The following is a 50036-nucleotide window of genomic DNA, read 5'->3' as shown; positions in this document are numbered from 1 at the left end:
GGTCGCCCCGTAGAACCCGCCGGCGACGAACAAACCTGCCGGGTCGATCTGCATGTAGTACCCCAAGCTCGGCCCTCTCGCGACGAACGCGCCCTGATGCGCCTTGTACGGCGTCTTGTCCTTGGAGAATCGGACGTCGCGGTACGGCCGAAACAGCTTGGCCGGGCCGAATTCCGGCTCCAACGCAGCCGCGAGTGCCGTCATCGGAGCTTTCACAGATCGGTCGTAGACATCCTTGTGAGCGTTCCACCAGACCTTGCTGTTGTCAGCTTCGAGGTCCTCGTAGAAATCGAGCGCAGCGAACGGGATTCCGGTGAAAGCCATACGGGCGATTCTAGGTGGCGGGCGTACCCACCGACTCGAGCGCCAAGAACACATCGAGCCGGTCGGTCGTCGACCCGAGATCGCGCCCCAGCAACTCCTCGACTCGCTTGATCCGGTACCGGACCGTATTCAGGTGGACGTGCAACACTTCGGCTGTCCGGTTCCACGACCCACCTTGCGCGAGAAACTCACGCAGGGTCTCCAGCAGCCCGGAATCTCCGTCGTACTCCAGCACCGGCCCCAGTACTCGCACCGCATATTCACGTCGGACCCGGTCGGGAAGTATCGACACCAGAGACAACGCCGAGTCCAAGTCACCTGCAGCAACGACCGCCACTTGCCGCTCACTGGCTCGGGCGACGTCCGCAGCGTGCCGCGCAGCATGGATCGCTCCTTCGAGGGCGGCTCCCGTCACCTCGGAGCTGACTCCGACGACCAGTCTGGCGCGGCCGATACCAGGAGCCAGTCTTCGCAAACGCGTCCGTAGAACAGGCACTATGTCGAGGCCCTTCGTCGCGACGATTCCGACGATGTCTCCTTTGGTTCCGCCTCCGACACATCGCCCACCGAAGGACGTGAGAGTGTCCGACAGAACGGTCCTGAGCAATTCGTTCATGTCGCCTCGACCGACGAACGCCGCGCTGATCACCACCAGCGGCCGATCCGGATCCACTCCGGCTTGCCGAATACGGACGAGAGTTTCGGCCTTGGACCAATCCTCTTCGAGCAACCGCACCGCCTGATCGGCGATTTCGCGACGCACCAGGCGACCTTCTTCCCGACGGGCCCGATCGAGTGCCGCGATCGACGCGAGCTGACCGAACGCATCGGAGATGGGCGGACTGAATTCCTCGAAGTTGCCCGCAGCTGCGATGAACCAGCGCATCGCGCGCGACGACAGCGATGCCCCGACAGCGAAGATGCTGTATTCACGACCCCTGTCGAGGCTCACGGTGGCAGGCAGGCGAATTGCTGACAATGCGCGATGGGTGAGCGCATCGACATCGGCGTCGGAGAACGGTGTGGCCTCGATGACCAAACGACGGCCCGTCGCGGTGAAGATCAAGCACTGCATACCTGTTTCGCGGGTGGTGTGCAGCGCCAGCTCGTCGAGAGCTCGGCCCTCTGCCACCGCCGTCAACAGTTGCCGCTGACGCATCAACGAGGAATTGAGTGCGGCGATTCGGTCGCCCGCAACACGTCCGACCAAGAACTCCGTGAGATCACCGAAGGACACCGATTCGGGTACCGCCAGGAGCGGGAGACCGTGACGCTCGCACGCGTCGACGAGATCGTCGGGTATGTGGCCGAGCAATCCCTCGCCGGCAGCCAATGCCGTAGCGCCCGAGCCGAACACCGCGGCGACGAAGTTCTCGGAATCGCCGGGCTCGCGCCGCCAGACGAGTCCCGTGATGACGAGTTCGCCGCCGGCAATGTAGCGAGACGGATCGGGAAGGTCCGTGGTGAACGTCCACCGCACTGTCCGGTCGAGCGCGTCCAGGTCGGAGGTGAGCAGTCTGATGCCGAACTCCGGCACGTCGAGCAAGTCCTTGACCTGCACGTATCCCCCTCGCCTACCCCTTGTTTGTACGAACGGACAATAGCGAGGACGTGTTTCACCCGCGTTTCCGTCGTATCGCATCAGTACGCCTCCCGCGTAACAGTTGTTTACTAGGGTTGACGATGACTTGCATGTGAAGGTGGTGACGCGTGGACCTGGGGACTATCGAGGACGTCGTGATTCCCGACGGCAGGTCCGGGCTTCCCCCTGGCCACGTCGACACAGCCGTCATGGCGGGCGGGACCTGGTTGATGTCGGAAAAACAGGACCATCTACGACGCCTGGTCGACATCACCGCGCTCGGGTGGGATCCGATCACGGTGGGAGACGGACTCGACATCGCGGCGACGTGCACCATCGAACAACTGGCCCGAGCACGCTTCGACCGTGATTGGCCTGCAACCGTTCTCTTCGAGCAGTGTGCAACGGCTCTGCTCGCATCGTTCAAGATCTGGAAGGTTGCGACGGTCGGCGGAAACATCTGCTTGTCACTGCCTGCGGGCGCGATGATCTCGATGGCTACCGCGCTCGACGGCGTCGCGTTCGTCTGGTCTTCCGACGGCGCCGACTACCGCATCCCCGTCGTGGACCTGGTGACCGGTCCGCACGAGAACGCTCTGCGAATCGGTGACGTCGTGCGCAGTATCGAGTTGCCCGACCGAGCACTGTCCGCGCGCACCGCGTTTCGAAAAACGGCACTGTCACCGCTCGGTCGGTCTGCAGCGGTCGTCATCGGGCGCATGGATCTCGACGGTCGATTCGTACTCTCGGTGACGGCGGCGACGACCCGCCCCTACGTCTTCCGATTCCCGACGCCTCCGCGGCCGGCCGAGCTGGTTTCTACTCTGGCAGAGGGTATTCCGGGCGCAGCCTGGTACGACGATCCACACGGCGCACCGGATTGGCGCAGGCACATCAGCCTGCAGTCGGCCCAGGAGATACTCGAGGAGTTGACGTGAAGGTCGGCATCAACGGAACACCCACCGAATGTTTCCCTCGACCGGGACAGTGCCTACGCACGATGCTGCGTGACCATGCGCACTTCGAGGTCAAGAAGGGATGCGACGCCGGCGACTGTGGTGCGTGCTCGGTACTCGTCGATGGACAACCGATGCACTCGTGCATCTTTCCGGCGTTCCGCGCCGCAGGTCGAGAGGTTGTCACGGTAGCGGGACTCGGCACGCCCGAGGATCTGCACCCCCTTCAGCGACGGTTCGTCGAGGCCGGTGGATTCCAATGTGGCTTCTGCACGGCAGGCATGGTGGTGACTGCGTCGACGCTGGACGCAGGCGACATGAACGAGCTGCCGGAACGTTTGAAGGGGAACCTGTGTCGCTGCACGGGATACCGGTCGATCGAGGACGCTCTGCGCGGGGTGGTGAACACCGAGAAGCCCACCGAAGGTCCGTCGTCGGGTCGGTCGCTGTCGGCACCGGCGGCTACGAGAATAGTCACCGGCACCGAACCTTACACGTTGGACTACACCCCCACCGGGCTACTCCATGCGAGCGTGCTGCAGAGTCCGCACGCGCACGCACGCGTCGTGCGAGTCGACACTTCTGCCGCCGAGGCAATGCCCGGCGTCAGACTCGTCCTCACCTCGGCCGACAGTCCCGATCGCGTGTATTCGACGGCTCGGCACGATCAACGCACGGACGATCCTGACGACACTCGCCTCATCGACACCGTGATGCGCTTCAAGGGCCAGCGGGTGGCCGTCGTTGTCGGCGAGACACTGGCTGCGGCCGAAGCGGGGTGCCGAGCGATAGTCGTGGAGTACGAACCCTTGCCCGCGGTGTTCGATCCCGCCGAGGCGTCGTTGCCGGGGGCGCCGCTGCTGCACGGCGACAAGGGACCCGAGTCGAGGATCTGTGACCCCTCACGCAATCTCGTCGCCGAACTGCACGGAGGTACCGGGGATGTCGACTCCGCTGTCGCGGCCGCCGACGCAGTGGTGACCGGTCGTTACCGAACACAGCGGATACAGCACGTGCACCTCGAAACGCACGGCACCATCGGGTGGATCGACGACGAGGGTCGACTGACGTTGCGTACCAGCACCCAGGTTCCGTTCCTCGTACGCGACGAAATCTGCGAAATATTCGGGCTCGGCCAGGACAAGGTACGTGTGTTCACAGCTCGGGTCGGCGGTGGATTCGGCGGCAAGCAGGAACTGCTGACCGAGGACGTCGTTGCGCTTGCGGTATTGAAGACTGGATCCCCGGTCCAGTTCGAGTTCACCCGCACGGACGAATTCACCGTCTCACCGTGCAGGCACCCGTTCCAGATCGACGTGACTGCCGCCGCGGCCGCCGACGGTACGTTGACCGCCCTCGCCATCGACGTCGTCACCGACGCCGGTGCGTACGGTAATCACAGTCCCGGGGTGATGTTTCACGGGTGCAGCGAGTCGGTGGCGCTCTACCGCTGCGCGAACAAGCGAGTCGATGCCAAGTCCGTGTACACCAACAACATTCCCTCCGGCGCCTTTCGCGGGTACGGACTGGGCCAGGTGATTTTTGCCGTCGAGTCCGCCCTGGACGATCTCGCCCGCGACCTGGACATCGACCCGTTCGAGTTCCGCAGACGCAACGTCGTGGTGCCAGGCGACCCGATTGTCGCCGCGCACGTCGAGGGGGATGATCTGATTTTCGGTAGCTACGGCCTCGACCAGTGCCTGGATCTCACGGAACGTGCTCTGCGATCGGGTGACGGTGCCGGCGCACCCGACGGGTGGAAGGTCGGCGAAGGAATGGCCGTGGCCATGATCGCGACGATCCCCCCGCGTGGCCACGTCGCGGAGGCGTCGATCGCGTTGCTGAGCGATGGCTGCTACGAGATTCGTGTCGGCACAGCAGAGTTCGGGAACGGGACGACGACGGTGCACACTCAGATCGCGGCGACGGAACTGCGCACATCGCCGGAGCGCATCGTTGTCCGTCAATCGGACACGGACGCAACCACATACGACACCGGCGCGTTCGGATCGGCAGGCACCGTGGTCGCAGGGAAGGCGTTGTACGCAGCAGCGCAATCGATGTCCGGCCGCATTCGAGACATCGCTGCCTCCGCCTCCGGGTGTGCGGCGCAGGCCTGCGAACTCGGCCCCGAGGGCGTCCAGTGCGGCAAACGGTTCGTTTCCTTGCCGGAGATCCTGGCCTCCTCAGGCGGAACTCTCGTCACCGTGGGCGACAGTGGCGGCGTTCCGCGATCACTGGCATTCAACGTGCAGGCGTTCCGCGTCGCCGTCGAAGAGTCGACCGGCACAGTGCGTATCCTGCAGTCCGTTCAGAGTGCCGACGCCGGAACCATCATGAATCCGCAGCAGTGCCGCGGGCAGATCGAGGGTGGGGTCGCCCAAGGCATCGGATCTGCACTGTACGAGGAGATCAAGACGGACGGAGCCGGCACGGTCGTCACCGATTCCATTCGTAGCTATCACGTTCCGCAGTTCGCGGACATACCGCGCACCGAAGTCTTCTTCGCCGACACCTACGATCAGCTCGGTCCGTTCGGCGCAAAATCGATGAGCGAATCACCGTACAACCCGGTCGCCCCGGCGCTGGCGAATGCGATCAAGGACGCCGTCGGCTCACGTCTCTACGAGTTGCCCTTGTCCTCGGAACGGGTATGGAGATCATTGGACGGCTGAATCCTCGGAGCCAGTTCGGTGGGGACCCGCCAGTTCTTCGTCAACCTCCAGTAGAGATACGCGATCAACCCGAGCGGAATCGGTAGGAACCACGTTGCGAACCTGAACAGCAGAACGGCGGCAACGAGTTCCGCCTGCGCGCTCGCGGCCAGTCCGGCACCGAGCACCGCGATGAGCGCAGCCTCCGCCACGCCGAGCCCACCAGGAGTCGGTGCGACGAACGCAGCGAGCCACATCGCACCGAATGCGATGACGATACGATCCCAGCCGATCTCGTCGTGGCCCAGTCCCGACATCCGAACTGCGACGCCGAGCACCAGCGCTCCGAGCAGCTGAGACAGCAACATGGGCGCCGTCAGCGCACGCCAGCACGTGCGTACTCGGCCGAGAAGGTCGACGCGAAAATCGGCGATGACCTGTTCCATATCTCGAGGTCCGATCATGGTGAACCGCCTGGCCAGTGCGTTACGGAATCGCGTGAGCACCCGGCCGATCCGGCGCGCGAATCCGTCGTTGGTGATGATCAACGCGATCATCAGACAGACGGCCGACACGACGACACATGCCCCCACCGCGATCAGGACCGTGGAGCCGGTCACGGAACCGAACGTCACGAGCACGACCAGTGCGATGGACATCAGCACGTACCGCGACAGGTTGGTCCAGATACCGATCGCGATGATCGACGTCGTACTGTCGGACAGTCCGAATCCCCAGGACCGGTACATCGCGAAGGTCAAACCCGTTGCGACGGTCCCGCCTTCGGGGACGGTGTTGGCGAGTGCAAGCGATGCTGTGCGGGCCACGCCGGCTTGGCGCATGGACAATCCGGGAAGTGTGTAGACCATCGGCCGAAACATCGACGCGAGATACACGAGCCCGAGTCCCGACACGATCAGTACCTGAGCGAGCGAGATGGAGTCGATGGCATTCGACACCTCGTCAGAGCTGCCCACAGTGCGGTAGAGGAGCCACATGACGAGCCCGACCACGCCGTAGGAAAGAACGGCGGACAGTGTCTTCCGGATTCCGGAACGGGTCATCGGTCGTAGAAGGTCTGCAGAATGATGGTGCTCCGAGTCCGCACGTTCGCGGTAGCGCGAATCTCCTGCAGCAGATGTTCGAGGCCGCGTGGGGATTCCACCCGCACGAGCAGAACGTAGCTCTCTTCGCCGGCTACGGAGTGGCACGATTCGATGGCGCTGATGTGCCGAAGCCGGGCCGGTGCGTCGTCGGGTTGCGCCGGATCGATCGGAGTGATGGCGACGAACGCCGACAACGGTCGCCCCAATGCTTCTGAATCGACCTGCGCGGTGTACCCGCGGATTACGCGTCTGGACTCGAGTCGGCGCACTCGCGACTGCACGGCCGACACGGACAGACTTGCCTTCTCGGCGAGGGTTGCCAGGGTGGCACGCCCGTCCGCGACGAGTTCGTCGATGATCAACCGGTCGATCCGGTCGAGGTTTTCGCTCACCTGCGCAATGTAGCTCAGACAGGTAACTTTCGGCCTATCGGACCGCAGACAAATCATTTTTCAAGAGAGATAGTTTGTTTTCGATCATGATACGAACAGAGGGGGCAGAACGAAGACCATCACCGTCGACCAGGCAACATGCGTCAAGATCGGCGCAAGTATGCCGCCCGACGCGCGCCTCTGCAGTGCCAGGACGAACCCGAGGGTGATGGCTGCGAACGCCAGCATCGGATTGCCACTCGCCAACGTGACGACGGTGTAGACGATCGTCGAGATGAGCACCGGCTTCTTACGACCGATAGCCGCGAACAACGCTCCTCGGAAGAAGATCTCTTCGGCAACACCGTTGAGGAGAGTGATGAACACGATCAGGGCGAGCGGCCCGAACCGGGCGTGTGCCAGAACGTTTTCGGTGAAGTCGGCGAGTGGGGGAATCTGGCGCACGACCAGCGCGCCTGCGACGAAGACCGCGCCCGCGGCGAGACCGATCAGAATCGGCGTGACGATCGGACGTCGCATCGATCCATTGAAGGTGATTCGCCCCAGGTGCAGCGGGCCGGAGGCGAAGCCGCCGATGATCCATGCCGCCGCCAGACCGATGGTCAAGGGGTAGAACGCGCTGTCGCCGGGGCTGACGGACAGCGACACCCCCAGCAGCGTCGCCCCGACGACAAGTGTGACGACTACTACGATCCGTCGACGGAGAAACGCCCTATCGGTTTCTTCGTGGTTTCGATCCACCTTCTCCACGAGAGCGGATCGGACGACGTCTCTGACGCTCGTCTGCCAGGACGCCATCACACCTCCGTTGCCTTGTCATCCAGCTGTGACTGTTCTTGGGGTTTGTCATCGTGCAGCACGCGTCGTATCACCGATCGTGCGCGGTCCGAAACCCCGTCGACGACGTCCAGGTTGGTGCGGACCACAGCGGCCACCGGCCAGGAATACAGAAGCTTGGTCGCGCCGAGCGATTCCAACAGGCTCCATGTCTGTCCCGACGAGGCTGCCACCCCGTACCTGCGGATGCCGAGTTCGTCACCGCCGCTCCATGCAGCATCGGTCACCGCCAGTCGCAGCGGGTCCTTGAGCGCACGCACCCCGGGCGGTGTGCCGACCGTGCCCTGCACACTTCGGTGCATGGCGCTCTCCACCGTGGTCCGGCCGCCTGCAGGTTCACCCGCCAGCTCGACGATACGGTCCTCGCCGGTGGTCATCGTGTTGTGCAGCGAATCGACCAGGTCCTCCGCCAGCGCGTCCGGTAGCGGGATGATCTTGCCGATCACCCGACCGGCGAGCGAGGTGGGGACACCCGGCATCGATACCCCGACCCGCGTCAGACCGGCAGCGTCGACGTAGGCGAACAACAGGTCCCGGTAAGGAACGACGTCGGGGCCGCCGATGTCGTACGCACCTGCAGGCACGGTCGATCGCGAAGCCAGCAGGTAGAACAGCACATCGTCGACCGCAATGGGCTGAACGGGGTGGCTCAACCACGCAGGCAACGGCAGGACGAGAAGCCTGTCCGCGAGGTAGCGGAGCATTTCGTACGACGTGGAGCCCGCGCCCAGCACTATCGCCGCCTTCAGCCAGACGAGCTCGAGGCCGTCCACGCTCAGCGCCGTTCCGACGTCCGCTCGGCTCGCAAGATGCTCGGAGAGCTGCTCGTCGTCGGGAACGAAGCCTCCCAGGTAGACGATTCTCTTCACACCTGCGGCAGCCGCAGCGGCGGCGAACTGCTGCGCCGAACTTTTGTCCTGAGCCCGATAGTCCGACTGCCCGATCGCGTGCACCAAGTAGTACGCAACATCGATCTGCCCAGCGGACGCGAACCCGTCTTTCAGCGAACCTTCGTCACTCGCATCGAGTTGGCACGGCTGCACGTCGTCCCACCAGTCGAACACGCTCAGGCCAGCGGGATTCCTCGATGCTGCGACAACCGTGTCACCGTCGTCGAGCAATGCTGCGACCAACCGCGATCCGATGTACCCACTGGCGCCGGTGACGAGAACTCTCATGCCTCGAGGCTAACCGCATCCGCGCGGTGCCGCCGACGACGAGGGGGCCCTGTGGCATTGTTCGTGTCATGGCACTCGAGCGTGCGGGCGTGCGGCTTCCCGATCTCAACAGCGGTTTCACCGTCGCGAAAATGGGACTCGACGTTGTCCGATCGAGTGCCCGGTGGTCCATCGACACTGCTGTTTTCGCGTTCGAACTGCCAGGTCGGGTCGAAGCGCTGCTCGACGATGTGTCCGCGCTTCTGGTGCGCGTCAACACTGTCGTCGACGCCGCCAACATGGTCGTCGCCGAGGTCGCCACGACGACGCGGTCCGCGGAGGACGTAGTGGATTCGGCATCCAAAGCCTCGGTCACCGCGCTCGGCTTGGTCGAACTGTTCGATCCCATCGCACAACGATCCGCGCCGATGGCGAAGAAGTTCGTCGAGAGCCTCGACGAGGACGAAATAGATGCGGCGATCGCGATGGTCGATCAGTTGCCTGGGCTCGTCGCACACATGGAGGCGGTCATTCCTATCCTGGCCACGTTGGATACCGTCGCCCCCGAGATCCACGAATTGCTCGGCGTCACAAAGGATGTACGACGAGCGGTCATCGGGATACCGGGGTTCAAATTCTTCCGCAACCGCGGCCAGGACAAGTTGGACGACGAAGACATCCCGGACTGACTCACTTACTTCACGAACCGCGAAGGCGTGCAAGGCGGCTGCGAGATACCCCACTTCAGGTGACTTGATGAAGGCGATACCACCCAGCGAGTCCATCGCCGCAGAGCTGGTCCGTATCAGTGCATCGCGAATGGCGATGCGGCAGAACAACAGCCGAGCCGAGATGTCCTGACCACGTTCACCGTCGTCGACAGCCCGCGCAACGCTCTCGATCCGGAATGGGGAGCTAGCACCGTTTTTACCGACCTGGCACCCCTTATCACCACGTGAACACGTGGGCTCACTCGGCAAAAAAGGGTGCCAGGTTGCCCAGGTAACCGTTCGGATCAGCTTTCGGCTTGGCCGTATTCGGCCACGAGACGATCGAACTCGGCGCGATCGACCAGCTGGGGCTCGCCGATAGCCAACGCTTGCGCGTACTTGCTCGCCAGGTGGTAGTCCCGACCGAGCGGTCCGCGTTCACCATCGTCGTTCTGAATGCTGGCTCCGGGTGGGACCTCGTTCTGGAGACCGTTGGTCTGCCTGCCGAGCCGAGCATCGAGCTGTGCGGAAATCTTCTGCATGATGTCTTGGTCTTCGGTCATCTCTGTGCCGTACCCGATCGCCACAGGTTTCACACGTCAACGGTGCTCGTGGTTGTTTGTCGGTACCTCGGGGCATAGTGGTCGGGTGGCCAGAAAACGCGCGTCCGAGCAGCAGAACGGCACTGGCCTGTCCAAGTTCTCTCCGGCTACTCAGGAGTGGTTCAGCGGCGCGTTCCACAGTCCAACGTCCGCCCAGGTCGGCGCGTGGGATGCGATCTCCAGCGGCCGCCACACGCTGGTCGTCGCGCCGACCGGATCGGGCAAGACGCTGTCCGCGTTCCTGTGGTCGATCGATCAGTTGGCCAGCCGGAAACCGGCTGAAGAACGCAAGACGAAGGTTCTGTACATCTCGCCGCTCAAGGCGCTGGCCGTAGACGTCGAGCGGAATCTACGCGCCCCGTTGGTCGGCATCACGCAGACCGCCAAACGGCTCGGCTTCGAGCCACCCGACATCTCGGTCGGCGTCCGGTCAGGAGACACGAGTCCCGCCGACCGCCGTTCGATGATCAAGACGCCGCCGGACATCCTGATCACCACGCCCGAGTCGCTCTTCCTGATGCTCACCTCCGCGGCGCGTGAGTCCCTCACCCTCGTCGACACCGTCATCGTCGACGAAGTACACGCTGTCGCCGGAACCAAGCGTGGCTCGCACCTGGCGTTGTCGTTGGAACGTCTCGATCTGATGCTGGCGAAGCCCGCGCAACGGATAGGGCTGTCAGCGACGGTTCGCCCCCACGAAGAGGTGGGGCGATTCCTGACCGGAGTGGCCCCCATCGAGATCGTGGCGCCCCCGGCGCCCAAGACGTTCGACCTCTCCGTGCAGGTGCCCGTCGAAGACATGACCGAACTCGGTGTCAAGGAATCGCCCGACGGCGATGCCACGGCCGCGCCGCAGCAGGGTTCCATCTGGCCTCACGTCGAGGAGAAGATCGTCGACCTGATTCTCGAGCACAAGTCGTGCATCGTGTTCGCCAACTCGAGGCGTCTCGCCGAGCGGTTGACTGCACGCCTCAACGAGGTGTACTCCGAGCGACTCGGCGAGGGAGTCGACACTGTCCACGGCCCGCCGTCCCAACTCGGCGGTTCGAGCGAGGTGGGGCACGGCGCCGATCCATTGCTCGCCCGCGCCCACCACGGCAGCGTCAGCAAGGACCAACGCGCCCTCATCGAAGACGACCTCAAGACCGGTCGACTTCGGTGCGTGGTCGCGACGAGTAGCTTGGAACTCGGAATCGACATGGGAGCAGTCGATCTCGTGGTCCAGGTCGAAGCGCCGCCATCGGTGGCGAGCGGGTTGCAGCGCGTCGGACGCGCCGGACACCAAGTCGGTGAGATCTCCAAGGGCGTGCTGTTTCCGAAGCACCGCACCGACCTGATCCACTGCGCTGTCACGGTCGAACGCATGACGTCGGGCAAGATCGAATCACTGTTCGTGCCGGCAAACCCACTCGATATCCTGGCCCAGCAGACCGTGGCTGCCTGCGCGCTGGAACCGATCGATGCGCACGACTGGTTCGACGCGGTTCGCCGCACCGGCAGCTTCGCTACTCTGCCCCGTTCGGCCTACGAGTCCACCCTCGACCTCTTGGCCGGCAGATATCCGTCCGACGAGTTCGCCGAGCTGAGGCCGAGGCTGGTCTGGGACCGCGACGCGAACACCCTGACCGGCCGGCCGGGGGCGCAACGCCTTGCCGTGACGTCCGGTGGCTCCATCCCGGACCGCGGCCTGTTCACCGTGTACATGGTCGGCGAAAAAGCCTCTCGCGTAGGCGAACTGGATGAGGAGATGGTCTACGAGTCCCGAGTCGGCGACGTCTTCGCGCTCGGTGCCACCAGCTGGCGAATCGAGGAGATCACCCACGATCGGGTTCTCGTCAGTCCCGCCTACGGACAACCTGGTCGACTACCGTTCTGGCACGGCGACGGCCTCGGCAGGCCCGCTGAGCTCGGGCGCGCACTCGGCGAATTCCTGCGCAGCACCACCGAGCGCGGACCGCTGGCGCAACGACTGTCCGACGACGGACTCGACCCGAATGCCGTCAACAATCTGATCGCGCTGCTCGACGAACAGAACACGGCCACCGGGCAGCTTCCGACTGATCGGACCATGATCGTCGAACGGTTCCGTGACGAGCTCGGCGACTGGCGTCTGGTGCTGCACTCGACATACGGCCAGCAGGTGCATGCCCCGTGGGCGCTCGCCATCGGCGCGCGGTTGATCGAGAGGTACGGAATCGATGCCGCTCCCACTGCATCCGACGACGGAATAGTCGTGCGTCTGCCCGATACCGAGGACCGCCCGCCCGGCGCCGATCTGTTCGTCTTCGAGAAAGACGAGATAGCCGACATCGTCACCGAGCAGGTCGGCGGATCTGCTTTGTTTGCATCGCGTTTCCGCGAGTGCGCTGCCCGCGCACTGCTTCTCCCCCGCCGCAATCCGGGTAAGCGGGCCCCACTGTGGCAGCAGCGGCAACGGGCGGCTCAATTGCTCGACGTTGCACGCAAGTACCCGACGTTCCCCATACTCCTCGAAACCGTCCGCGAGTGCCTGCAGGACGTCTACGACCTGCCTGCCCTGGAAGAGATTTTGGCGCAGATCGGACGACGGCAGATTCGGATCGTCGAGGTCGAGACCGCGTCGCCGTCACCGTTCGCCAACTCGTTGCTGTTCAGCTATGTCGGAGCGTTCATGTACGAGGGTGACAGCCCTCTCGCCGAACGCCGCGCACAAGCGCTCTCGCTCGATTCGACCTTGCTGGCCGAGCTTCTCGGACGCGTCGAGCTGCGCGAACTCCTGGACCAGTCCGTCATCGAGATCACCGAGTCGGAGCTGCAGCGGCTTGCACCCGACCGGCACGCGAAAGACATCGAAGGTGTCGCCGACCTGCTCCGCATGCTCGGGCCGTTGACTATCGACGAAGTGGCAGCACGCACCAACGGCGACGAGTCCCAGCTGTGGTTGACCGAACTGGCTTCTGCTCGTAGAGCATTGGAGGTCAGCTTCGCCGGTCACACCTGGTGGGCTGCAATCGAGGACGCCAGCCGACTACGCGACGCACTCGGCGTCCCGCTGCCGATCGGCACCCCGGCGGCGTTCATCGAACCGGTCGACGATCCCGTGACCGACCTGGTCAGCCGCTTCGCCCGCACGCATGGACCGTTCTCGGTGACCGACCTTGCCACCCGATTCGGCCTGGGGACGGCAGTCGCCAAGAGTGCGTTGGCGGCGCTCGGGGCCGACAAACGCGTCGTCGAGGGGGAGTTCCGACCTGAGAAGACCGGTAGCGAGTGGTGCGACGCCGAAGTCCTGCGTCGAATTCGTCGTAGATCACTTGCTGCGGCGAGGCACGAGATCGAACCCGTCGCCACCGCTACCTTCGGACGTTTCCTACCCGCATGGCAGCACGTCGACAGTCGTCAACTCAGTGGAATCGACGGAGTGGCGACGATCGTCGAACAGCTGTCCGGAGTGCCGATTCCAGCCTCCGCGTGGGAACCGCTCGTGCTCGCGTCGAGGGTTCGCGACTACTCCCCCGCAATGCTCGACGAGCTCACATCCACCGGCGAGGTCATGTGGTCCGGCCATGGATCGATCACCTCGAAGGACGGGTGGGTCTGCCTGCACATGGCGGACACAGCACCGCTGACCCTCGCGCCGCCCGCCGAGTCCGATCTGTCGGAGCTGCAGCTGCGGGTACTCGATGCAGTCTCCGCAGGCGGTGCATACTTCTTCCGCCAGCTGTCCGATACCGTCGGCAGCACGGACGACGACAGCTTGCACGCAGCATTGTGGGAGCTCGTCTGGGCAGGCCAACTCAGCAACGACACCTTCGCGCCGTTGCGCGCTCTGCTCAACGCGACGACGAGATCGGCGCCCAGCCATCGTGCACCCCGCAGAACGCCTCGGCTGAGGTCGTACCGCAGGCTCGAGCGTCCGACCCTGCCCACCCGAACCGGGCCGCCGACGGCAGGCGGACGGTGGTCCCGTCTGCCCGAGCTCGAACCCGACGCCACGGTCCGCGCCCACGCTACCGCCGATGTACTTCTCGAACGCTACGGCGTGGTGACTCGTGGGTCGGTCATGAACGAGGGTGTGCCGGGTGGATTCGCAACGATGTACAAGGTGCTCACCACGTTCGAGGATTCCGGTCGCAGCAGGCGCGGGTACTTCGTCGACTCGCTCGGTGGCGCGCAATTCTCCACATCCGAGGTGGTAGACCGACTGCGAACCTACGAGGAGCGGGAGAAGACGGGTGCCGTCGTACTCGCGGCCTGCGATCCGGCGAACCCCTACGGCGCGGCGTTGACGTGGCCCAAGCGAGCGTCGGACGAGGAGATCAAACACCGTCCCGGGCGAAAGGCGGGTGCACTGGTCGTACTGCACGAGGGCGAACTCGCAATGTACGTAGAACGAGGAGGCAAGACCGTTCTGACGTTTTCCGACGACGACACTGTAACGGCAACGGCCGCACACGCTCTTGCCGCGACGGTCAAACGGGGAGGTGTCGACAGGCTGCTCGTGGAACGGGTGGACGGCAACGACATTCACGGCACCCGGTTCGCGAAGGTGCTGACCGAGGCCGGGTTCTCCGTGACGCCGCGCGGACTCAGGCTGAGAAGCTGACATGCCCGAAGGCGACACCGTGTACCGCGCGGCCAATTCGCTGCGCGCGGCGCTCGAAGGCAATGTCCTCACCGGCTGCGACATCCGTGTGCCGAGGTATGCCACCGTCGACTTCACCGGGCATACGGTCGACGCGGTGCGCTCCCGCGGCAAACACCTGCTGATTCGGGTCGGCGGCTATTCGATCCACAGCCATCTGAAGATGGAAGGTACCTGGCAGGTCTACCCGCACGGCGGAAAATGGAGAAGGCCGGCCTTCCAAGCTCGAGCGATTCTCTCGACCGACCGATCGACCGCTGTCGGATTCGAATTGGGCGTTCTGGACATCGTCGAGAACGAGGAGGACGTGGTCGGCTACCTCGGACCCGACTTGCTCGGTCCGGACTGGGACGCATCTGCCGCGGTCGCCAACCTTCGCTCCGATCCCGACCGGGCGATCGGCCTTGCCTTGCTCGATCAACGCAACCTCGCGGGGCTCGGCAACGTCTATCGCAACGAGATCTGCTTCCTTCGCGGCATCGATCCCAGGACCCCGGTGAAAGACGCCGGCAACATCGACAAGATCGTCGACTTGTCGTCGCGGACGATCGTCGCCAACAAGGACCGAAATCAACGGGTCACCACTGGCGACCGGCGAGCGGGCAGACACTTCTGGGTGTACGGGCGGGAGAACAAGCCGTGCAGACGCTGCGGCACCACGATCGAATTCGGGACGTTGGGCGACAATCCGCTCGAGGAACGGCAGATCTATTACTGCCCGTATTGCCAGCCGCAACCCAGCTGATTCACAGGGTCGGCGCCGATCATCGAATCCATGATCTTCTTGGCGATACTCACTCTGGCCGTGATGGCAGTGTCGGGGTCGGTGGCAGCCACAGCGCCTCGGACTCTGGTGCGAACCCGAGAACAACAGGACGAGCTGCATCGCAGGACCACACCGGCCCGACGCGAAGCGGGATCTCTGTCGGCTGTTCGGTAAATCTCGAGGCCGCGCAATCTATGCTTTTGTCGCATGCCACTGAATCTTCGGCAGCTACTGCATCGTCCGCTGCTGTCTCGTAGCCATCCACTCGAACCGGACAACGCCGCGAGCCGTATCAGCGCGTATGTCTACGGAAACATCCTGGTCCTGGCCGCGCTCATCCCGTTGACGTTCCATGAAGAGCGCACGTTCCAGGGCGTCGCAATCGTGCTCGGGACCGCGATCTCGACTTTCATTGCACATGCCTTCGCCGAAGGAGTCGGGCAGACCGTACGGACGGGCGTCAACCTGTCGCGTTCCGAACGGTTGAGAGAGCTTCGCAACTCGGTACCCGTTCTCAGCGCGGCAGTGCTGCCCGCTGGTTTGTTGGCTATCGGCTGGTGGGGTCTTTTCGATCCCGAGCTCGGTCAGATCCTGGCCGAGATCACCGTGATCGCCAGAATCGCGTCGACGAACTTTGTGATCGGTCGTCTCCGCGGTGAGAAACCGACCCGCGAAACATTCTTCGGATCACTAGCGCTCGCTGCGGCGGCCACCATCATCGTCGCCGTCAAGATCGTTTTGACGCACTGACGGCCCTCTGTCAATGCTCGCGCACGGGCGGCGTCGCAACGCTCACCGGCTCCAGGATTTCCTGCCGTGCCTCCGGCGCGACCACCCGCAGAGCATCCGCCGATTCGTCGTCGGGCTGCATCTGCGATTTGATCTCGGCCTCGACGCGGGCGTTGTAGGTGTCGACTTCGCGGTCGACCATTTCCGAATCCCACCCGAGGACCGGCGCGACGAGCGCAGCGACCTGGCCTGCGCAGTTCACACCGCGATGGGAGTACTCGATGGAGATGCGCGTACGACGCGACAGGATGTCCTCCAGATGCAACGCGCCTTCGGCCGCAGCCGCATACACGACCTCGACCTGCAGGTAGCTCGGTGCGTCGGTGAGAGGCTGCAGCAACTCGGGCTTGTCCTTCGCCAACTCGAGGACCTCGTCGATCAGCGAACCGTAACGGTCGAGCAGATGTGTCACTCGGTACGGATGCAGCCCGTACATCTCGGCGAGGTGGTGCGTCTGGTTGACGAGGGCGAAGTAGCCGTCGGCGCCGACCAGCGGCACCTTTTCGGTGATCGAAGACGCAACTCTGGCTGGGATGTCCTCCGCCGCCAGATCGACCGCGTCCTCGGCCATCACGCGGTACGTGGTGTATTTGCCACCTGCGATCGCCACCAACCCAGGCGCGACACGTGCGACTGCATGCTCACGAGAGAGCTTCGAGGTCTCGTCGCTCTCCCCCGCCAGTAGCGGTCGCAAGCCCGCGTACACACCGTCGATGTCCTGATGGGTGAGCGGTGTGACGAGGACGGTGTTGACCTCGCCCAGGATGTAGTCGATGTCGGCCTTGGTCGCCGCTGGATGCGCGAGATCGAGTTTCCAGTCGGTGTCGGTGGTGCCGATGATCCAGTGCGCCCCCCACGGGATGATGAACAACACCGATTTCTCGGTGCGCAGAATGATCGCTGCCTCGCTCACGATGCGATCACGCGGCACGACGATGTGCACGCCCTTCGACGCGCGAACCCGGAAACGGCCACGCTGACTGGACAACGCCTGAATCTCGTCGGTCCACACGCCCGTTGCGTTGATGACGACGTGACCGCGCACCTCCGTCGTCGCGCCGTTCTCCGAATCACGTACCCGCACACCGGACACTCGATCCGCTTCCCTCAGGAAGCCGACCACCTGCGACGACGTTCGTACGACGGCGCCGTAGTGTGCAGCCGTCCGAGCAACGCTCATCGTGTGTCGTGCGTCGTCGACGACGGTGTCGTAGTAGCGGATCCCGCCGATCAGTGACTTTCGCTTGATCCCGGGCGACATTCGCAGGGCGCCGGAGCGAGTCAAGTGTTTCTGCGCGGGCACGGACTTCGCGCCGCCCATCGTGTCGTACAGAAAGATCCCCGCAGCGATGTACGGCCGCTCCCACACGCGATGGGTCAGCGGGAATAGGAACTTCAGCGGCTTCACCAGGTGCGGAGCCAGCGTCGACAGGGACAGTTCACGCTCGTGCAGCGCCTCCCGAACCAAGCCGAATTCGAGCTGCTCCAGGTACCGAAGACCACCGTGGAACATCTTCGACGAGCGGCTCGATGTCCCCGACGCGAAATCACGCGCTTCGACGAGTGCCACCTTGAGCCCGCGGGTCGCCGCGTCGAGTGCTGCTCCCGCGCCGACGACGCCTCCGCCGACCACGATCACGTCGAACTGTTCGGATCCGAGCCGCTCCCAGGCCTCCTCGCGCGCCGCGGGACCAAGGAATGTGGTGTTCGATCGGTTGCTCAAGAGCTCGCTCCCCACGTGGATGGTTCGAACAGAAAGTTGTTGGCGCCTGGACAACGTTACCGTTCGAGGCGACTACCTGCCCCGCTCGGTAGTTCTGCAGGCGCACTACCTGCACGAACCCAGCTGCTTACAGCGCGTGAGCCCGTGCCAGCCGTCGCACCGCCTCGTCCAGGACCGGCGCAGGTGAGCTTGCGAAGCACAACCGAGCCGATCTCTCGTAGGTCGCGTTGTCCGCGAATGCCTTTCCCGGAACGAACGCGACACCGTGGTCGAGAGCCGTCGGCAGCAGCGCTGTCGTGTCGGTACCGTCGTGGAACGTCAGCCAGAGGAACATTCCACCGTCGGCCGGCTTTGCAGATGCAGCGTCACCGAACGCAGCACCGAGAGCTCGGTGCAGCGCGTCGGCGCGTCGGCCGTACTCACCACGCAGAGTGCCCAGATGAAGGTCGAGCCACGGTGTGTCGGCCAACATGTGCGCCGCCATCTGCTGGGTCATCGAGGAACCGCACAGGTCGGCGCCCTGCTTGAGCAATTCGACTGCATCGCACACCGGCCTCGGTGCGACCATCCACCCCACGCGCAGAGCGGGGGCGAGAATCTTCGACGCGCTGGACAGGCGCACGACGCGATCGGATGCGATCGGGGCGGGCGGCGGAGCGCCGAACCAGATTTCGCCGTACGGGTCGTCCTCGAGTATCCAGAAGCCGTATCGGTCTGCCAGCTCCGCGAGGTGGCGTCGACGATCATGGGACATCGTCACCCCACGCGGATTGTGAAAATTACTCACCGTGTGAACGAGTGCGGGCCGCAGACCGCCTTGCAGGCGACGGTCGAGTTCGTCGGTATCCATCCCGTCCTCGCCGATCGGAATCGCACGAATGTCCGCACCGGCGATCGAAAACACCTGCAGTGCACCGGTATAGGCAGGTTCGTCGACCACGACGACGGCGCCCGGGTCGAGCAATGCCTGAGCGATCAACGTCAAAGCCTGTTGAGATCCGTGAGTGATGACCACTTCCGCATACTGGACCGAACGTCCGGTGATCACGGATTCCCGATGCGCGACGATCTCGCGAAGCCCGCGCCAGCCCGAGGTTTCACCGTATTGAACGGCGGACGACTCGGCGAGAACCGACTGTGCGGCGTCCCTGATCCTTCGTGACGGAATGAGCTCCAGCGCAGGTAGACCGCCGGCGAGGCTGATGACGTCCTCGCGCGCTGTGAGAGCGAGCAGGTCGCGGATGGCCGAACTCTGCGCGGAGCCGAGACGGCTGGACATCGGAGGCAAGGCGATGGACATGGGATTCTCCCGAAGTCGAAGCACGGATGATCTGGCGTACCCGAGGATCGACTGGGGTGTGAATTTGCCGGTTGGTGGTCGGCTCCCGTCCACTATGACACTGTGGATCACGATATGAAACTGAAATCTCACATGATGAGAGGAGTGGCGCTCCGCCCCAGTGGCGCGAATAAGTGCACCCCAATGCACTCAACCGTGCCACTGGGAGCCGGAGGCTCCAGAGCAGGACGAGTCAGTCCAGGTCGTCGTGCCGCATCAGCTGACGCGCGGCCTCGGTGATCGAGCCCGTCAGTGACGGGTACACCGAGAACGTTGCCGCAAGGTCGTTGACCGACAGATTGTTCTGCACCGCCATCGCAATCGGCAGGATCAACTCCGACGCAGTCGGTGCGACGACGACGCCACCGATGACCACGCCGGTAGCCGGTCGGCAGAAGATCTTGACGAAACCGCGCTTGAGGCCGGACATCTTGGCTCGCGGGTTGGTGGAGAGCGGCAACATCACGGTGCGAGCTGGGACGTCTCCGTTGTCGATGGAGGACTGACTGACACCCACCGACGCGATCTCCGGACGCGTGAACACTGCGGACGCCACCGTCTTGAGCTTGATCGGCGTGACGCCTTCACCGAGTGCGTGGTACATCGCGATACGTCCCTGCATCGCCGCTACCGAAGCCAGCGGCAGCAGTCCGGTGCAGTCACCGGCCGCATAGATACCGGCAACCGAGGTACGCGACACGCGGTCCACCCGCAGGTATCCACCCCGGTCGAGCTCGATCCCCACATTTTCCAAGCCGAGGCCCGACGTGTTCGGTATCGAACCGACGGTCATCAGAGCGTGGCTTCCCTCGACGGTTCGGCCGTCGGCGAGCCTGACGATCACCCCGGTGTCGGTTCGCTCGACAGCATCGGCGCGCGCGTGCTTGACGAGAGTGACCCCGCGTTCGTTGAATGCGTCCTCGAGCACGAGCGCCGCATCCTCGTCCTCGTGCGGCAGCACACGATCGCGGCTCGACACTGCAGTCACCTTGACGCCCATCTCGGTGTACGCCGAGACGAACTCCGCACCCGTGACACCGGAACCGACGACGACGAGGTGCTCGGGCAGTGCGTCGAGGTCGTAGAGCTGACGCCAGTTGAGGATCCGTTCGCCGTCGGGCTCGGCGCCCTTCAGCACGCGCGGACTCGCACCGGTAGCGATGAGGACGACATCGGCGTCGAGAATTCGTTCGGATCCGTCGGCGAGCGTCGCGCGAATCTGATGCGCAGCCATACCTACCTGCGTGTCGATCATCTCCGCACGCCCCGAAATCAGCTCGACACCCACCGAACGCACCCGCGCCGCAATGTCGGCGGACTGTGCACGAGCGAGCGACTTGACCCGCTCATGGATCTGCGGGAGCGCTACCGCTGCCTGCGACGGGTCGAGTGCAATCCCGAGATCGCTGGCGCGACGCATCTCGGTCCTGATGCCCGTCGACGCGATGAAGGTCTTCGACGGAACGCAGTCCCACAGAACGCATGCTCCACCGATGCCCTCGGAGTCGACGAGAGTCACCTTTCCCCCGTGCTGTGCCGCCACCAGTGCTGCCTCGTACCCTGCTGGGCCGCCACCGATGATTACGATCCGGCTCATTGATCCTCTTTCGAATTGGGGGAAATTGACTTGTGGTCCGCCGTCGAGGCTATTGCAGTGACGGGCGTCATGCACCGGTAAGGCTCACTTCACTGATCTCGACCAGCGCTGATGCCGAAATCGGGGGTCGCCCCGCGACCCCCGACGTGCAGACGGATTAGGCTGGCCGACGTGCCAATTTATGCCGCCTACGGATCGAACATGCATCCGGAGCAGATGTTGCAGCGTTGTCCGCACTCTCCCCTGTCCGGAACCGGCTGGCTGCACGGGTGGCGTCTGACGTTCGGCGGCGGCGACATCGGCTGGGAGGGCGCACTGGCAACGGTCGCACCCGACCAGGACGAGAAGGTGTTCGTGGTCCTCTACGACGTCTCCGAAGAGGACGAACTCAGCCTGGACCGGTGGGAAGGCTCGGAATTGGGCATCCACCGCAAGGTCAGGCTGCGAGTGGAGACCGCAGACGGACCGGTCCTTGCCTGGCTGTACGTGCTCGACGCCTACGAGGGCGGCCTTCCCTCGGCCCGCTACCTCGGTGTCATGGCCGAAGCGGCAGAGATCGCCGGCGCTCCGGCCGACTATGTGCGGGACCTTCGTACCCGCAACAGCCGCAATGTCGGTCCTGGCACCAGCTAGTTCGGTTCGAGCGCGATACCCGTCATGACCTTGACGCCCACTGCGAGGGCGCGTTCGTCCAGGTCGAAGGTCGGCTGATGGATGTCGAGCTGAGGTCCGGTGCCGGACCAGACACCGAGCCTCGCCATTGCGCCGGGAATGTCTTCGAGGTACCAGGAGAAGTCTTCCCCGCCGCCCGATTGCGCAGTGTCCGCCAGCGCGGCCGGTCCGACCCGCCGAATGGCATTCTCGAAGGTTCTCGTCACAGCAGCGTCGTTGACCACCGGCGGAACCCCACGCTTGTAGTGCAGTTCGAAGCGGACCCCGGTGGGCGCGAGCAGACCGGTCACGATCTCGGAGACCATCGGCTCGAGCAGCGCCCAAGTTTCGTGGTCGCCCGTTCGAACTGTTCCCGTCAGCATCCCGGTCTGCGGAATCGCGTTGGGCGCTTGGCCGGCGACGACTGCACCCCACACCATGACGGTGCTGGTCCTGGGATCGATCCGTCGACTGAGCATTCCGGGGAGTCCGGTGATCACGGTCCCCAACGCGTAGACCAGATCAGTCGTCAGATGGGGGCGCGAGGTGTGACCGCCCGGTGAGTCCAGGCGCAGTTCGACGGTGTCCGCTGCCGAGGTGATCGCGCCGACGCGGACTCCGACCTTGCCGACTTCGAGGCGCGGATCGCAGTGCAGGGCGAAGATCTTGGTCACACCCTCAAGCCCTCCCGCCGCGACGACGTCGAGGGCACCGCCGGGCATCACCTCTTCGGCCGGCTGGAAGATGAGCCGAATCCCGAAGGGCAGGTCGGGCAGCGATGCCAGCGCCAGCGCGGTGCCGAGCAGAACGGTGGTGTGCGCGTCGTGTCCGCACGCGTGCGACACACCGGGAACGGTGGAGCTGTACGTCGCGCCGGTGAACTCCTGCAGCGGTAACGCATCCATGTCGGCGCGGAGAGCAACACGGGGGCCGCTCGGGCCGATGTCGCAGATCAAGCCGGTTCCACCGGGCAACAGCTTCGGCGACAGCCCCGCAGCTTCGAGTTCCTCGGCCACGAACGCCGTGGTCGCGAATTCCTGTCGCGCCAGTTCCGGGTTGGCATGAATATGGCGACGCCACGTCGACAGGTCGTCTGCGTGCTTCAGGATCCACGAGTCGACGAGTGCGTGTCTGTCGATCATTTCGCTGCCCGCGCTTCCACGCCGCTGAGCAGTCGTGCTCGCACGTCAGCGTCCTGGGCGGCACGCACTGCGGTCCTGGCCAGCAACCGAGCGCCGTCGAGGACTGCGGTGTCCGCGGACGCGGTGACGCAGGCCGCCGCGAACTCCGGTTGGTGGGTCACTGCGCCCGCCGAATCCAGCCCGATGACCGGATGGATTCCCGGTAGAACATTCGTCACATTTCCCATATCGGTACTGCCCAGAGGGCGGAATCCTTCCAGTTCTGGTGCAAGCGGCCTGCGCCCGATCGCCTCGGCCTCGCGGCGGAACTGCGTCACGAGCCAGGGATCAGGGGTCAGTTCCGTGTACGTCGGTGAGATCGTTCGAATTTCGTGAGTACATCCGGTCGCCAGCGCACCGGCCTCGAAACACCGATACGTCTTCGCGGTCAACGCCGCCAACGACTCCGAGGTGTGCGCGCGGAGGTAATACAGCAACTCGGCGTGCCCGGGAACGATGTTGGGCGCGAGCCCGCCGTCGCTGACGATGCCGTGCAGTTGCTGGCCGGGGGCCAGGTGTTGGCGAAGCAGACCGATCGCAACCTGGCTGATGGTGACCGCATCGCCCGCGTTGATGCCCCATTCGGGTGCCGCCGACGCGTGGGCGGCACGCCCGGTGAACTTGATACCGATGTCGGACAGGGCAAGTGAGGTGGCGCCCACGATGTCGAACGGACCCGGATGAACCATCAGTGCCGCAGCGACCCCGTCGAACACTCCCCGCTCCAGCATCAGCACTTTGCCGCCTCCGCTCTCCTCGGCGGGAGTGCCCAGGACGGTGACGGTGATACCGAGTTCGTCTGCGAGAGGCGCGAGAGCAATCGCCGCTCCGGCTGCGGATGCAGCGATGATGTTGTGCCCGCAGGCGTGACCGATTTCCGGCAACGCGTCGTATTCCGCGCAGATGCCGATGTTCAGGTCGCCGGAACCGTACTTGGCGGTAAACGCAGTGGGCATATCCGCGACGCCCGACTCGATCTCGAAGCCACGGGCACCGAGTAGCTCGCGCACTTTTGCGGAGCTTCGATATTCCTCGAACGCCAACTCGGGCTCGGAGTGTATCGAATGCGACAGTTCGATCAGCTCTGGTGCGGCGCTCTGCACACCTGCATCGGTCTCATCGATCACCGCACCAGTCTGTCACTACTGGTTTCCGAAGCTGAAGTTGCTCTCACCTGTCGGGGTATTCAGAGCAGCGAGAACGTCGGCGTGGATGCCCGCCTTGATACCCGCGAGGTTCTTTCCGCGCGTATTCGTCAGTGCTGCCGCACGCTCGACGGCGGATGACAGGACCTCGTCCTCGGTCACTGCAACGTCGGCGATACCTGCGGTGACGGCATCGGCTCCGCCGAAGCGACGGCCGGTCGTCATGGCCTCGATCGCGGTCTGCCTCGGCAGTCGAGACGTGACCAATGCCGACATGCCCACCGTGAACGGCATGTTCAGGTTGACCTCGGGGAGGCAGTAGAAGCCGCGATCGACACGGACCGTGCGGAAGTCGTGTGCCGTCGCGAGCATCGCACCGGCGCCGAACGCGTGGCCCTGCACTGCCGCCACCGTTGCCATGGGGAAGGTGAGCAGACGGGTGTACAGCGTGTGGACGCGGTCGAGGTACCAGGTGATCTTGTCCAGGTTGGCGAACAGCCAATCGGTGTCGAGCCCGTTGGTGAAGAACTTCCCGGACGCCGTCGTGACCAAGGCTGTGGGGCCCTCGGTGGCCTCCACCTCGTCGAGGAGAACGTGGACCCGATCGATCCACTCGGGGTGGAATCGGTTCTCGTTGTTCTCGGGGCCTGCCTCGTCACCGAGGTAGAGGATGTGCACGTCACCGCTGCGTTCGAGGAAAGGCATAGGCGGATACTACCCGGCGGTAACTTCCGGCCTCGAGGGCAGCGACGCTACTGCGTACCGGCGCGACGAATATCGGTTTCATGCTGTCAGATGCCCGACGCCCCCGGGGACGTCATGATGCCGGCAGCCTGCAGTTCTTCACTCAGGTCACGAAGTGAGACCGCGCCGTGCAGCCACGTGGGGGCGCTGATTTCGATCCGCCCTTCCAGCAACGCCCGGGCCGACCAAGCACCGATCACAGCTGTTGCCACCGACTGCTCACGCCCCGTCGCCCACGCCTGCATGCCACCGTGGTCACGCGCGACGATGGCCCAGCGATCGCCTCCCGGCATGACCGACGGCGTGAACCGAGACAGCCACGGCGCGTGCGTCATGGCGGCGAGCCCTACCGTCATCAGCCGGGAATCGAGCCGTAGGTAGGTTCGGACCGGAACTGCCAGCTCCTCCGTCAACCGGTGCTGGTCTGCGAAATCCGCTCGCAACGACGCGAATCGCCGATATCCCGATTCACTGGGGAAATCGAACTTCTTGCCTGCGGTGAAGTTCTTGACGGACGATCCGTCCGGGTCGTCGAATCTCGTGCCGAGCAATCCGTAGGTCCACTCCGTGGCCGCCGCCCCGTGTCGTTCCCCTGCACCGAGCCCGATGGCAACATCGACCCCTGTCGAACTTTCCGAGAAGGCCTCACGGGCAAGGATTCCCGACAACCCAGGTGCAATTCCGACCCCGACGAGCACAGGCCCTCGAACTGCGTTCAATGCCTGCGTGTACGAGCTGGTCGCCGAGATGTCGACGAAGGGGATGTCGCGTCCTGCGGAGATCCGCGCGAGGTCGGCGTCCTCGCTTCCCGATGCGTTGACTACCACGCCGACGCCGTTCAACGCCTCCATGTACGCACTGTGGTCGCGGAGATCAATAGCGAGATCCGCTCGTGCCGGATCGCGTCCCGCCGAGACAGTAGCGACACCATCCGCTCGAAGCGTGTCGACGATGCGTCGGCCGACGGCGCCGTATCCGCCGAGAACGAGAACTGTCATCAGAAACCCTCTCTAGAGTGGAGAACTAGAGTACTACTCTAGAGCTAGACTCTTCTCCGTGGTCAATTCCTCCGACACCAGCGCTCGCTCGAAGATTCTCACTGCGGCCCACCCGCTGTTCGTCGGCGGCGGATACGCGTCGACGACCATCAAGCAGATCGCAACCGACGCGGGAGTCGCAGTGCAGACCGTGTACTTCGTGTTCGGCAACAAGCGCGCGGTCCTCGAAGCGGTGCTCGACCGCGCGATCGCGGGCGACGAACTCCCCATTGCCACTCTCGACAGGCAATGGGTCGCCGCCGCCGTCGCCGCCTCGGACCCCGCAGAACACCTGCGAATCCACGTGCACGCCGCCAGCCTCGTCTCCGAACGCGTCGCGGGAATTCTGCTCGCGGTCCGCGCGGGCGCACACGCCGATCCGGACGTGGCAGCACTGTGGCGAACCAACGTCGAGCAGCGAGTCATCGTGCTTCGGCATCTCATGACCTCGCTGGCCCAGAAGGTCGACGGCATGGACGTCGAGACCTGCGTGGATGTCGCCCTGGCGCTGTTGAGTCCCGAGAACTTCACTTTGCTCGTCGACGATCGCGGATGGACGACGGAAGAGTACGAAGCCTGGGTGGTCGAAGGACTCGCGGCGGCAGCCGAGTGTGGATGACAACAACTATCTGTCGCCGCATCGACCGTCTATCTCCTAGGGTGGTCCCTCGTGGGAACTTCTGACGCACACAGTGCCGACCCGACCATCGACCCGGCAGGTGCCGCCGCAACTGCGGCCGCCGCCATCGCCGAAGCAACCGGCGTCGCCGCACACTCGGTAGCGATCGTTCTCGGCTCGGGCTGGCAGGCCGCCGCCGATCGGTTCGGTGAACCGACAGCGACCATTCGCATGGCCGATCTCCCTGGGTTCGCGCCGCCGTCGGCGTCGGGACACTCAGGAACCATCACCTCGGTCAATGTCGGAGGGACGCACACCCTCCTACTCCAAGGCCGTACGCACGCATACGAAGGTCACGAGCTTCGACGCGTCGTGCACCCGGTGCGCACCGCCATCGCTGCCGGGTCCGGCACCGTCGTGTTGACCAATGCAGCGGGCGGAATCCGCGAGGGCATGAGCGTCGGACAACCGGTCTTGATCTCGGATCACCTCAACCTCACTGCCCGGTCACCGTTGATCGGCGCCGAGTTCGTCGATCTCGTCGACGCCTACTCCCCCGAGCTTCGCACTCTCGCGCGCAGCATCGATCCCACTCTCGAGGAAGGCGTCTACGCCGGCCTACCGGGTCCGCACTACGAGACGCCCGCCGAAATCCGCATGCTCCGAACGATCGGAGCCGATCTCGTCGGCATGTCGACGGTGCACGAAACCATTGCCGCACGCGCGCTCGGTGCCCGGGTCCTCGGAGTCTCGCTCGTGACCAACCTCGCTGCCGGCATGACGGGTGAACACCTCGACCACAAGGAAGTCCTCGAGGCAGGTAAGGCTTCGGCGTCGCGTATGGGCGAGTTGCTGCACCGACTGGTCTCGACGCTGTGACATCCGATCTCTCCGAACAGCTTTCCGAGTGGATTGCCGGAGATCCGGACCCGACCACCCGCGACGAGCTGGCAGAGCTCTCCGAATCCGAACTGACCGAGCGCTTCCGGGCTCCCCTGAGTTTCGGTACCGCTGGTCTGCGCGGCGAGGTGCGGGCAGGACCGAACGGAATGAACGTCGCTGTCGTCGTTCGCACCACGGCCGGAATCTGTGCGTGGTTGCAGAAGAAGTGCCTCGGCGGGTCGACGGTAGTCGTCGGCAGGGACGCACGCCACGGGTCCGAAGTGTTCGCAACTGCAGCTGCGGAAACGCTTGCAGCTGCCGGGTCCTCGGTGGTTCTACTCCCCCGCCCGCTCCCGACGCCTGTGCTGGCCTTCGCCGTTCGCGCTCTGGATGCCGATCTGGGTGTTCAGATCACCGCCTCGCACAACCCTGCCGCCGACAACGGATACAAGGTCTATCTCCGCGGCGGTGCGCAGTTGGTTCCGCCTGCCGACACGGAGATCGAAGCCGAGATCGCTGCAGTGGGCCGTGCCGTCGACGTACCCCGCCGTCTCGTCACCCCGGGCGGCGCCGACGTGACTGCTCGCTACCTCGACACTCTGCCCGCGCTCGTGCACGCACCTCGTCGAAACATCCGCATCGCGCTGACACCGCTGCACGGCGTCGGCGGCGAGGTTGCACTCACCGCGCTGCGCGGACTCGGCTTCCTCGACGTCCACGTCGTGACAAGCCAATTCGATCCGGACCCAGAGTTTCCCACCGTCACGTTTCCCAATCCGGAGGAGCCAGGAGCAGCCGACGCTCTCCTCGCCCTCGCTGCAGAGGTGGATGCCGACCTCGCGATCGCACTGGATCCCGATGCCGACCGGTGCGCGATCGGCGTGCCCGGCCCTGGGGGCTGGCGAATGCTCAGCGGCGACGAAACCGGGGCTCTGCTTGCCGATCACATCCTGAAGTCGGCGCCACCGGACTCGTTGGTGGCCAACACCATCGTGTCCTCTCAACTGCTCTCGGCGTTGGCACCCGCACGCGGCGCCAGGTACGCGCGGACGCTGACCGGATTCAAGTGGCTGGTACGCGCAGGGTCCGGCCTGGTCTACGCCTACGAGGAGGCAATCGGCCACTGCGTGGATCCGACGACGGTGAACGACAAGGACGGTATCTCGGCGGCAGTTGTGCTCGCGGACCTGGTTGCACAACTGAAGTCCGACGGTCGGACGCTTCTCGACGTTCTCGACGACCTCGCGGTGGAATTCGGAGTCCATGCAGGCGCCCAGGTGTCGAAGCGAGTCGACGATCTCGGCCTGATCGACTCGATGATGGCGCGGCTGCGTTCCGATCCTCCGGCCGAATTGGCCTCTCGCGCAGTCACAGTAACCGACATGCTCACTTCACGCGGTCCGCTGAGAACCGATGCCGTCGAGCTCGCCGGAAACGGAATCCGCGTCATCGTGCGGCCATCGGGAACCGAGCCGAAGGTGAAGGCCTATCTCGAGGTCGTCGAGCCGGCCGGCTCGCGTGAGGACCTGGCGAGAGCACGAGCCACGGCCGACGCCACATTGGACCAACTCCGGCAGTTCGCACGGACTCTCTAGAACAGGGCTGATTGCACGGCGGGCAACTCGGAGGTGTAGTCCCCGAACGTCACCCGGCGTCCCTTCAGTTCGTGCAGGTCGACGACGAACGACGCATCCTCGTCGGGGGTGCGTTCCTTCATGGTGACACGATCGTTCAGCCTCACCACTGCCGCCTGGCCGATGCAGGCGTCGACGGTGAAACCGTGCGTGCCGGTGGTGATGTCGAGGGGATACGCGAGCCTGTTTCCCGACGCCAGATCACGAAATCCGGCCGTACGCCATGGCTCGTCCACGACGCGGTAGGTCACCTCGTCGATGGCGGGTTCGATCATCGTGCGGACACGAGCGGCGAGCGCCGTCGTCGCGGCGTCGATGCGGTCGGTGTCGATCGGAAGCGCCAACGCTGCGGCCTTGGCAGAGGATCGAACAGCTTGCCGGACCTGGAGCTGCTCGGTCACGCTGTCCTCCAGCACCCGAATCACTTTGCCGTCCTCGGCTCGTGCCACGTAGTGCGCGCAGATCGCACCTTGTTCGGCGAGGCGCCCCCATTTCCTGGTGTCGGCTGCCGTACCCACCTTGTGCACTCCGTTCGCGAACGTCGCGATGTAGAGCCAATGCGGTTGCATCACATGCGCTTCGAGCTCGCGGGATACGAACCCGCCACGATGAATGGTGTGCACGAACCGAAATCCGTCCTTGGATTCGCATTCCGAACACTGAGTGCCCACGTCCACCGGGCTCTGTCGCGGGCACGGAACGTACTCCGAACCTGCGCCCGAACGAAAAGCGACACGACCGGTGCACCAGCGCTGCGCGCCCGCAGAAGCGAAGCCGAGTCGTCCGCCGCGCAGTTCCACGTGCTCGACTGCCTTCGTCTCGATGTCGACGACGCGAAGACGAGGGTCGCCCTCACGCGCCGGCCAGGTGACGCCGAGGACGAGCGAGATGCTCAGCGCGGGCCGAACTGACGATCGCCCGCGTCGCCGAGACCCGGCACGATGAAGGCGTCGTCGTTGAGTCCGTCGTCGATGCTCGCGGCGACGAGTCGCACCGGCAGTCCCGACGCCTCGAGCGCCGCGACACCTTCGGGGGCGGCGACGACGCAGATAGCGGTGACGTCCGCTGCTCCCCGCTCGACGAGCAGTTCGATGGTGTGGACCATCGAACCTCCCGTTGCCAGCATCGGGTCGAGCACATAGACCGGAGTCCGCGACAGGTCATCCGGCAGCGACTCCATGTACGGAACCGGCTGGTGCGTCTCCTCGTCGCGCGCCATCCCGACGAATCCGACGCGTGACTGTGGGATCAGGCCACTTGCCTTCTCCACCATTCCCAGTCCCGCCCTGAGCACCGGGACGAGCAGCGGCGGACGCGCCAGTCGCGTGCCCTTTGTAGTAGCGACCGGCGTCGTCACGTCGAACGTGTCGATGTCGGCGTCGCGGGTGGCCTCGTACACCAGCATGTGGGTGAGCTGGCGGAGTGCGGACCGAAATGTTGCGTTGTCGCTGCGCTCGTCGCGCATCGTCGTCAGCAGTGCAGCGGCCAGTGGATGGTCGACCACGTGAGTTTCCATTCCGACAGGATAAATGTGGGAACCGATCGGCCGTCACGTGCGTCGAAGATATGTGTAGGAGTTTTTCGTGCGCCGTCGAGGAATCCATGGGGGAATCGGTGACAGAGATATCGGCAGTATCTGCGGGAGTGCACGCGTACGCGACGACGATGGGAGCGGCCGCCGCTCAGGTCGCTACAGCGGCTGCTGCGACAACTGCGTGCGGGCCTGCCGTTCTCACACCGGTGTTCGGGCTGATCGGCACCGAGTTTCTCGCTGCATTCACCGGAGTGCACAGTGCGCACGGGGCCGCAGTCGGCAGGCTCGCCGAGACGGTGGCCAGCCTCGGTGCCGCGGCATCGGCGTCCAGCGCAGCCTATGACCTCGCCGACGCCCAGACCGCCGCGAGCCTGATGTGATCGAGCTGCTCGCCAAACCCATCACCGACCTACTCGGCGCTTTCGGGTCCGGCATCGTTCCCAGCGGTGGACCAGCCGACGTGCTGCGATCCTCGTCGCGGGCGCTCGAGTCGGTTCAGAGCATCGGACAATCGGCGGTCGGCGAACTTGCCTCAGCATGGAGTGGACCGGCTGCCACCGCCGCAATCGAACTCGCCGGGCAGGCGCACACGAGCGCTCTCGGACTGTCCGATCATGGCGTCGAGATCGCGGCAGTAGTCGATCGCGCCTGTGAAAAGGTCCAGGCCGGACTTGCCGAACTGCAGGGCATTCTGCAGTCCTTCATCTCGGTAGCAGGCGCCGGCGCACCCATGCTGTTCACCCCGGCAGGGCAGTCGATGCTGATCGCGACGGCTATCGAACACCTGCAGCGCGCGCTGGCGGTCGTGGCTCGCGTGCGCGGCGAGCTTGCCGTCCACACCGCTGAGATCAGTGCCTACACCGCTCCTCCGCCGGTTCCCCAACCCGCGGGCGCAGCGCCTACGACGGCACCGGCATCTGCTCCTGCCGCAGCGGGATCGGACCCGGGCAGCCAATTCGGGCAGAACTTCGCCAGGACGCTGTCGTCGTCCGCGTCCTCGGTCCTTCCCGACACTCCGTCGAACCTGATGACCTCACCGGCAACGGCAACCGTCCCCGCGGGGCAGAGCTCAGATGCGTCCATGTTCACCGGCAACCCTCAGCGAACATCGGCGGACATGGGCGGCGTCGGAGGTGGTGTCCAGGTCGCACTCCCCGACGGCAGTGTCGCAATGGCGCCCAACGAGGAGGCAGCAGGCGCGGTGCGCAGTGCGCTGACACAGCAGGGCACCCCGTATGTCTGGGGTGGAACCGAGCCGGGACGCGGCCTCGACTGCAGCGGCCTGACCCAGTGGGCGTACGGCGAGCAGGGTGTCGAGCTACCGAGGCTGGCGCAGGAGCAGAACGTCGGCACCCAGGTCGGCCAGGACGAGCTCATGCCGGGCGATCTTGCAGTGTGGGACGGTCACGTCGCCATGGTCATCGGAAACGGACAGATCGTGGAAGCAGGCGATCCCGTGCAAGTCGGTGACATCCGAACCACCAACTCGGGTATGGCCTTCAAGGGCTTCTACCGGCCGACCGCATGATCGAGTCGACAGCGTGGGCCGCCACGCGCACCGATTCCGTCCGTGTCCAGGCAACCTCGGGCGGAGTTCCGACTGCCGTGCACATCGACTCACGTGAACTTCGCTTCGGCGGAACCGAATTGGCCAGGACGATCTTGGAAGTGCATGCCCGGGCAACCCAGTCCGCCATGGCTCGGCACCGCACCCGGCTCGAACGCGACGGAATGCCAGCCGACGTTCTCGACCGACTCGGCCTACCTCGTGAGTCGACCGTCGCCGATACCGAAAACGAACTGTTGGGTACCGAAGCCGCACCTGTCAGCTGGATGAAATCTCTGTGAACGATCCACTCGATGACCTGATCGATCGCGCCGACCGCGCGTTATCCGTCATGCACGACGCAACGGAGATGCTGTCTGCCCTGCGGATAGTTCGCCGATCCCCCGATGGTCTGGCCACCGTCACAGTCGACGGTTCAGGGGCAATGGTCGACCTGTACCTGCAGCCCGATCTGTCCCGCGAGTCGGCGACCCAGCTCGAAAACTCCATCGTCGTCACCGCTGCCGAGGCCGCCGGCGAGGCACTTCGGCGTCGAGCCGCCGTATTGGAGCGGATGCAAAGTTCGCTCTCAGACACCTGAGATAGGCTTCCCGCCATGGCTGGCGACATCATCCCGATCGAACTCGGTCTCACCCGCGGCGACTTCGTGACCTTGTGGGCTCCCGAATGGCACGAAGGTGACGACGAATGGGAGGCCTTTCTCGGACACGAGGAAGATCTCTACGGTTTCGAGGCGGTCGCTCACCTGGCCGCATTCATCCGTAGCAACGACGACAACGACCTCGTCGATCATCCGTCGTGGAAGATCGTGTCGGCTCTCGCCGCCAACGAGCTCGAGCCCGACGACCTTCATCGCTTCGACCTCGTCGGTGTTCCGGAACTCGTCGCTGAGGATCCCGACTCCGATATCCTCGACGAACTCGCCGCGACGTTCGAGATGGTCCAGACCATCGGCGACGTATGCGAACTCTCCACTGTCACTTCGTTCTTCGCCGGAAATCCACACTTGGGTTCGGTAGGGATCGGCGTCGACGCCTACGTCGGCAAAGACGGTCAGAATCTCTGGAACCGGATCGGAGCGTCCATCTCCAAGAGCTGGGACGCAGTCATCGATGCAATCGATTCTGTAGTCACCTCACCTGATGTCGACGCTGCCGCCGTGGACGTCGCCGAAGCCGAGCTGCTGGCAGCCACCGAGAACGAGGTCGACGTCGACGACGTGTCCGACGAGGACGATGTCGACACCCTCGACGACGATGCTCCTGACGGGGACACTGCCGACGAGGAAGTCACCCCGGATCCCATCGCCGACGCTGCCGCCGAAGAAGGGTTCTGGGCTTCGGTAGGCATCGACCCCATCCAGATCATCACCTCCGAGGACACCTACTACACATTGCGGTGCTACATCGACGACGAGCCGATCTTTCTGGGGCGCACCGGAAGCATCACGGTGTTCGGTTCCGAACGAGCTCTCGCCCGGTACCTGGCCGACGATCACGATCACGACCTGGCGAAGGTCAGCACCTACGCCGAGGTGCAGACCGCAGCGATCGACGGTTCTCTGCGCATAGACATCACCGACGACAATGTGTACGTACTGCCGGGCTTGGCAGACGATCTCGCCGAGGGACCGGAATCCGTCGATGTCGACCAGCTGGATCTGGCTGTCGAACTGTTCACCGACGCAGCGGACTTCGCCGAGGACGACTCGGTGGAAACCGCGCTCGCACGTTCGACGCCGCTCGGCTGGTATGTCTCCTACACACTCGAACCCGACCCGAACCGACTTGCACCGAGCGCGCCGTTCGAGCTGGAAGCCGAAGCGTGGCGGGCACTCGAGCGTGATTTCGAGGCCCGCCTCCGCAAGGAGTGAGCCCTACCCGACGAGCACCGCGTATCCGGGTTTGACGACGTTGTCGATCAGTTCCAGTCGTTCGTCGAACGGGATGAAGGCGGACTTCATCGCGTTGATCGTGAAGCGTTCGAGGTCGGTCCAGCCGTAGCCGAACGTCTGGACGAGGGTGTGCATCTCGCGCGACATCGTCGTATCGCTCATCAACCGGTTGTCGGTGTTGACGGTGACGCGGAACCGCAGTCGCGCAAGAAGATCGAACGGGTGCTTTTCGATGCTGTCGACGGCGCCGGTCTGCACGTTCGAGCTGGGGCAGAGTTCCAACGGCATGCGCGTGTCCCGGACGTATGCCGCGAGCAGTCCGAGTGACGGAGTTCCGTCCGATGCGACCGAAATGTCGTCGATGATGCGGACGCCGTGACCGAGGCGGTCCGTGCCGCAGAACGCGACGGCTTCCTGAATGGACGGCAGACCGAAGGCCTCCCCCGCGTGAATGGTGAAGTGCGCGTTGGCAGCTCGCATGTACTCGAAAGCATCGAGATGACGGCTGGGAGGAAATCCTGCTTCCGCTCCGGCGATGTCGAAGCCGACGACACCGCGGTCCCTGAAGCGCACCGCAAGCTCTGCTATCTCCCGTGACCGTGCGGCGTGACGCATCGCCGTCAGCAGGCATCCGACACGAATTCGCTTGCCGTTCACCCGTGCCGCTGATTCTCCAGCACGGAACCCTTCGAGAACATGCTCGACGACCTGATCCAGGGTGAGCCCTCGATCCAGGTGCTGTTCAGGGGCGAACCGCACCTCCGCGTACAGGACGCCGTCCTCGGCCAGGTCTTCCGCGCACTCACGGGCCACACGAAAGAGTCCCTCCGGCGTCTGCATGACCGCGACGGTGTGAGCGAATGTCTCCAGATACCGCTCGAGCGAACCGCTGTCGGCAGCGTTCCGAAACCACTCGCCCAAAGCAGGACCGTCCTGCGCAGGCAAGCCGTCGTATCCGCACTCGTCGGCCAATTCCAACACGGTCTGCGGCCGAAGTCCGCCGTCGAGATGGTCGTGCAGTAGAGCCTTGGGAGCCGTCTTGATGGAGGGCAGGTCGAGCGGCGTCGCGCCGCTGATCGGATTCGCGGTACTCATGAGTCGACGGTAGCCCGATCGGAACGGACTCGCGTGCGTTCGACAACGGTCCGGCGCGTCGGAAGGAGTTCGATCAAGCAACCCATTTCGTTGCATTGTTACCCTTTTGAAAACAGATCAGTCGAAACCAAGCGGAACCGCAACCGAAATCGTATCGTTTTGGACATTCGATCCGGTCTCGAGCTTGGAGTGATCATGTCTGTTGCGGATACGCCTGCGACTTCTCCACCTCCGGACGCTCCCGCGGGCAAAGGCCTGAACACGGGTGCGCTCGGTCTCGTCGGAAACATCGTCATCGGGCTGTCCGCGGTTGCTCCCGCCTACAGCCTGGCGGCGACGCTGGGATACGTCGTCCTCGCCGTCGGCGACAAGGCACCTGCGATGTTCCTCGTCGCATTCGTTCCCATGCTGCTCACGGCGTTCGCCTACCGCGAGCTAGGACGGGACACCCCGGACTGCGGCACGTCGTTCACCTGGGGAACCAAGGCCTTCGGCCCGTGGGTGGGGTGGATGGCCGGGTGGGGACTTGCCGTGTCGGCCATCATCGTGCTCGCCAACGTCGCCGAGGTCGCCGCGATCTACCTCTTCGAATTCCTTGGAATGGAAGGGGCCGCCGAGTCCACAGCAGCAAAAGTGGCGCTCGGCTCGTTCTTCATCGTGTCGATGACCTACGTCAGCTTCCGCGGCATCCTCATCAGCGAGCGCATGCAGAACGTATTGCTGGTCGTCCAATTCGGTGTGCTGATCGGCGTCTCGATCACGGCTCTGGTGAAAGTCGGCGCGGGCACGGCAGGCCCGCAGGCCATCACTCCCGAGCTCAGCTGGATCATCCCGACCGGGGTCACGATGTCCGACGCCGCGCAGGCGATCATCCTCTGCATCTTCATCTACTGGGGCTGGGATGCATGCCTCGCGGTCGGTGAGGAGACGAAGGACTCGGAGAAGACACCGGGCCGCGCCGCCGTGATCACCACGTTGATCCTCGTCGCAACGTATGTACTCGTCGGATATGCAGTGCAGTCGTTCGCGGGATTCGGCGACACCGGAATCGGCCTGAACAACCCGGACAACCTCGACGACGTGCTGACGATCCTCGGCGGCCCCGTTGCCGGCTCGGTCGTCGCGTCGTTGTTGCTTCTCACCGTGTCGATCTCGGCACTGTCCTCGACCCAGACGACCATTCTCCCCACCGCTCGCGGCACCCTGTCGATGGCTGTCTACGAGGCTATCCCGAAGCGATTCGCCAGCGTGCACCCCAGGTACATGACGCCGGGGTTCGGCACGCTGGTCATGGGGGCCTCGGCACTGGCCTTCTATCTCGTATTGACCTTCGTCAGCGCAAACGCACTGCAGGACTCGGTCGCGTCACTCGGTCTCGCAGTGGCGTTCTATTACGGAATCACCGCGTACGCGTGCGTGTGGTACTTCCGCCGGACGTTGTTCGGTTCGGTCCGAAATCTGTTCATGCGCGGAATCTTCCCGCTCCTCGGTGGACTGTCGATGACCTGGGCATTCGTGCAGAGTGCGGTGGACATGATCAAGCCCGACTACGGTTTCACTGCATACGGTCCGATCGGCGGAGTATTCGTCCTCGGCATCGGGATGCTCGTGCTCGGAATTCCACTGATGCTGCTGTGCTTCGTCGGCAACCGAGACTTCTTCCAGGGCAAGACCTTGACCGCGACCCCCGAAGTCAAGGTTCCGGACTCTTACTAGAACAGGATCACGAGATGAAACTCACCGTCGGCTATCTCGCCACCCCGAGTGGCGACGACGGCGTCGCGTTGGCCGCCGTGCTGGCGTCCGCTCTCGACGCGTCCATCGACATCGTCATCGTCATCCGCTCGGACGAGCCGGTCATGGAAGGCAGCGGCCCGTACCGAAAGGTGCTCGACGCCAAAGCCGAACAATGGTTGTCCGGCGCGCGGGCGCAGGTTCCCGAAGGCATCGAGGTGACGACACGCGTTGCTCGGCACGGATCCTTCGCGCAGGGCCTGATGGAGTTCGCCGCCGAACACGACGCCGACATGATCGTTGTCGGCGGGGCCGGTGACGGACTGCTGAACCGCCACACCGTCGGATCCGTCGCCGGTCAACTCCTCCATGCCTCGCCGGTCCCGATTGCGCTCGCCCCGCGCGGATACCGGACCGGCGCGCCGCGCAGGCTCACCGGTCTGACTGCGGCAGTCCCGACCCGCACCGGCACCGCTGATCCATCGGCCCTTGCCATCACGATTGCCAGTGCCGCACATCTTCCGCTGAGGTTGGTCTCACTCGTCTCGCTGGAGGACGACGAAGCCGATGTCGATGGTCTCGAAACTCGGCGACGCCATGTCGCTGCAGCGCAAGCCAACCTGGAAAACGCTGCTCGCAAACTCCCCGACGTGGATGGTCTCGAGTCCGTCGTCGCGGACGGATCGAGTCTCGACGAGGCGGTCGCGTCACTGCAGTGGACCGACGGCGACATCCTGTTCCTCGGCTCGAGCCGGCTCGCTGCACCGAAGCGCGTGTTTCTCGGATCCAGTGCGGCGAAGATTCTGCGATCGACCCCGGCTCCGGTGATCGTGGTTCCGCACGAGTAGGACCCCGCGCCCAAGCGGTCCGCGTTTCGCGACGGTAGCGCTCCGCACTAGTGGCACGGTTAAGCGCACGCCAGTGCACTCAACCGTGCCACTGGAGGCGGAGCCTCGGGGCCACTGGAGACGGAGCCTCGGGGCCCCTGGGGGGCTCACGAGTCGAAGCCGAGCCCGATCTTGTCCATCCCCGCGAGCCACAGCCCACGCTTGCCACGGTTTCGATCGGCCTTGGCGAACTCGCTGCGCGTGATGTTGATGCCCAACGACTTGAACGGCTCGGGCGGGAACGGCAGCGGCTTCCCGCGCACCATGTTCAGCCGAGTGCGTTCGGTGTCCCGGCCGTCGAGCAGATCGAGCGCCGTGCGTGCCCCGAAGTGCGACGCCCCGACCCCGAGGCCGGTGAAGCCGAGGACACTCGCGACCCGTCCGCCCATGCCGACATCCCAGAACGCACTGAAGCGTGAGCACGTGTCGATGGCGCCACCCCACGTGTGTGTCGCGCGAATACCATCCAGCATGGGGAACACCTGCAGTAGGTGCTCGGCGAGCAGCCCGAACGTCTCGGGGTGCTGGCGATGCCGCGAATCGGTGTCGCCCCCGAAACGGTAGATCGCGTCCCAGCCGCCGAACAGTATTCGGTCGTCGGCCGTGAGACGGAAATAGTGAAAGCGATTTCCGCTGTCGGCCAATCCTTCACGACCGGTCCAACCGATGCTGCTCAGCTGCTCGGCCGTCAGCGGTTCGGTCACGATGACGTAGTCCCACACCGGCACGATCCGCGGACGCTGCGTCCACCGGAGCGGTTTAGTCGCAGCCGTCGCAAGCAGAACCTTCGCTGCCTCGATGGTTCCGTATCCGGTCTGCACGCGCACGCCGTCACCCGACGCGCGCAGCGACTCGACCCGACTGTTCTCGTGAATCGTCACGCCCAGAGATTCCGCTGCGTCGGCCAACCCCCACGCCAACTTCGCCGGATCGATCATCATCACATCGGGGTCGAACAACGCACCCCGCGCCATCGGGGAACTGACTCTCTGTGCGAGAGCATCCTGATCCAGATAGTCCATCGATTGGCCGAGCCGCGCCGCTTCCTCGGCGAGTTCGCGCAAATCACTCGTCTGCCAGTCGAAGTTGGCGATATCGAGCTCACCGGTCCGTTCGATGTCGGCGTCGATGCCGTACTGTCGCGCGGACTTCTCGATGGCGTCGAGCGTCTGCGACCCCATTCGGAGCAGCGTGGGCAACTCGTCGGGGTAGCGATCGAGGCCGTTGCCGAGGCCGTGCGTCAAGCTGGCCGCGCAGAAGCCGCCGTTGCGTCCCGTCGCCCCTTCGGCAATGCGGTCACCGTCGAGTAGCACGATCGAACGGTCGGGATTGTCCTCCGCGGCGTGAATCGCGGCCCACAAGCCGGTGAATCCGGCGCCGACCACGACGAGATCCACCTTCGAATCGTGTCGGTACCGCGGCCGAGGCGTCGGGCGCTCGCCGCGGTCGAGCCAGAACGACTCCGGCACCGCATCGACCACCATGTCGAATCCGCGGCGTGTCGGTTTCTCGGCCCACGTCATCGACTGCCACCTCCGTGAGCGAAAACCGTTCGATGCCAAGGCTTTTGCGCGACCCCGGTGATATCGGTCATCACGTGCTTGATCGTCAGATACTCCTCGAACGAATAGCTGGACATGTCCTTGCCGAATCCCGACGCCCCTACGCCCCCGTGCGGCATCTCACTGATGATGGGGATGTGGTCGTTGATCCACACGCACCCGGCGTCGATCTCGCGTGACGCCCGTCCCGCCCGGTAGAGGTCCCGAGTCCATGCCGACGCGGCCAGCCCGAACGCGGTGTCATTGGCACGGCGCACCGCGTCGTCGTCTCCGAAGTGTTTCGAGACCGTCAGCACCGGACCGAAGATCTCGTCTCGGTACACCTCGTCCTGTTCCCCGACATCGGCGACAAGCGTCGGGACGTAGAAGGCTCCCGCCAGATCGGGCTTTGTGCCCCCGCACACGACTCTGGCTTCTGCCCTGTTCACCATTGCCGCGACGCGATCTCGATGAGCGAACGAGACGAGCGACCCCATGTCCGTGGCGGGATCGGTCGGATCGCCGACGACCACGGTGCTCATCAGCTCCGCGACGCCATCGACGAACGAGCTGTACAACGGTTCTGCGACAATGGCTCTCGTTGCCGCGGTGCAATCCTGGCCCGAGTTGATCAGCGCACCTGCGACCGCTCCATGCACGGCGGCATCGAGATCGGCGTCGTCGAACACGACGAACGGGGCCTTGCCTCCGAGCTCCAACTGCACCCGCGTGCCGTTCGCTGCGGCCTGGGCCATCACGGTCCTACCGACCGGCGTCGACCCGGTGAAGGTCATGACATCGATTCCCGGATGCCCGGACAGCGCCGCACCAGCGTCGATCCCGTTGCCGGTGACGACATTGAAGACGCCGTCGGGCACACCCGCCTCCGACGCGAGTCTCGCCAACCGCAGAGTGGTCAGCGGGGTCAGTTCGCTCGGTTTGAGGACGACGCAACATCCGGCCGCGAGCGCCGGAATCGCCTTCCAGACGGCCATCTGCAGCGGATAGTTCCACGGCGTGATGGAACCGACGACACCGACTGCGTCCCGGCGGATCGACGACTTGTGCTCGCCCGAGTACTCGCCGGACGCTTTGCCGTCCACGTTGCGAGCGGCTCCAGCAAAGAACTCGATATTGTCGATGCTGCCCGGCACATCGAATTCCGTCGCGAGTCGAATCGTCTTGCCGGTCTGGGCGACCTCTTCACGCGCGAACGTGTCGGCCTCGGCGCTGACCAGACGGGCGAGTTCACGCAGAACGGCTGCGCGATGCGACGGCATGGCCCGCGACCACTCCGGGAACGCCGAGCGCGCCGCGGCAACAGCAGAGTCGACGTCCTCGGCGGTGGCCAGGGCGAGCGTGGTCAGAGTTTCTCCCGTCGCCGGGTTCACGATCGCATGGATATCACCCGCACCGCCGACGGGGCGGCCGTCGATCCAGCAACCGGGGATCATCGATACGTTGTCCATGCCGGGAACCCTACCGACAGCACCACTGATTCTCTAGCTAGAATCGCGTTTTTCGACTGATTCTGCCGAAAACTAACACTTCTAAGACGAATTCCATACCTTCGGGGTTGAACAATCGCTCCGAAGAGTCCAGTATCGACGTATGCCCGATCAGCCGCCGGTTCCACTCGACGACGTCTCCAAAGCCATCATCGAACAGTTACAGGAGGACGGCCGACGTTCCTACTCTGCCATCGGGAAGGCTGTCGGCCTGTCCGAAGCAGCTGTGCGGCAACGAGTTCAGAAGCTCACCGAGACCGGTGTCATGCAGATCGTTGCTGTCACGGATCCGATACAGGTCGGCTTCAACCGGCAGGCGATGATCGGAATCAAGTGCACCGGTGACAGTTACGAACTCGCCGACGAACTCGCTACACAGGACGCCGTCGACTACGTCGTTCTCACAGCAGGTTCGTTCGACATCGTCGTCGAGGTCGTCTGCGAGGACGACGAGCACCTGCTGCAGATCCTCAACAAGCAGATCCGAACGTTGCCCGGCGTCACCAGCACCGAAACACTCGTCTATCTCAAACTCGTCAAACAACAATACAATTGGGGTACCCGATGACCAAGACAACAGCCGAGCTCGACGCCTCCGCGGCCAAGCACCTCTGGGGCCACTTCTCGCGTCACGGGGCAGGTATCACCCCTCCGATCATCACTCGGGGTGAGGGATCGACCATCTTCGATTCCAACGGCAAGAGTTACATCGACGGCCTGTCCGGCTTGTTCGTCGTCCAGGTCGGTCACGGCCGTGAGGAACTCGCCGAGGCTGCAGCGAAGCAGGCCAAGGAACTTTCGTTCTTTCCGCTGTGGTCGTATGTCACGCCGCCTGCCATCGAGCTCGCCGAGCGACTTGCGGGGTACGCACCGGGCGATCTCAACCGTGTCTTCTTCACCACCGGCGGCGGAGAAGCCGTCGAGAGTGCGTGGAAGCTTGCGAAGCAGTACTTCAAGAAGGTCGGCAAACCCGGTAAGCACAAGGTGATCTCACGCTCGATCGCATACCACGGAACTCCTCAGGGTGCGCTCGCGATCACCGGCATTCCGGCGCTGAAAGAGCCGTTCGAACCGCTGACGCCGGGCGCGTTCAGGGTGCCGAACACCAACATCTATCGTGCGCCGGCTCCTATGGACACCGACCCGAAGGCCTTCGGCATCTGGGCCGCGGATCGCATTGCCGAGGCAATTGAATTCGAGGGCCCCGACACCGTCGCCGCAGTGTTCCTCGAGCCTGTCCAGAACGCAGGCGGTTGCTTTCCGCCGCCGCCCGGCTATTTCGAGCGTGTCCGCGAGATCTGCGATCGCTACGACGTACTGCTGGTGTCCGACGAGGTCATCTGCGCATTCGGGCGAATCGGTTCGATGTTCGCGTGCAACGATTTCGGATACGTCCCCGACATCATCACGTGTGCGAAGGGAATGACGTCCGGATACTCCCCGATCGGCGCGATGATCGCCTCCGACAGGCTGTTCGAACCGTTCGACGACGGCACGTCCAGCTTCGCGCACGGCTATACGTTCGGCGGGCACCCGGTCTCGGCCGCAGTCGCACTGGCGAACCTCGACATCTTCGAACGCGAGGGCATCAACGCCCACGTCGCACAGACCGCACCGGCGTTTCGTGCAACGTTGGAGAAGCTGCGCGATCTTCCCATCGTCGGCGATGTTCGAGGTGAGGGATTCTTCTACGGAATCGAGTTGGTCAAGGACAAGGCCACGAAGGAGACCTTCACCGACGCCGAGGCCGAACGCATCCTGCGCGGCTTCCTCTCGACCGCACTGTTCGACGCCGGTCTGTACTGCCGTGCCGACGACCGCGGCGACCCCGTCGTCCAACTCGCTCCTCCGCTGATCTGCGGCCAGAAGGAGTTCGACGACATGGAACAGATACTCCGCAGCGTGCTCACGGAAGCCGGGAACCTTCTCTAACCGCCGATCCTCCCGAGGACGATCGGCGATGCGTCCACCGCAGTGTCGCCGATCGTCCATGCGCCCGCAATCGCCTCGGCCGCATACTCGAACTTTTCCGGCGTGTCGGTGTACAGGGTTGCGAGCGGCGCACCGACGGTGACGCGGTCACCCGGTTTCGCGTGCAGCCGCACACCTGCCGCTGCTTGCACAGCCTCACCCTGGCGCTCACGTCCGGCGCCGAGCCTCCACGCAGCGACGCCCACACCCATCGCGTCGAGCGCGGTGACCACACCGTCGGACTCTGCGCTGATGAGAAACGATTCCTTCGCCACCGGTAGCTGCGCTGCGGGATCTCCGCCCTGCGCGGCGATCATCGCTCGCCACCGATCCATGGCGGTCCCGTCGGCAAGCTTGTCGGCGGGGTCGACGCCCTCGATTCCGGCGGCCGTCAGCATCGTCCGTGCGAGCGTCAACGTCAGTTCGACGATGTCCGCAGGCCCTCCGCCGGCGAGAACATCGAGCGACTCCTCTACCTCGAGAGCGTTGCCCGCCGTCAGCCCGAGGGGGCAATCCATAGCGGTGAGCACGGCAACCGTCCGAACCCCCGCGTCGGTCCCGAGGCCGACCATCGCTTCGGCGAGTGCCCGCGCGTCGTCGATGTTCTTCATGAATGCGCCTGCCCCGACCTTGACGTCCAAGACGAGTGCGCCCGTTCCTTCGGCGATCTTCTTGCTCATGATCGAACTTGCGATGAGGGGAATCGATTCGACTGTGCCGGTGACGTCCCGCAGTGCGTAGAGCCGTTTGTCGGCGGGGGCGAGGTCTGCGCCCGCCGCACACACCACTGCGCCGACGGCAGGGTCGGCGAGTATCGCGTGGATCTCCTCGCTCGACAGATCTGCCCGCCACCCCGGAATCGACTCGAGCTTGTCCAGGGTGCCGCCGGTATGTCCGAGCCCCCGGCCGGACAGCTGTGGAACTGCGGCGCCGCATGCAGCGACGAGCGGAGCAAGCGGGAGCGTGATCTTGTCTCCCACACCGCCGGTCGAATGCTTGTCGACGGTCGGCCTCGGCAGGGACGTGAAGTCCATCCGACTTCCGGACGCGATCATCGCGGCGGTCCATCGGCTGAGCTCGGCTCTGCTCATTCCACGCCAGAGAATGGCCATTGCGAGCGCCGACATCTGTTCGTCCGCGACGATTCCCTTGGTGAACGCATCGATCACCCAGTCGATCTGCGTCGGGGTGAGTTCGTGGCCGTCCCGTTTGGCGGCAATGATCGAAACTGCGTCAGACATGGTTGCCACTGTGTCAGACGAGGTCCTGCTTGCCCGATGCGAGATCGTCGGGACCGAAGGCGGAAGGGAGCAGCTGCCCCAGAGGCGTGGGGCCTTCCACGGTGTCCACGAGCAGATCCGCCCCGCCGAACTCGAACAGCAACTGTCTGCACCGCCCACACGGCATCAGAATCGCCCCTCGGCTGTCACAGCACGAGAACGCAACCAGACGTCCGCCTCCGGTCGAATGGAGACTGGAGACCAGTCCGCACTCGGCACAGAGCCCCAATCCATATGAGACATTTTCCACATTGCATCCGGTCACAATTCGGTCGTCGTCCACTAGCGCGGCCGCACCCACCGGATAGTTGGAGTAGGGCGCATAGGCTTGCCTCATTGCCTCATGGGCTTTGTGTCGCAACGATTTCCAGTCGATTTCGGCCATGCGTCACATACAATCACGTGCACAGCCCGGCCGCAGCGCAGTTCACTGAACCGATCACGAAAAGATGGAAAGGCAAACCTAACAAGAAAAGCCAGGTCAGTACGAATCTCGAGTCGAATTAGTTCCGCGTTTCCAATGGGTTTAGAGTTCAAAGACGGCGGCTCTTCGATAACCGTTCGGAGCCGGAGTAAGACAAATCGAGCCAGGTCCGTTGCCCGGCCACCAGGCTCGACGCGTCCACCAATGACGTTGGAGGCTTTGCACTCGATGAGTAGCACCACGGAAGTCGCTCCGGCGAAGGAGCGCAAGCGGTCTCTGTACCGCGGGGATCCGGGCATGTGGTCCTGGGTTCTGCATCGCATCACGGGCGTGTTGACGTTCTTCTTCTTGTTCGTCCACGTCTTGGACACCGCCATGGTGCGTGTCAATCCCGAGACCTACGACGCGATCATCGACACCTACAAGACGCCGCTCGTCGGCCTCATGGAGATCGGTCTCGTCGCAGCAGTGCTCTACCACGCACTCAACGGCGTCCGCGTGATGCTGGTCGACTTCTGGTCACAGGGACCGAAGTACCAGAAGCTGATGCTGTGGATCATCGCCGCGATCTGGATCGTGGTCATGATTCCCGGAGCGGGCCGAATCTTCTACAACATGTTCACAGCGAGCGGGCACTGATGGCAACGACACACGGACCCGAGGCCAAGTCCCTCGGCAAGACATACGACCGTCCGGCAAGTCTGGACAACCCACGTTCGCCGAGGCGGCAGTCGCGGGGCAACTTCGAGATGTACGCATGGCTGTTCATGCGTTTCTCGGGTCTCGCGCTCGTCGTGCTCGTCCTGGGCCACATGTTCATCATGTTGATGCTCGACGAGGGCGTACACAGGATCAACTTCGCGTTCGTCGCCGGACGCTGGTCCAGCCCGTTCTGGCAGTTCTGGGACCTGACCATGCTGTGGCTCGCTCAACTGCATGGCGGCAACGGACTACGGACGATCATCGCGGACTACTCCCGCAAGGACTCGACGCGATTCTGGCTGACGGCGCTGCTCATCCTGTCGATGGTTCTCATCATGGGCTTGGGCACCTACGTCATCTTCACCTTCGATCCGAACATCTCGGCGAGCTAAGGGAACTGAAGCATTCATGCAGGAACATCGTTATGACGTGCTCATCGTCGGCGCCGGCGGCGCAGGTATGCGAGCAGCCATCGAAGCCGGTCCACAGGCCCGCACCGCGGTTCTGACCAAGCTCTACCCGACGCGCTCGCACACCGGAGCAGCGCAGGGCGGCATGTGCGCCGCCCTGGCCAACGTCGAGGAAGACAACTGGGAGTGGCACACCTTCGACACCGTCAAGGGCGGCGACTACCTCGCCGATCAGGACGCGGTCGAGATCATGGCCAAGGAAGCGATCGACGCCGTTCTCGATCTCGAGAAGATGGGTCTTCCATTCAACCGGACACCCGAGGGCAAGATCGATCAGCGGCGCTTCGGTGGCCACACGCGTGACCACGGCAAGGCGCCCGTTCGCCGTGCGTGTTACGCGGCCGACCGTACCGGCCACATGATCCTCCAGACGCTCTACCAGAACTGCGTCAAGCACGACGTCGAGTTCTACAACGAGTTCTACGCACTCGATCTGTGCCTGACCGAGACCGACAACGGTCCTGTTGCGACCGGCATCATCGCCTACGAGCTCTCGACCGGCGAACTGCACATCTTCCACGCGAAGTCGATCGTGTTCGCCACCGGCGGTTCGGGTCGCATGTACAAGACCACCTCCAATGCGCACACCCTGACCGGTGACGGCATGGGCATCGTCTTCCGCAAGGGTCTTCCCCTCGAAGACATGGAGTTTCACCAGTTCCACCCGACAGGTCTCGCCGGCCTCGGCATCTTGATCTCGGAGGCCGTTCGAGGCGAGGGCGGAATCCTCCGCAACGAGTCTGGCGAACGCTTCATGGAGCGCTACGCACCCACCATCAAGGACCTGGCACCACGCGACATCGTCGCGCGATCGATGGTTCTCGAGGTTCTCGAGGGCCGCGGCGGCGGACCGAACAAGGACTACGTCTACATCGACGTCACGCACATTCCCGAGGAAGTTCTCGACGAGAAGCTCCCCGACATCATGGAGTTCTCGCGGACCTACCTCGGCGTGGACCCCGTCAAGGAGCCCGTCCCGGTCTACCCGACGTGCCACTACGTCATGGGCGGCATCCCCACCAAGATCAACGGTGAGGTCCTACGGACCAACGACGACCACGTTCCCGGGCTCTACGCAGCGGGCGAGTGCGCGTGCGTGTCCGTACACGGAGCCAACCGTCTCGGTACCAACTCGCTACTCGACATCAACGTCTTCGGCCGTCGCGCCGGAATCGCGGCTGCCAAGTATGCCAACTCGGTCGACTTCACCCCGTTGCCCGACGAGCCCGCCAAGATGGTCCAGGATTGGCTCGCGCTCGTACTGTCGGACCACGGCCACGAGCGCGTCGCCGACATCCGCAGCGAACTCCAGCAGTCGATGGACAACAACGCGTCGGTGTTCCGCACGCAGGAGCGCCTCGAAACCGCACTCAAGGACGTCCGCGCCCTCAAGGAGCGGTACAACCACATCACCGTGCAGGACAAGGGAGCTCGCTACAACAGCGATCTACTCGAAGCCGTCGAACTGGGCTTCCTGCTCGAGATGGCAGAGGTCACCGTCGTCGGTGCGCTCAACCGCAAGGAATCGCGCGGCGGACACGCTCGCGAGGACTACCCGGACCGCAACGACGCCGAGTACATGAAGCACACCATGGCCTACAAAGAGGGCGTTGGCCTGCTCACCGACATCCGTCTGGAATACAAGCCGGTAGTCCAGACCCGCTACGAGCCGATGGAGCGGAAGTACTGATATGAGCGCCCCCACTCTCGACAAAGCCGACCACTCGTCCGATCTGCCCGTGCCCAACGGTTCGGTCATGGTGACCCTCAAGATCGCTCGCTTCAACCCGGAGAGCGGTGACGGACAGCGCTGGGACAGCTTTCAGGTACCGACGCTGCCGACAGACCGTTTGCTGAACCTGCTGCACTACGTCAAGGGCTACCTCGACGGAACGTTGACGTTTCGCCGCTCGTGCGCGCACGGCGTTTGCGGAAGCGATGCAATGCGCATCAACGGCGTCAACCGTCTCGCCTGCAAGGTGCTGATGCGCGACATGCTGCCGAAGGATTCCTCGAAGACGCTGACCATCACGATCGAACCCATCAGGGGCTTGCCGGTCGAGAAGGATCTCATCGTCGACATGGAACCGTTCTTCGACGCATTCCGTGCGGTCAAGCCGTTCCTGATGACGACCGGTAACGAGCCGACCCGCGAGCGGATCCAGTCCGCCGCCGATCGCGCTCGCTTCGACGACACGACCAAGTGCATCCTGTGCGCATGCTGCACGACGTCGTGCCCGGTCTACTGGAGCGACGGCAGCTACTTCGGTCCGGCTGCCATCGTCAATGCACACCGGTTCATCTTCGACAGCCGCGACGAAGGTGCATCCGAGCGCCTGGACATCCTCAACGATGTCGAGGGTGTGTGGCGCTGCCGCACGACGTTCAACTGCACCGACGCGTGCCCCCGTGGCATCCAGGTGACCAAGGCGATTCAGGAGGTCAAGCGCGCGCTGCTCTTCGCTCGCTAGACTCGTCCGCACAAGATGGGCCACTGCAACCCGCAGTGGCCCATCTTTGTGTTTCGGTGTCGTGCACGTCCCGGCCCCGGCCAGGCGCGGGTAAGGTCAGCCCACGCCCAACCGGACGTCCGGGGCGCCGAGCCGCGCGGCATCGGCCGTGTCGTCGTCGAGCTCCTGCTGCGAATCACGTTCGGCCTGCACTCGTAGCCGATAGTGCTCGATTTCCTCGGACACGTGTTGATCGTCCCAACCCAGGACCGGCGCCACGAGGCGCGCGACTTCGACCGCTGCCGCATCGCCGCGGTCCGGGACCTCGATCGAAATACGAGTACGACGCGTGAGAATGTCGTCGAGATGCTGTGCGCCCTCGTGGCTTGCCGCGTACACCGCCTCGGCGCGCAAGTACTCCGGCGCAGTGTCGAGCGGTAGACCGAGCTCCGAGTCCGCCTCGATCATGTCCAGCAGTTCGGCGGTCAGCGTGCCGTACCGACCCAGCAGATGCTCGATGCGTGAGACTCGCATGCCGGTACGTTCGGCCGTCAGAGAGCGAGAATTGTAGGCACCGAGATATCCGTCGGCTCCGACGAGTGGAATGTTCTCGGTGACGCACTTGGGCACGTTCCGCTCGAGGCCGTGCACCGCAGCGTCGACTGCGTCCTTGGCCATCACGCGGTAGGTGGTGTACTTGCCGCCGGCGATGACAGTCAGGCCACGTACTGGGCTCGAGACGGCATGTTCACGGGAAAGCGTACTGGTGGAGTCGGATTCACCGAACAGCAGCGGCCTCAGTCCCGCGTATACACCGACGACATCGTCGCGATCGAGTGGATCGGCCAACAGCTTGTTGACGTGCCCGAGAATGTAGTCGATGTCGCTACAGCTCGCAGCCGGGTGCGCCAGGTCGAGCGTCCAGTCCGTATCGGTGGTGCCGATGATCCAGTGACTACCCCAGGGAATGACGAACAGCAGGGACTTCTCGGTCCGGGTGATGATGCCGGTGGCACTGTTGATTCGATTACGCGGCACCACCAGATGCACGCCTTTCGACGCTCGCACCTGGAATTGTCCTCGGCCACCGACCATTTGCTGAACCTCGTCGGTCCACACCCCGGCGGCATTGATCACCTGCTTCGCCCTCACTTCGAAGGTGCGACCAGTTTCGAGATCGCACGCGAGAACGCCGACCACCTTGTCGTCTTCCCGTAAGAAGCCGGTGACGCGAGCGCTGTTGGCGCACAATGCGCCGTGGGCAGCGGCTGTGCGCGCGAGCATCATGGTGTGACGGGCGTCGTCGACCTGCCCCTCGTAGAACTTCACTGCTCCACGGATGGCGGAACGTTTGCCCGACGGAAACGATTCGAGGGTCTTCTTCTTGCCCAAATGCTTGTGGTGACCTGGAACGCCGCGCCCTGCACCCATGGCGTCGTACACGCCGATCCCGAGCCCGACGTAGCCGCGATCGATGATCTTCTCGAGCGGATAGATGAAGGGAACCGGACGAGCAAGGTGCGGACACAACGTGTTCAGCACCAGCGAACGCTCCCTCAATGCCTCGAACACCAGAGAGAAGTTGAACTGTTCGAGGTACCGCAGCCCACCATGGAAGAGCTTGCTCGAGCGGCTGGAGGTGCCGGCTGCGTAGTCACGAGCTTCGAGCAACCCGACCTTCAGTCCACGGGTCACAGCATCCAATGCTGTGCCCGCGCCGACGACCCCGCCGCCGATGACCAGAATGTCGAGTTCCTCCGATTCCATTCGGGCGAGGGATTCGGTACGTGCCGCCGGCGACAGCGCCGTCGTGGTGGAACTCATTCTTCATCAACCCAATCCAAAGTCCGCGTTACTGCTTTTTTCCATCCGGCGTAGAGCTTCGCCCGTTGGTCCTCGTCCATCGACGGCGTCCAGGTCTTGTCCTC

General features: G+C 64.1%; 47 protein-coding genes. 24 read left to right on the top strand and 23 right to left on the bottom strand.

Annotated features, from left to right (window positions below; genetic code table 11):
- Positions 1–324, bottom strand: a 324-nt coding sequence (locus A2J03_RS27455; RefSeq protein WP_156520620.1) for a DUF2461 domain-containing protein, incomplete at its 3' end; no start/stop codon positions are given.
- Between the two features lie 10 nt (positions 325–334).
- Positions 335–1885, bottom strand: a complete 1551-nt coding sequence (locus tag A2J03_RS27450) for a PucR family transcriptional regulator (protein WP_068380723.1) — start codon at positions 1883–1885, stop codon at positions 335–337.
- A 149-nt stretch (positions 1886–2034) separates the two neighbouring features.
- Between A2J03_RS27450 and A2J03_RS27445 the strand changes: the two genes are divergently transcribed.
- Positions 2035–2844 (top strand): FAD binding domain-containing protein, encoded by an 810-nt coding sequence (locus A2J03_RS27445; protein ID WP_068380720.1) that lies wholly within the window; start codon positions 2035–2037, stop codon positions 2842–2844.
- Entirely contained in the window at positions 2841–5537 is a 2697-nt protein-coding gene (locus tag A2J03_RS27440) for a molybdopterin-dependent oxidoreductase (RefSeq protein ID WP_068380717.1), read from the top strand. Before A2J03_RS27445 ends, A2J03_RS27440 begins: the two co-directional genes overlap by 4 nt.
- Here A2J03_RS27440 and A2J03_RS27435 read toward each other — a convergent pair.
- The 4 genes from A2J03_RS27435 to A2J03_RS27420 form a co-directional block, all read right to left on the bottom strand.
- The gene (locus A2J03_RS27435) at positions 5486–6580 is read right to left on the bottom strand and encodes a lysylphosphatidylglycerol synthase transmembrane domain-containing protein (RefSeq protein ID WP_068380714.1); all 1095 of its coding nucleotides are present in this window, start codon (positions 6578–6580) and stop codon (positions 5486–5488) included. The genes A2J03_RS27440 and A2J03_RS27435 overlap by 52 nt on opposite strands.
- Positions 6577–7014 carry an Lrp/AsnC family transcriptional regulator gene (locus A2J03_RS27430; RefSeq protein WP_068380711.1) on the bottom strand — a complete coding sequence of 146 codons (438 nt, stop codon included), beginning with the start codon at positions 7012–7014 and terminating at the stop codon, positions 6577–6579. The genes A2J03_RS27435 and A2J03_RS27430 overlap by 4 nt, the downstream gene beginning before the upstream one ends.
- A gap of 84 nt (positions 7015–7098) precedes the next feature.
- On the bottom strand, positions 7099–7812 hold the full coding sequence (locus A2J03_RS27425) for a CPBP family intramembrane glutamic endopeptidase (RefSeq protein ID WP_068380708.1): 714 nt from the start codon (positions 7810–7812) through the stop codon (positions 7099–7101).
- A complete protein-coding gene (locus tag A2J03_RS27420; RefSeq protein WP_068380705.1) occupies positions 7812–9029 on the bottom strand; it encodes an NAD(P)H-binding protein in 1218 nt (405 codons plus the stop codon). Before A2J03_RS27420 ends, A2J03_RS27425 begins: the two co-directional genes overlap by 1 nt.
- 68 nt (positions 9030–9097) lie before the next feature.
- Here A2J03_RS27420 and A2J03_RS27415 point away from each other — a divergent pair, with 68 nt between their 5' ends.
- On the top strand, positions 9098–9697 hold the full coding sequence (locus A2J03_RS27415; protein ID WP_068380702.1) for a ribulose 1,5-bisphosphate carboxylase large subunit: 600 nt from the start codon (positions 9098–9100) through the stop codon (positions 9695–9697).
- A 326-nt stretch (positions 9698–10023) separates the two neighbouring features.
- Here the strand turns inward: A2J03_RS27415 and A2J03_RS27410 are convergent, their stop codons facing one another.
- Positions 10024–10281, bottom strand: a complete 258-nt coding sequence (locus tag A2J03_RS27410) for a modification methylase HgiDII (protein ID WP_068380757.1) — start codon at positions 10279–10281, stop codon at positions 10024–10026.
- An 85-nt stretch (positions 10282–10366) separates the two neighbouring features.
- Here A2J03_RS27410 and A2J03_RS27405 point away from each other — a divergent pair, with 85 nt between their 5' ends.
- The 3 genes from A2J03_RS27405 (at position 10367) to A2J03_RS27395 (ending at position 16460) form a co-directional block, all read left to right on the top strand.
- Positions 10367–14905 (top strand): ATP-dependent helicase, encoded by a 4539-nt coding sequence (locus A2J03_RS27405; RefSeq protein WP_068380699.1) that lies wholly within the window; start codon positions 10367–10369, stop codon positions 14903–14905.
- Position 14906: 1 nt separating this feature from the next.
- A complete protein-coding gene (locus tag A2J03_RS27400; protein ID WP_068380696.1) occupies positions 14907–15689 on the top strand; it encodes a DNA-formamidopyrimidine glycosylase family protein in 783 nt (260 codons plus the stop codon).
- 228 nt (positions 15690–15917) lie between these two features.
- Positions 15918–16460 (top strand): hypothetical protein, encoded by a 543-nt coding sequence (locus tag A2J03_RS27395; RefSeq protein ID WP_068380693.1) that lies wholly within the window; start codon positions 15918–15920, stop codon positions 16458–16460.
- 10 nt (positions 16461–16470) lie between these two features.
- Here A2J03_RS27395 and glpD read toward each other — a convergent pair whose 3' ends face one another.
- The 3 genes from glpD to A2J03_RS27380 all read right to left on the bottom strand — a co-directional run bounded on the left by glpD (position 16471) and on the right by A2J03_RS27380 (position 21158).
- A complete protein-coding gene (gene glpD, locus A2J03_RS27390; protein ID WP_068380753.1) occupies positions 16471–18222 on the bottom strand; it encodes a glycerol-3-phosphate dehydrogenase in 1752 nt (583 codons plus the stop codon).
- 127 nt (positions 18223–18349) lie between these two features.
- The gene (locus tag A2J03_RS27385) at positions 18350–19522 is read right to left on the bottom strand and encodes an aminotransferase-like domain-containing protein (RefSeq protein WP_068380689.1); all 1173 of its coding nucleotides are present in this window, start codon (positions 19520–19522) and stop codon (positions 18350–18352) included.
- Between the two features lie 232 nt (positions 19523–19754).
- Entirely contained in the window at positions 19755–21158 is a 1404-nt protein-coding gene (locus A2J03_RS27380) for an NAD(P)H-quinone dehydrogenase (protein WP_068380686.1), read from the bottom strand.
- Between the two features lie 171 nt (positions 21159–21329).
- Here A2J03_RS27380 and A2J03_RS27375 point away from each other — a divergent pair, with 171 nt between their 5' ends.
- A complete protein-coding gene (locus tag A2J03_RS27375) occupies positions 21330–21791 on the top strand; it encodes a gamma-glutamylcyclotransferase (protein ID WP_068380683.1) in 462 nt (153 codons plus the stop codon).
- Here A2J03_RS27375 and A2J03_RS27370 read toward each other — a convergent pair.
- From A2J03_RS27370 to A2J03_RS27355, 4 genes are all read right to left on the bottom strand, one after another.
- Entirely contained in the window at positions 21788–22951 is a 1164-nt protein-coding gene (locus A2J03_RS27370; protein WP_068380680.1) for a M20 family metallopeptidase, read from the bottom strand. The genes A2J03_RS27375 and A2J03_RS27370 overlap by 4 nt on opposite strands.
- Entirely contained in the window at positions 22948–24117 is a 1170-nt protein-coding gene (locus A2J03_RS27365; RefSeq protein ID WP_068380676.1) for a M20 family metallopeptidase, read from the bottom strand. The genes A2J03_RS27370 and A2J03_RS27365 overlap by 4 nt, the downstream gene beginning before the upstream one ends.
- Before the next feature lie 15 nt (positions 24118–24132).
- Complete coding sequence (locus tag A2J03_RS27360; RefSeq protein WP_068380674.1) at positions 24133–24840, bottom strand: enoyl-CoA hydratase/isomerase family protein; 708 nt, start codon at positions 24838–24840, stop codon at positions 24133–24135.
- Between the two features lie 86 nt (positions 24841–24926).
- Positions 24927–25877, bottom strand: a complete 951-nt coding sequence (locus A2J03_RS27355; protein ID WP_068380672.1) for a hypothetical protein — start codon at positions 25875–25877, stop codon at positions 24927–24929.
- Positions 25878–25935: 58 nt separating this feature from the next.
- Here A2J03_RS27355 and A2J03_RS27350 point away from each other — a divergent pair, with 58 nt between their 5' ends.
- Genes A2J03_RS27350 through A2J03_RS27340 form a run of 3 tightly spaced genes read left to right on the top strand, consistent with a single transcriptional unit; the run spans position 25936 to position 29012 of the window.
- Positions 25936–26535 carry a TetR/AcrR family transcriptional regulator gene (locus tag A2J03_RS27350; protein ID WP_068380669.1) on the top strand — a complete coding sequence of 200 codons (600 nt, stop codon included), beginning with the start codon at positions 25936–25938 and terminating at the stop codon, positions 26533–26535.
- 51 nt (positions 26536–26586) lie between these two features.
- On the top strand, positions 26587–27414 hold the full coding sequence (locus A2J03_RS27345) for a purine-nucleoside phosphorylase (protein ID WP_082898127.1): 828 nt from the start codon (positions 26587–26589) through the stop codon (positions 27412–27414).
- On the top strand, positions 27411–29012 hold the full coding sequence (locus A2J03_RS27340; RefSeq protein WP_068380665.1) for a phospho-sugar mutase: 1602 nt from the start codon (positions 27411–27413) through the stop codon (positions 29010–29012). Before A2J03_RS27345 ends, A2J03_RS27340 begins: the two co-directional genes overlap by 4 nt.
- Here A2J03_RS27340 and A2J03_RS27335 read toward each other — a convergent pair.
- A complete protein-coding gene (locus A2J03_RS27335; RefSeq protein WP_068380747.1) occupies positions 29009–29674 on the bottom strand; it encodes a DUF2797 domain-containing protein in 666 nt (221 codons plus the stop codon). The two genes, A2J03_RS27340 and A2J03_RS27335, sit on opposite strands and share 4 nt — an antisense overlap.
- On the opposite strand from A2J03_RS27335, the gene A2J03_RS27330 reads away from it, so the two are divergent.
- Positions 29669–29962 (top strand): hypothetical protein, encoded by a 294-nt coding sequence (locus A2J03_RS27330; RefSeq protein ID WP_082898126.1) that lies wholly within the window; start codon positions 29669–29671, stop codon positions 29960–29962. The genes A2J03_RS27335 and A2J03_RS27330 overlap by 6 nt on opposite strands.
- On the opposite strand, the gene upp is transcribed toward A2J03_RS27330, so the two are convergent.
- Positions 29944–30567 carry a uracil phosphoribosyltransferase gene (upp, locus tag A2J03_RS27325; protein WP_068380662.1) on the bottom strand — a complete coding sequence of 208 codons (624 nt, stop codon included), beginning with the start codon at positions 30565–30567 and terminating at the stop codon, positions 29944–29946. The two genes, A2J03_RS27330 and upp, sit on opposite strands and share 19 nt — an antisense overlap.
- Before the next feature lie 98 nt (positions 30568–30665).
- On the opposite strand from upp, the gene A2J03_RS27320 reads away from it, so the two are divergent.
- The 5 genes from A2J03_RS27320 to A2J03_RS27300 are packed head-to-tail and all read left to right on the top strand — an operon-like array spanning position 30666 to position 34025.
- Positions 30666–30965, top strand: a complete 300-nt coding sequence (locus A2J03_RS27320) for a type VII secretion target (RefSeq protein WP_231912735.1) — start codon at positions 30666–30668, stop codon at positions 30963–30965.
- Positions 30962–32113 (top strand): C40 family peptidase, encoded by a 1152-nt coding sequence (locus A2J03_RS27315; RefSeq protein ID WP_068380660.1) that lies wholly within the window; start codon positions 30962–30964, stop codon positions 32111–32113. The genes A2J03_RS27320 and A2J03_RS27315 overlap by 4 nt, the downstream gene beginning before the upstream one ends.
- Positions 32110–32433, top strand: coding sequence for a hypothetical protein (locus tag A2J03_RS27310; RefSeq protein ID WP_068380657.1), 324 nt, complete (start codon positions 32110–32112; stop codon positions 32431–32433). The genes A2J03_RS27315 and A2J03_RS27310 overlap by 4 nt, the downstream gene beginning before the upstream one ends.
- Positions 32430–32732: a YbaB/EbfC family nucleoid-associated protein gene (locus A2J03_RS27305; protein ID WP_231912734.1), complete on the top strand. Its 303-nt coding sequence runs from the start codon at positions 32430–32432 to the stop codon at positions 32730–32732. The genes A2J03_RS27310 and A2J03_RS27305 overlap by 4 nt, the downstream gene beginning before the upstream one ends.
- A gap of 15 nt (positions 32733–32747) precedes the next feature.
- Positions 32748–34025, top strand: coding sequence for a primosomal protein (locus A2J03_RS27300; protein WP_068380652.1), 1278 nt, complete (start codon positions 32748–32750; stop codon positions 34023–34025).
- A 3-nt stretch (positions 34026–34028) separates the two neighbouring features.
- On the opposite strand, the gene A2J03_RS27295 is transcribed toward A2J03_RS27300, so the two are convergent.
- The gene (locus A2J03_RS27295; protein ID WP_068380649.1) at positions 34029–35141 is read right to left on the bottom strand and encodes an adenosine deaminase; all 1113 of its coding nucleotides are present in this window, start codon (positions 35139–35141) and stop codon (positions 34029–34031) included.
- A gap of 195 nt (positions 35142–35336) precedes the next feature.
- Between A2J03_RS27295 and A2J03_RS27290 the strand changes: the two genes are divergently transcribed.
- The gene (locus A2J03_RS27290) at positions 35337–36857 is read left to right on the top strand and encodes an APC family permease (protein WP_068380729.1); all 1521 of its coding nucleotides are present in this window, start codon (positions 35337–35339) and stop codon (positions 36855–36857) included.
- A gap of 14 nt (positions 36858–36871) precedes the next feature.
- Positions 36872–37723, top strand: coding sequence for a universal stress protein (locus tag A2J03_RS27285; protein ID WP_068380648.1), 852 nt, complete (start codon positions 36872–36874; stop codon positions 37721–37723).
- 146 nt (positions 37724–37869) lie between these two features.
- On the opposite strand, the gene A2J03_RS27280 is transcribed toward A2J03_RS27285, so the two are convergent.
- Both A2J03_RS27280 and A2J03_RS27275 read right to left on the bottom strand, forming a co-directional pair.
- Positions 37870–39285, bottom strand: coding sequence for an NAD(P)/FAD-dependent oxidoreductase (locus A2J03_RS27280; protein ID WP_068380647.1), 1416 nt, complete (start codon positions 39283–39285; stop codon positions 37870–37872).
- On the bottom strand, positions 39282–40772 hold the full coding sequence (locus A2J03_RS27275; protein WP_068380634.1) for a gamma-aminobutyraldehyde dehydrogenase: 1491 nt from the start codon (positions 40770–40772) through the stop codon (positions 39282–39284). The genes A2J03_RS27280 and A2J03_RS27275 overlap by 4 nt, the downstream gene beginning before the upstream one ends.
- 142 nt (positions 40773–40914) lie before the next feature.
- Here A2J03_RS27275 and A2J03_RS27270 point away from each other — a divergent pair, with 142 nt between their 5' ends.
- Together A2J03_RS27270 and A2J03_RS27265 are read left to right on the top strand one after the other, a co-directional pair.
- Complete coding sequence (locus A2J03_RS27270; protein ID WP_068380633.1) at positions 40915–41379, top strand: Lrp/AsnC family transcriptional regulator; 465 nt, start codon at positions 40915–40917, stop codon at positions 41377–41379.
- On the top strand, positions 41376–42743 hold the full coding sequence (locus A2J03_RS27265; RefSeq protein WP_068380629.1) for an aspartate aminotransferase family protein: 1368 nt from the start codon (positions 41376–41378) through the stop codon (positions 42741–42743). Before A2J03_RS27270 ends, A2J03_RS27265 begins: the two co-directional genes overlap by 4 nt.
- Here A2J03_RS27265 and A2J03_RS27260 read toward each other — a convergent pair.
- Both A2J03_RS27260 and A2J03_RS27255 read right to left on the bottom strand, forming a co-directional pair.
- On the bottom strand, positions 42740–44023 hold the full coding sequence (locus A2J03_RS27260) for a thymidine phosphorylase (RefSeq protein WP_068380627.1): 1284 nt from the start codon (positions 44021–44023) through the stop codon (positions 42740–42742). The genes A2J03_RS27265 and A2J03_RS27260 overlap by 4 nt on opposite strands.
- Positions 44024–44036: 13 nt before the next feature.
- Positions 44037–44447, bottom strand: a complete 411-nt coding sequence (locus tag A2J03_RS27255) for a cytidine deaminase (RefSeq protein ID WP_068380624.1) — start codon at positions 44445–44447, stop codon at positions 44037–44039.
- A 336-nt stretch (positions 44448–44783) separates the two neighbouring features.
- Here A2J03_RS27255 and sdhC point away from each other — a divergent pair, with 336 nt between their 5' ends.
- The 4 genes from sdhC to A2J03_RS27235 are packed head-to-tail and all read left to right on the top strand — an operon-like array spanning position 44784 to position 48129.
- The gene (gene sdhC, locus A2J03_RS27250; RefSeq protein ID WP_068380726.1) at positions 44784–45125 is read left to right on the top strand and encodes a succinate dehydrogenase, cytochrome b556 subunit; all 342 of its coding nucleotides are present in this window, start codon (positions 44784–44786) and stop codon (positions 45123–45125) included.
- Positions 45125–45580 carry a succinate dehydrogenase hydrophobic membrane anchor subunit gene (locus tag A2J03_RS27245; RefSeq protein ID WP_068380618.1) on the top strand — a complete coding sequence of 152 codons (456 nt, stop codon included), beginning with the start codon at positions 45125–45127 and terminating at the stop codon, positions 45578–45580. Before sdhC ends, A2J03_RS27245 begins: the two co-directional genes overlap by 1 nt.
- A 16-nt stretch (positions 45581–45596) precedes the next feature.
- Complete coding sequence (gene sdhA, locus A2J03_RS27240) at positions 45597–47348, top strand: succinate dehydrogenase flavoprotein subunit (RefSeq protein WP_068380614.1); 1752 nt, start codon at positions 45597–45599, stop codon at positions 47346–47348.
- Position 47349: 1 nt separating this feature from the next.
- Positions 47350–48129 carry a succinate dehydrogenase iron-sulfur subunit gene (locus A2J03_RS27235; RefSeq protein ID WP_068380607.1) on the top strand — a complete coding sequence of 260 codons (780 nt, stop codon included), beginning with the start codon at positions 47350–47352 and terminating at the stop codon, positions 48127–48129.
- Between the two features lie 96 nt (positions 48130–48225).
- Here A2J03_RS27235 and A2J03_RS27230 read toward each other — a convergent pair whose 3' ends face one another.
- Together A2J03_RS27230 and A2J03_RS31840 are read right to left on the bottom strand one after the other, a co-directional pair.
- Positions 48226–49932: a glycerol-3-phosphate dehydrogenase/oxidase gene (locus tag A2J03_RS27230; RefSeq protein WP_068380604.1), complete on the bottom strand. Its 1707-nt coding sequence runs from the start codon at positions 49930–49932 to the stop codon at positions 48226–48228.
- On the bottom strand, positions 49929–50036 hold a 108-nt coding region (locus A2J03_RS31840; RefSeq protein WP_231912736.1), incomplete at its 5' end, for a hypothetical protein. The genes A2J03_RS27230 and A2J03_RS31840, both read right to left, overlap by 4 nt.

Source organism: Rhodococcus sp. EPR-157, from assembly GCF_001647195.1.
GTDB lineage: Bacteria > Actinomycetota > Actinomycetes > Mycobacteriales > Mycobacteriaceae > Rhodococcoides.
Note: the sequence above shows the minus strand (reverse complement) of the source record. Positions and strands in the feature narration are given on the sequence as shown.

Excerpts from the sequence above, each read along its gene's own strand:
- A2J03_RS27255 (WP_068380624.1), bottom strand. The coding sequence starts at position 44,447 with ATGGCCGAAATCGACTGGAAATCGTTGCGACACAAAGCCCATGAGGCA.
- A2J03_RS27425 (WP_068380708.1), bottom strand. The coding sequence starts at position 7,812 with ATGGCGTCCTGGCAGACGAGCGTCAGAGACGTCGTCCGATCCGCTCTC.
- A2J03_RS27280 (WP_068380647.1), bottom strand. The coding sequence starts at position 39,285 with ATGACGTGGGCCGAGAAACCGACACGCCGCGGATTCGACATGGTGGTC.
- A2J03_RS27395 (WP_068380693.1), top strand. The coding sequence starts at position 15,918 with ATGCCACTGAATCTTCGGCAGCTACTGCATCGTCCGCTGCTGTCTCGT.
- A2J03_RS27290 (WP_068380729.1), top strand. The coding sequence starts at position 35,337 with ATGTCTGTTGCGGATACGCCTGCGACTTCTCCACCTCCGGACGCTCCC.
- A2J03_RS27360 (WP_068380674.1), bottom strand. The coding sequence starts at position 24,840 with ATGCCTTTCCTCGAACGCAGCGGTGACGTGCACATCCTCTACCTCGGT.
- A2J03_RS27260 (WP_068380627.1), bottom strand. The coding sequence starts at position 44,023 with ATGTCTGACGCAGTTTCGATCATTGCCGCCAAACGGGACGGCCACGAA.
- A2J03_RS27410 (WP_068380757.1), bottom strand. The coding sequence starts at position 10,281 with ATGACCGAAGACCAAGACATCATGCAGAAGATTTCCGCACAGCTCGAT.
- A2J03_RS27435 (WP_068380714.1), bottom strand. The coding sequence starts at position 6,580 with ATGACCCGTTCCGGAATCCGGAAGACACTGTCCGCCGTTCTTTCCTAC.
- A2J03_RS27285 (WP_068380648.1), top strand. The coding sequence starts at position 36,872 with ATGAAACTCACCGTCGGCTATCTCGCCACCCCGAGTGGCGACGACGGC.
- A2J03_RS27380 (WP_068380686.1), bottom strand. The coding sequence starts at position 21,158 with ATGAGCCGGATCGTAATCATCGGTGGCGGCCCAGCAGGGTACGAGGCA.
- upp (WP_068380662.1), bottom strand. The coding sequence starts at position 30,567 with ATGGAAACTCACGTGGTCGACCATCCACTGGCCGCTGCACTGCTGACG.
- A2J03_RS27310 (WP_068380657.1), top strand. The coding sequence starts at position 32,110 with ATGATCGAGTCGACAGCGTGGGCCGCCACGCGCACCGATTCCGTCCGT.
- A2J03_RS27420 (WP_068380705.1), bottom strand. The coding sequence starts at position 9,029 with ATGAGAGTTCTCGTCACCGGCGCCAGTGGGTACATCGGATCGCGGTTG.
- A2J03_RS27385 (WP_068380689.1), bottom strand. The coding sequence starts at position 19,522 with ATGTCCATCGCCTTGCCTCCGATGTCCAGCCGTCTCGGCTCCGCGCAG.
- A2J03_RS27355 (WP_068380672.1), bottom strand. The coding sequence starts at position 25,877 with ATGACAGTTCTCGTTCTCGGCGGATACGGCGCCGTCGGCCGACGCATC.
- sdhA (WP_068380614.1), top strand. The coding sequence starts at position 45,597 with ATGCAGGAACATCGTTATGACGTGCTCATCGTCGGCGCCGGCGGCGCA.
- A2J03_RS27265 (WP_068380629.1), top strand. The coding sequence starts at position 41,376 with ATGACCAAGACAACAGCCGAGCTCGACGCCTCCGCGGCCAAGCACCTC.
- A2J03_RS27415 (WP_068380702.1), top strand. The coding sequence starts at position 9,098 with ATGGCACTCGAGCGTGCGGGCGTGCGGCTTCCCGATCTCAACAGCGGT.
- A2J03_RS27270 (WP_068380633.1), top strand. The coding sequence starts at position 40,915 with ATGCCCGATCAGCCGCCGGTTCCACTCGACGACGTCTCCAAAGCCATC.
- sdhC (WP_068380726.1), top strand. The coding sequence starts at position 44,784 with ATGTGGTCCTGGGTTCTGCATCGCATCACGGGCGTGTTGACGTTCTTC.
- A2J03_RS27400 (WP_068380696.1), top strand. The coding sequence starts at position 14,907 with ATGCCCGAAGGCGACACCGTGTACCGCGCGGCCAATTCGCTGCGCGCG.
- A2J03_RS27235 (WP_068380607.1), top strand. The coding sequence starts at position 47,350 with ATGAGCGCCCCCACTCTCGACAAAGCCGACCACTCGTCCGATCTGCCC.
- A2J03_RS27230 (WP_068380604.1), bottom strand. The coding sequence starts at position 49,932 with ATGAGTTCCACCACGACGGCGCTGTCGCCGGCGGCACGTACCGAATCC.
- A2J03_RS27275 (WP_068380634.1), bottom strand. The coding sequence starts at position 40,772 with ATGGACAACGTATCGATGATCCCCGGTTGCTGGATCGACGGCCGCCCC.
- A2J03_RS27295 (WP_068380649.1), bottom strand. The coding sequence starts at position 35,141 with ATGAGTACCGCGAATCCGATCAGCGGCGCGACGCCGCTCGACCTGCCC.
- A2J03_RS27300 (WP_068380652.1), top strand. The coding sequence starts at position 32,748 with ATGGCTGGCGACATCATCCCGATCGAACTCGGTCTCACCCGCGGCGAC.
- A2J03_RS27245 (WP_068380618.1), top strand. The coding sequence starts at position 45,125 with ATGGCAACGACACACGGACCCGAGGCCAAGTCCCTCGGCAAGACATAC.
- A2J03_RS27370 (WP_068380680.1), bottom strand. The coding sequence starts at position 22,951 with ATGATCGACAGACACGCACTCGTCGACTCGTGGATCCTGAAGCACGCA.